59 protein-coding genes (2 of these 59 running past the window's edge) are annotated in these 55,193 nt (G+C 66.4%); 23 read left to right on the top strand and 36 right to left on the bottom strand.

The genetic code is table 11. The features are described 5' to 3' along the window. From K7G81_RS14485 to mutM, 4 genes are all read right to left on the bottom strand, one after another. Positions 1–562: the start of a sensor domain-containing diguanylate cyclase gene (locus K7G81_RS14485; protein WP_223031524.1), read on the bottom strand. 1,136 nt of this gene lie to the left of the window's left edge; only the first 562 of its 1,698 coding nucleotides appear in the window; the start codon lies at positions 560–562; its stop codon lies off the left edge, out of view. 130 nt (positions 563–692) lie between these two features. Then, the gene (locus tag K7G81_RS14480) at positions 693–1,088 is read right to left on the bottom strand and encodes a DoxX family protein (RefSeq protein WP_223031523.1); all 396 of its coding nucleotides are present in this window, start codon (positions 1,086–1,088) and stop codon (positions 693–695) included. 96 nt (positions 1,089–1,184) lie between these two features. Then, on the bottom strand, positions 1,185–1,874 hold the full coding sequence (locus tag K7G81_RS14475; protein ID WP_223031522.1) for an HAD family hydrolase: 690 nt from the start codon (positions 1,872–1,874) through the stop codon (positions 1,185–1,187). A gap of 31 nt (positions 1,875–1,905) precedes the next feature. After that, on the bottom strand, positions 1,906–2,718 hold the full coding sequence (mutM, locus tag K7G81_RS14470) for a bifunctional DNA-formamidopyrimidine glycosylase/DNA-(apurinic or apyrimidinic site) lyase (RefSeq protein WP_223031521.1): 813 nt from the start codon (positions 2,716–2,718) through the stop codon (positions 1,906–1,908). Between the two features lie 90 nt (positions 2,719–2,808). Between mutM and K7G81_RS14465 the strand changes: the two genes are divergently transcribed. The 6 genes from K7G81_RS14465 (at position 2,809) to K7G81_RS14440 (ending at position 8,972) form a co-directional block, all read left to right on the top strand. Continuing rightward, positions 2,809–3,540, top strand: a complete 732-nt coding sequence (locus tag K7G81_RS14465) for a class I SAM-dependent methyltransferase (RefSeq protein ID WP_223031520.1) — start codon at positions 2,809–2,811, stop codon at positions 3,538–3,540. A 193-nt stretch (positions 3,541–3,733) separates the two neighbouring features. Continuing rightward, positions 3,734–5,269 (top strand): 2-polyprenylphenol 6-hydroxylase, encoded by a 1,536-nt coding sequence (gene ubiB / locus K7G81_RS14460; protein WP_223031519.1) that lies wholly within the window; start codon positions 3,734–3,736, stop codon positions 5,267–5,269. 1 nt (position 5,270) lies between these two features. After that, positions 5,271–6,341, top strand: coding sequence for a hypothetical protein (locus K7G81_RS14455; protein ID WP_223031518.1), 1,071 nt, complete (start codon positions 5,271–5,273; stop codon positions 6,339–6,341). Beyond that, positions 6,338–7,561 (top strand): bifunctional phosphopantothenoylcysteine decarboxylase/phosphopantothenate--cysteine ligase CoaBC, encoded by a 1,224-nt coding sequence (coaBC, locus tag K7G81_RS14450; RefSeq protein WP_223031517.1) that lies wholly within the window; start codon positions 6,338–6,340, stop codon positions 7,559–7,561. The genes K7G81_RS14455 and coaBC overlap by 4 nt, the downstream gene beginning before the upstream one ends. Before the next feature lie 206 nt (positions 7,562–7,767). Continuing rightward, positions 7,768–8,208, top strand: coding sequence for a dUTP diphosphatase (dut, locus tag K7G81_RS14445; RefSeq protein WP_223031516.1), 441 nt, complete (start codon positions 7,768–7,770; stop codon positions 8,206–8,208). Beyond that, positions 8,205–8,972 (top strand): HesA/MoeB/ThiF family protein, encoded by a 768-nt coding sequence (locus K7G81_RS14440; RefSeq protein ID WP_223031515.1) that lies wholly within the window; start codon positions 8,205–8,207, stop codon positions 8,970–8,972. Before dut ends, K7G81_RS14440 begins: the two co-directional genes overlap by 4 nt. Here K7G81_RS14440 and K7G81_RS14435 read toward each other — a convergent pair. From K7G81_RS14435 to K7G81_RS14425, 3 genes are all read right to left on the bottom strand, one after another. Further along, positions 8,958–9,878: an ROK family protein gene (locus K7G81_RS14435; protein WP_223031514.1), complete on the bottom strand. Its 921-nt coding sequence runs from the start codon at positions 9,876–9,878 to the stop codon at positions 8,958–8,960. The genes K7G81_RS14440 and K7G81_RS14435 overlap by 15 nt on opposite strands. Positions 9,879–9,966: 88 nt before the next feature. Then, positions 9,967–12,288 (bottom strand): ATP-dependent Clp protease ATP-binding subunit ClpA, encoded by a 2,322-nt coding sequence (clpA, locus tag K7G81_RS14430; protein WP_223031513.1) that lies wholly within the window; start codon positions 12,286–12,288, stop codon positions 9,967–9,969. Positions 12,289–12,421: 133 nt separating this feature from the next. After that, positions 12,422–12,619, bottom strand: a complete 198-nt coding sequence (locus tag K7G81_RS14425; RefSeq protein ID WP_223031512.1) for a DUF1192 domain-containing protein — start codon at positions 12,617–12,619, stop codon at positions 12,422–12,424. A gap of 62 nt (positions 12,620–12,681) precedes the next feature. Between K7G81_RS14425 and K7G81_RS14420 the strand changes: the two genes are divergently transcribed. From K7G81_RS14420 to K7G81_RS14395, 6 genes are all read left to right on the top strand, one after another. Continuing rightward, positions 12,682–13,683 (top strand): NAD(P)H-quinone oxidoreductase, encoded by a 1,002-nt coding sequence (locus K7G81_RS14420; protein ID WP_223031511.1) that lies wholly within the window; start codon positions 12,682–12,684, stop codon positions 13,681–13,683. 19 nt (positions 13,684–13,702) lie between these two features. Further along, on the top strand, positions 13,703–14,338 hold the full coding sequence (locus K7G81_RS14415) for a glutathione S-transferase family protein (protein ID WP_223031510.1): 636 nt from the start codon (positions 13,703–13,705) through the stop codon (positions 14,336–14,338). Between the two features lie 86 nt (positions 14,339–14,424). Next, positions 14,425–15,285, top strand: a complete 861-nt coding sequence (locus K7G81_RS14410) for a UDP-2,3-diacylglucosamine diphosphatase (RefSeq protein WP_255587087.1) — start codon at positions 14,425–14,427, stop codon at positions 15,283–15,285. Between the two features lie 5 nt (positions 15,286–15,290). Next, positions 15,291–16,313: a glycosyltransferase family 4 protein gene (locus K7G81_RS14405; protein ID WP_223031508.1), complete on the top strand. Its 1,023-nt coding sequence runs from the start codon at positions 15,291–15,293 to the stop codon at positions 16,311–16,313. A gap of 123 nt (positions 16,314–16,436) precedes the next feature. After that, positions 16,437–17,123, top strand: coding sequence for a DUF1013 domain-containing protein (locus tag K7G81_RS14400; protein ID WP_223031507.1), 687 nt, complete (start codon positions 16,437–16,439; stop codon positions 17,121–17,123). Between the two features lie 52 nt (positions 17,124–17,175). After that, positions 17,176–18,060 carry a dienelactone hydrolase family protein gene (locus tag K7G81_RS14395; RefSeq protein ID WP_223031506.1) on the top strand — a complete coding sequence of 295 codons (885 nt, stop codon included), beginning with the start codon at positions 17,176–17,178 and terminating at the stop codon, positions 18,058–18,060. Here K7G81_RS14395 and rdgB read toward each other — a convergent pair. Both rdgB and rph read right to left on the bottom strand, forming a co-directional pair. Continuing rightward, positions 18,057–18,692: an RdgB/HAM1 family non-canonical purine NTP pyrophosphatase gene (rdgB, locus tag K7G81_RS14390; RefSeq protein ID WP_223031505.1), complete on the bottom strand. Its 636-nt coding sequence runs from the start codon at positions 18,690–18,692 to the stop codon at positions 18,057–18,059. The genes K7G81_RS14395 and rdgB overlap by 4 nt on opposite strands. Beyond that, positions 18,689–19,405, bottom strand: a complete 717-nt coding sequence (rph, locus tag K7G81_RS14385; RefSeq protein WP_223031504.1) for a ribonuclease PH — start codon at positions 19,403–19,405, stop codon at positions 18,689–18,691. The genes rdgB and rph overlap by 4 nt, the downstream gene beginning before the upstream one ends. Before the next feature lie 96 nt (positions 19,406–19,501). On the opposite strand from rph, the gene K7G81_RS14380 reads away from it, so the two are divergent. The 5 genes from K7G81_RS14380 to K7G81_RS14365 all read left to right on the top strand — a co-directional run bounded on the left by K7G81_RS14380 (position 19,502) and on the right by K7G81_RS14365 (position 22,555). Further along, entirely contained in the window at positions 19,502–20,008 is a 507-nt protein-coding gene (locus K7G81_RS14380; protein WP_223031503.1) for a DUF6438 domain-containing protein, read from the top strand. A gap of 31 nt (positions 20,009–20,039) precedes the next feature. After that, positions 20,040–21,080 (top strand): heat-inducible transcriptional repressor HrcA, encoded by a 1,041-nt coding sequence (hrcA, locus tag K7G81_RS14375; protein WP_223031502.1) that lies wholly within the window; start codon positions 20,040–20,042, stop codon positions 21,078–21,080. A 17-nt stretch (positions 21,081–21,097) separates the two neighbouring features. Next, the gene (gene grpE / locus K7G81_RS14370; RefSeq protein WP_223031501.1) at positions 21,098–21,649 is read left to right on the top strand and encodes a nucleotide exchange factor GrpE; all 552 of its coding nucleotides are present in this window, start codon (positions 21,098–21,100) and stop codon (positions 21,647–21,649) included. 129 nt (positions 21,650–21,778) lie between these two features. Then, positions 21,779–21,904 (top strand): hypothetical protein, encoded by a 126-nt coding sequence (locus K7G81_RS17860; protein WP_255587086.1) that lies wholly within the window; start codon positions 21,779–21,781, stop codon positions 21,902–21,904. 78 nt (positions 21,905–21,982) lie between these two features. Next, positions 21,983–22,555: a dihydrofolate reductase gene (locus tag K7G81_RS14365; protein WP_223031500.1), complete on the top strand. Its 573-nt coding sequence runs from the start codon at positions 21,983–21,985 to the stop codon at positions 22,553–22,555. Here the strand turns inward: K7G81_RS14365 and K7G81_RS14360 are convergent. Further along, positions 22,539–22,967, bottom strand: a complete 429-nt coding sequence (locus K7G81_RS14360) for a nucleoside deaminase (RefSeq protein ID WP_223031591.1) — start codon at positions 22,965–22,967, stop codon at positions 22,539–22,541. The two genes, K7G81_RS14365 and K7G81_RS14360, sit on opposite strands and share 17 nt — an antisense overlap. Before the next feature lie 98 nt (positions 22,968–23,065). Further along, on the bottom strand, positions 23,066–23,308 hold the full coding sequence (locus K7G81_RS14355; protein WP_223031499.1) for a hypothetical protein: 243 nt from the start codon (positions 23,306–23,308) through the stop codon (positions 23,066–23,068). A 195-nt stretch (positions 23,309–23,503) separates the two neighbouring features. Between K7G81_RS14355 and rpmB the strand changes: the two genes are divergently transcribed. Further along, positions 23,504–23,791, top strand: a complete 288-nt coding sequence (rpmB, locus tag K7G81_RS14350; protein ID WP_223031498.1) for a 50S ribosomal protein L28 — start codon at positions 23,504–23,506, stop codon at positions 23,789–23,791. A 64-nt stretch (positions 23,792–23,855) separates the two neighbouring features. Here rpmB and K7G81_RS14345 read toward each other — a convergent pair whose 3' ends face one another. Continuing rightward, positions 23,856–24,932, bottom strand: coding sequence for an esterase-like activity of phytase family protein (locus K7G81_RS14345; protein WP_255587085.1), 1,077 nt, complete (start codon positions 24,930–24,932; stop codon positions 23,856–23,858). A gap of 94 nt (positions 24,933–25,026) precedes the next feature. Here K7G81_RS14345 and K7G81_RS14340 point away from each other — a divergent pair, with 94 nt between their 5' ends. After that, the gene (locus K7G81_RS14340; RefSeq protein ID WP_223031497.1) at positions 25,027–25,392 is read left to right on the top strand and encodes a glycine zipper 2TM domain-containing protein; all 366 of its coding nucleotides are present in this window, start codon (positions 25,027–25,029) and stop codon (positions 25,390–25,392) included. 194 nt (positions 25,393–25,586) lie between these two features. On the opposite strand, the gene K7G81_RS14335 is transcribed toward K7G81_RS14340, so the two are convergent. Further along, positions 25,587–27,614, bottom strand: a complete 2,028-nt coding sequence (locus tag K7G81_RS14335) for a M13 family metallopeptidase (protein ID WP_223031496.1) — start codon at positions 27,612–27,614, stop codon at positions 25,587–25,589. 131 nt (positions 27,615–27,745) lie between these two features. Here K7G81_RS14335 and K7G81_RS14330 point away from each other — a divergent pair, with 131 nt between their 5' ends. After that, positions 27,746–28,093: an ArsC family reductase gene (locus K7G81_RS14330; protein ID WP_223031495.1), complete on the top strand. Its 348-nt coding sequence runs from the start codon at positions 27,746–27,748 to the stop codon at positions 28,091–28,093. A 158-nt stretch (positions 28,094–28,251) separates the two neighbouring features. Here the strand turns inward: K7G81_RS14330 and phbB are convergent, their stop codons facing one another. From phbB to pepN, 4 genes are read right to left on the bottom strand one after another with little or no spacing between them, the layout of a single operon-like run. Next, a complete protein-coding gene (gene phbB, locus K7G81_RS14325; RefSeq protein WP_223031494.1) occupies positions 28,252–28,974 on the bottom strand; it encodes an acetoacetyl-CoA reductase in 723 nt (240 codons plus the stop codon). Between the two features lie 40 nt (positions 28,975–29,014). Continuing rightward, positions 29,015–30,022 carry a ferrochelatase gene (gene hemH / locus K7G81_RS14320; protein ID WP_223031493.1) on the bottom strand — a complete coding sequence of 336 codons (1,008 nt, stop codon included), beginning with the start codon at positions 30,020–30,022 and terminating at the stop codon, positions 29,015–29,017. Then, a complete protein-coding gene (locus tag K7G81_RS14315) occupies positions 30,019–32,256 on the bottom strand; it encodes a xanthine dehydrogenase family protein molybdopterin-binding subunit (protein WP_223031492.1) in 2,238 nt (745 codons plus the stop codon). The genes hemH and K7G81_RS14315 overlap by 4 nt, the downstream gene beginning before the upstream one ends. Before the next feature lie 41 nt (positions 32,257–32,297). Then, positions 32,298–34,895: an aminopeptidase N gene (pepN, locus tag K7G81_RS14310; RefSeq protein WP_223031491.1), complete on the bottom strand. Its 2,598-nt coding sequence runs from the start codon at positions 34,893–34,895 to the stop codon at positions 32,298–32,300. Positions 34,896–34,988: 93 nt separating this feature from the next. On the opposite strand from pepN, the gene K7G81_RS14305 reads away from it, so the two are divergent. Then, positions 34,989–35,816, top strand: coding sequence for a Rossmann-fold NAD(P)-binding domain-containing protein (locus K7G81_RS14305; RefSeq protein WP_223031589.1), 828 nt, complete (start codon positions 34,989–34,991; stop codon positions 35,814–35,816). Here K7G81_RS14305 and K7G81_RS14300 read toward each other — a convergent pair. The 3 genes from K7G81_RS14300 to K7G81_RS14290 form a co-directional block, all read right to left on the bottom strand. Beyond that, a complete protein-coding gene (locus K7G81_RS14300; RefSeq protein WP_369412116.1) occupies positions 35,726–36,661 on the bottom strand; it encodes a DMT family transporter in 936 nt (311 codons plus the stop codon). The genes K7G81_RS14305 and K7G81_RS14300 overlap by 91 nt on opposite strands. A 115-nt stretch (positions 36,662–36,776) precedes the next feature. Next, the gene (locus tag K7G81_RS14295; RefSeq protein ID WP_223031587.1) at positions 36,777–37,778 is read right to left on the bottom strand and encodes a threonine aldolase family protein; all 1,002 of its coding nucleotides are present in this window, start codon (positions 37,776–37,778) and stop codon (positions 36,777–36,779) included. 79 nt (positions 37,779–37,857) lie between these two features. Further along, complete coding sequence (locus K7G81_RS14290; protein WP_255587083.1) at positions 37,858–39,954, bottom strand: transglycosylase domain-containing protein; 2,097 nt, start codon at positions 39,952–39,954, stop codon at positions 37,858–37,860. 147 nt (positions 39,955–40,101) lie between these two features. On the opposite strand from K7G81_RS14290, the gene K7G81_RS14285 reads away from it, so the two are divergent. Then, positions 40,102–40,683, top strand: a complete 582-nt coding sequence (locus K7G81_RS14285; protein WP_223031490.1) for an NADPH-dependent FMN reductase — start codon at positions 40,102–40,104, stop codon at positions 40,681–40,683. 4 nt (positions 40,684–40,687) lie between these two features. Here K7G81_RS14285 and K7G81_RS14280 read toward each other — a convergent pair whose 3' ends face one another. From K7G81_RS14280 to K7G81_RS17855, 16 genes are all read right to left on the bottom strand, one after another. Further along, positions 40,688–41,842 carry an SO2930 family diheme c-type cytochrome gene (locus K7G81_RS14280; RefSeq protein WP_223031489.1) on the bottom strand — a complete coding sequence of 385 codons (1,155 nt, stop codon included), beginning with the start codon at positions 41,840–41,842 and terminating at the stop codon, positions 40,688–40,690. Between the two features lie 203 nt (positions 41,843–42,045). Next, complete coding sequence (locus tag K7G81_RS14275) at positions 42,046–43,266, bottom strand: parallel beta-helix domain-containing protein (protein WP_223031488.1); 1,221 nt, start codon at positions 43,264–43,266, stop codon at positions 42,046–42,048. A 69-nt stretch (positions 43,267–43,335) separates the two neighbouring features. Continuing rightward, a complete protein-coding gene (locus K7G81_RS14270; protein ID WP_223031487.1) occupies positions 43,336–44,241 on the bottom strand; it encodes a flagellar motor protein MotB in 906 nt (301 codons plus the stop codon). 130 nt (positions 44,242–44,371) lie between these two features. Further along, a complete protein-coding gene (motA, locus tag K7G81_RS14265; RefSeq protein WP_223031486.1) occupies positions 44,372–45,235 on the bottom strand; it encodes a flagellar motor stator protein MotA in 864 nt (287 codons plus the stop codon). 249 nt (positions 45,236–45,484) lie between these two features. Further along, a complete protein-coding gene (gene flgL / locus K7G81_RS14260; RefSeq protein ID WP_223031485.1) occupies positions 45,485–46,399 on the bottom strand; it encodes a flagellar hook-associated protein FlgL in 915 nt (304 codons plus the stop codon). A gap of 8 nt (positions 46,400–46,407) precedes the next feature. After that, a complete protein-coding gene (gene flgK / locus K7G81_RS14255; RefSeq protein ID WP_223031484.1) occupies positions 46,408–47,754 on the bottom strand; it encodes a flagellar hook-associated protein FlgK in 1,347 nt (448 codons plus the stop codon). After that, positions 47,751–48,143, bottom strand: a complete 393-nt coding sequence (locus K7G81_RS18070; RefSeq protein ID WP_369412115.1) for a rod-binding protein — start codon at positions 48,141–48,143, stop codon at positions 47,751–47,753. Before K7G81_RS18070 ends, flgK begins: the two co-directional genes overlap by 4 nt. Then, a complete protein-coding gene (locus K7G81_RS14245) occupies positions 48,140–49,240 on the bottom strand; it encodes a flagellar basal body P-ring protein FlgI (protein ID WP_223031483.1) in 1,101 nt (366 codons plus the stop codon). Before K7G81_RS14245 ends, K7G81_RS18070 begins: the two co-directional genes overlap by 4 nt. A gap of 15 nt (positions 49,241–49,255) precedes the next feature. After that, positions 49,256–49,936 (bottom strand): flagellar basal body L-ring protein FlgH, encoded by a 681-nt coding sequence (locus K7G81_RS14240; protein ID WP_223031482.1) that lies wholly within the window; start codon positions 49,934–49,936, stop codon positions 49,256–49,258. Then, a complete protein-coding gene (flgG, locus tag K7G81_RS14235) occupies positions 49,936–50,724 on the bottom strand; it encodes a flagellar basal-body rod protein FlgG (RefSeq protein ID WP_223031481.1) in 789 nt (262 codons plus the stop codon). Before flgG ends, K7G81_RS14240 begins: the two co-directional genes overlap by 1 nt. 11 nt (positions 50,725–50,735) lie before the next feature. Beyond that, on the bottom strand, positions 50,736–51,482 hold the full coding sequence (gene flgF, locus K7G81_RS14230) for a flagellar basal-body rod protein FlgF (RefSeq protein WP_223031480.1): 747 nt from the start codon (positions 51,480–51,482) through the stop codon (positions 50,736–50,738). A gap of 29 nt (positions 51,483–51,511) precedes the next feature. Further along, positions 51,512–52,807 carry a flagellar hook protein FlgE gene (locus K7G81_RS14225; protein ID WP_223031479.1) on the bottom strand — a complete coding sequence of 432 codons (1,296 nt, stop codon included), beginning with the start codon at positions 52,805–52,807 and terminating at the stop codon, positions 51,512–51,514. 28 nt (positions 52,808–52,835) lie between these two features. Further along, on the bottom strand, positions 52,836–53,528 hold the full coding sequence (locus tag K7G81_RS14220) for a flagellar hook assembly protein FlgD (RefSeq protein ID WP_223031478.1): 693 nt from the start codon (positions 53,526–53,528) through the stop codon (positions 52,836–52,838). Next, a complete protein-coding gene (flgC, locus tag K7G81_RS14215) occupies positions 53,525–53,941 on the bottom strand; it encodes a flagellar basal body rod protein FlgC (protein WP_223031477.1) in 417 nt (138 codons plus the stop codon). Before flgC ends, K7G81_RS14220 begins: the two co-directional genes overlap by 4 nt. 3 nt (positions 53,942–53,944) lie before the next feature. Continuing rightward, complete coding sequence (gene flgB, locus K7G81_RS14210) at positions 53,945–54,298, bottom strand: flagellar basal body rod protein FlgB (RefSeq protein ID WP_223031476.1); 354 nt, start codon at positions 54,296–54,298, stop codon at positions 53,945–53,947. A 71-nt stretch (positions 54,299–54,369) separates the two neighbouring features. Further along, the gene (locus K7G81_RS17855; protein WP_255587080.1) at positions 54,370–54,504 is read right to left on the bottom strand and encodes a hypothetical protein; all 135 of its coding nucleotides are present in this window, start codon (positions 54,502–54,504) and stop codon (positions 54,370–54,372) included. 114 nt (positions 54,505–54,618) lie between these two features. Between K7G81_RS17855 and K7G81_RS14205 the strand changes: the two genes are divergently transcribed. Beyond that, on the top strand, positions 54,619–55,193 hold the 5' portion of the coding sequence (locus K7G81_RS14205) for a motility protein A (RefSeq protein ID WP_223031475.1). The gene runs 106 nt beyond the window's last position; only the first 575 of its 681 coding nucleotides appear in the window; the start codon lies at positions 54,619–54,621; the stop codon falls past the right edge of the window.

The following is a 55,193-nucleotide window of genomic DNA, read 5'->3' as shown; positions in this document are numbered from 1 at the left end:
CCAGGAAGCGATGGCGAATCATGACCGCCAGCGACGCATTGTAGATCGCGCCGATCAGCAGCAGCGTCAGCGCGACGCCGATCAGCGCCGCCAGCATCGCCGACTGGTTTACCGCCGCGCCGCGCCCGACGATACGCATCTGGAGTAGATCGTGACTGGCTAGCCGGTCGAACCGCAATGTCATGCCGACAAGGGCGGCATCACGCACCGGCGCTTCGAACGCGATCTGCCCGCCCGGGCGCCAGTGATCGCCGAACCCGCCGCTCGTCACCTGCTGCCACGAGACATGGCCATCGGCATAGGCAAAGCCGACGGCGAGGCGCGAGAAACGGCTCTGGCGCACCAGCAGCACGGCATCGCGATCGTTGGATGCCAGTTGCCGCGACTCGACGTGCAGCCACAAGGTTCCGCGCTGATATCCGGCAGGTGCGCCACGACACGAGAATCGCGCGGGCGGCGGCGCATCGAATCGGCCGGGCGTCGCCGTCACCGCATGGCACAGCGCATTGACACGCAGCGGCGCCGCGGCAGCCGCCATGGGCCACCACGCGCCGATCATCATCACAATCGCCAGCAACAGCCTGACGCCGAAAATGATACTCTCCCGCCCCGGTCGAACGATAGGTTCGCCTGTGCATCAAAGGGGTGAGGAAAGCCTTACCACGGCTCGGATCGGCTGACGCCGAGCCGCGTCAGGAGCGTTTCAGCATGCGATCCGCGCTCCACGCGCCAGGCCCCGCAACGGCGATGTAGAGGAAGATGAAGCAGAACAGGATCGCCGCGTCGCCCCCGTTCAGCCCCGGCCAGAAGCCCTGCGGCGCGTGCGCGATGAAATACGCTACCGCCATCTGCCCCGAGCAGATGAAGGCGGCGACGCGCGAGAACAACCCGATCGCCAACAACAGACCGCCGATCACCTCGATCACCGCCGCGCACAGCAGCAGCATCGGCAGCGGATCGGGCACGCCCGGCTGCGGGCCGGGGAAATGCAGCAGCTTCATCAAGCCGTGCTCCATGAACAGCAATGCCGCCATGATCCGCAACAGGCTGAGAACGCGGGACTGCCAGGTCGTCGCGATATCGTCCATATCCGCCTCCGTTCGATCGGCCATTCCATAGCGGCAAACGGCGCCGTCGGTATGGCTAGTTTCGGAGACTCAATGTTTCCGCAACGCGGCCCGCGATCATCGGCCGGCCGCCGCGTAGGCGCGTGACGATACCTCATCGAGGTGGCGCAACAGGTCCGCCGGGTCTTCGTATACGCGCAGCGCCCAGCTACGTTCGAGCTCGTCGGCGCCATAGCCGCCCGACAGCAAGCCGACGCCGAGCGCGCGGCATCGCGCCGCGGCAAGCATGTCCCACACGCTGTCGCCGACGACGATCGCATGTTCGATCGGCACGCCCAGCCGCCGCGCAGCCTCGACGAACAGGTCCGGATCGGGCTTGGCGAAGCGCACCTGATCGCGCGTGACGACGACGTTTGCCTCCGGATCGACGCCCAGCGCCGCGAGGTTGACCGCCGCCGTCTCGATGCGCCCGCTGGTCGCGATCGCCCAGGGAACCCCCGTCGCGGTCAGCGTCTCGAGCAGCTCGCGCGCGCCGGGCAGCGGCGCCACATCGACCGCCAGCCGGTTATACGCTTCGGCATGGCGGGCGCGCAGGCGGCCGATCATCGCATCGTCGATCGGCCGGTCGATCTCGCGCAGCAACTGGTCGGCGAACAAACCGCCGCTCATCCCGATCTTGCGGTGGATGCGCCAGATCGACAGCTCGATCCGCTCGCTCCTGAGCGCCTCGTGCCAGGCCAGCACGTGCTGATAGACGCTGTCGACCAGCGTGCCGTCGAGATCGAACAGAAAGGCGTTCTGGACCATTCTTGTCTCCTTTCGCATCTTTGTCGCCGGTTCACCGCTGGCAGGCGGGGCACCAGAAGGTCGATCGGCCGCCTTCGACATAGCGTTTCACGGTGCCGCCGCAGCCGCACGGCTCGCCTTCGCGGCCATAGACCTGGAACTGCTTCGAGAAATAACCCAGTTCGCCGTCGGGCCTGGCATAATCGCGCAAGCTCGATCCCCCCGCCTCGATCGCGGCGTTGAGCACCAGATGGATCGCCTCGATCAGCCGCGCCAGCCGCGCGGGCGCGATCTTGCCCGCCGCGCGCTTCGGCGAGATCCGCGCCTCGTACAGCGCTTCGCAGACATAGATGTTGCCGAGCCCGGCGACGATCCGCTGGTCAAGCAGCATCTGCTTGATCGACGCGCTGCGCCCGGCCAGCGCGGCGGCCAGATACTCCGCCGTCAGCGCCGGCCCGAGCGGCTCCGGCCCCATCGCCACGAACGGCGGATAATGCGCCAGCTCATCGCTCGCCCACAGGTCGACCGACCCGAAGCGGCGTGGATCGTTGAGCGCGACGCGGCGCCCCTCGCCGGTATCGATCACCAGATGGTCGTGCGGCAGCAGCTCGCCGGGATCGACCCGCCAGCGCCCCGACATGCCGAGGTGGAAGATCATCGTGTCGCCGCGCGACGTATCGATCAGCCCGTATTTGGCGCGCCGGCCGAGCCCGGTCACCGTCGCGCCGGTCAGCCGCTGGCCGAGATCGTCGGGGAATGGCCGCCGCAGATCGGGGCGGCGCAGCTGCACCGTGGCGATCCGCTGCCCGTCGAGCACCGGCCGCAATCCGCGCACGGTCGTCTCGACTTCGGGCAATTCGGGCATGACCGGGCTCCGGGCACCAGCGGAGGAGATTCTCGGGCCGGCCCTACGTTCAGTTTGCTCCCCTCACAAGCCTTGGCTACAGGCCACGGCATGACCGACACCGTCTCCTTCGGCTATGAAGACGTCGCGCCCGCGGAAAAGACCGCGCGGGTCCGCGGGGTCTTCTCCAATGTCGCCAGCCGCTACGACCTGATGAACGACGCGATGTCGGGCGGGATGCACCGCGCGTGGAAGGATCGCTTCGTCCGCCGCGTCAAGCCGCGCCCGCACGAACAGATCCTCGACATGGCGGGCGGCACCGGCGACATCGCCTTCCGCCTCGCCGCGTCGGGCGCCGACGTCACCGTCGCCGACATCAATCCGGAGATGCTCGCCGTCGGTATCGAGCGCGCGCAGCAGCGCGGGCTCGACGGTCTCGTCTGGACCGAAGCCAATGCCGAGACGCTGCAATTCCCCGATCGCTTCTTCGACGCCTATACGATCGCGTTCGGCATCAGGAACGTCACCGACATTCCGGCCGCCCTGCGCGAGGCCCATCGCGTGTTGAAGCGCGGCGGCCGCTTCTTCTGCCTCGAATTCTCGACGACCTTGTGGCCGGGCTTCGCCGACGTCTACGATTTCTATTCGCACAAGCTGGTGCCCAAGCTCGGCCGCCTGCTCGCCGATGACGAGGACAGCTATCGCTACCTGATCGAATCGATCCGCCGCTTCCCCGACATGCCGACTTTCGAGCGGATGATCGGCGAGGCCGGCTTCGTCCAGACCAAGGTCGAACCGATGCTCGGCGGGCTGGTCGCGATTCATTCGGGGTGGCGGATTTGAGTTTGTTCGCGCCGGGCCGCAGAGACGCAGAGAGGTGTCGCCTGCGGCAGCCTCAGCCGCGCCGGCGGCCTCTACCCCATTGGCAATACGATGAAATGACGCCCCCGCCGACGCGGGACGGTCGTCACACGCCGCTTCTCTCCGCGTCTCTGCGTCTCTGCGCGAACCACTCTTCTGCGAGGCTTTCCGCCGCGTGACAGCCCCCGCCGTCCATCTCTGGCGCTTGCTCAAATGGGGGCGCATCCTCGCGCGCCACGGCGCGTTGCGCGGGATCGAGCAGGATCCGAACACCCCGGCCCCGGTCCGCCGCCTGGCGCGCGTTGCCCGATTCGGGGCGCGCGTGCCCAAGGTGCCGCGCTACGCCGACGCCTTCCAGGCGATCGGTCCCGCCGCGATCAAGCTGGGCCAGACGCTGGCGACTCGCCCCGATCTGATCGGCGACGAGGCCGCACACGATCTGATGCGCCTGCAGGACGCGCTGCCGCCGGTGCCGTTCGAGACGATCTGCGAGCAGCTTCGCCAAAATCTCGGCCGCCCGATCGATACCGCCTTCGCCTCGATCGAGGAGCAGCCGATCGGCGCCGCCTCGATCGCCCAGGTCCATCGCGCCGTCACCACCGAGGGGCACCACGTCGCCGTCAAGATACTGCGGCCGGGGATCGAGAAAGACTTCGCCCGCGCGATCGACACCTATCAATGGGCCGCCGCGCAGCTCGAGGCGCAAGGCGGCGAGATCGCGCGGCTGCGCCCGCGCCTCGTTATCGAGACCTTCAAGCGCTGGACGGCGCGCGAGCTCGATCTGCGCCGCGAAGCCGCCTCGGCGTCCGAGCTTGCCGAAGCGATGCAGGCCGAGCCCGATTACATCGTCCCGGCGATCGACTGGCAACGCACGACCGGCCGGGTGATGACGCTGGAATGGATCGACGGCATCAAGCTTTCCGATCGCGAGGCGCTGATCGCCGCCGGCTACGATCTCAAGGCGCTCGCCTCGACGCTGGTCCACGCCTTCCTGCGCCAGGCGATCTCCGAAGGCTTCTTCCATGCCGACATGCACCAGGGCAATCTGTTCGCGCTGCCCGGCAACCGCATCGCCGCGATCGATTTCGGTATCATGGGGCGGATCGACCGGCGCGCGCGCAACTGGCTGGCCGAAATCCTCTACGGCCTGATCACCGGCAATTATCGCCGCGTCGCCGAAATCCATTTCGAGGCCGGCTATGTGCCGCCGCATCATAATGTCGCCGAGTTCGCCACCGCGCTGCGCGCGGTCGGCGAGCCGATGCGCGGGCTGCCGGTCAAGGACATGTCGGTCGGCATGATGCTCGACGGATTGTTCAACATCACCCGCGATTTCGACATGCAGACGCAGCCGCACCTGCTGCTGCTGCAAAAGACGATGGTGATGGTGGAAGGCGTCGCCAATGCGCTCGATCCCGAGATCAACATGTGGGAAACCGCGGCGCCGTTCGTCCGCGACTGGATCAGGACCGAGCTCGGCCCCGAAACCGCGCTGGCCGATCGCATCGTCAAGGACGTGCAGACGCTCGCTCGCCTCCCCGACCTGATCCGCAATATCGAGGCGCGCTATCCGCCGCCGGGCGGCGCCCCGCCCGCCCCGCCGCTCAAGGATATCGAGGTGGTCCGGCTCGGCGGCGGCTGGCGCTATGCCGCGGTGGCGATCGTCACCGCGCTGGCGAGCGTCGCCGCGACCTGGGTGGTACTCCACTGATATGGCCGCCGGCCGCACTCGCCGGCCGTTCTGGGCCGCCGGCCCGACCCGTTTCGCGGCGCTGAGCCGCGGTCAGGCGCGGATCGTGCTGGCGCTCGTCGCGCTGGTGGTCCTCGCCTGTTTTACCGCGATCGGCGCCCCGTCCGGTGATGGCCCCGCAATCGGCGCCGGTGCCGCGGCAATCGTCGCGGCGATCATCGACGGTATTCGCCATGGTGGCACTTTCTACACCGTCGCCCACGCGACGATCGGCGGGCAGAGCGGCGCTGCGACACCGATGCCGATGCCGATCCTGCCGCTGATCGAGGCGGCGTTGCCCGGCTGGATTGACCTGTTGATGCTGGCGGCGCTGATTGCCGGTGCGGTGGCGGCGTGGTTCGTCCGGTTTCGCCCGACGCTGCAGCGTGGCGCCGCGCTGGTGCCGCCGATGCTCGTCGCGGTCGGCGCGACACGGGCGCTGAGCGACGGCCTTGTCGCGCTCCCTGCAGCATGGGCAGGCGCGTTGGTCGCCTTATCGCTGGCCGCGTGGCGGCCGGGGCGGTGGGTGGAGGCGGCGGCATTCGCCACGATCGCGATGCTGATCGAACCCGCCGCCGCGCTTTATGCCGCGATCATGCTGCTGGTCGCGCTGGCCGACGGTGACGGACGGGAGGCGCTCGGCTGGGGCGGCGCGCTCGCCGCGTTCGCACTCGCCTTTGCCTGCCACCTGCACGCGGCCAATGGCGGCGACCTGCCGCCGGTCGGGCTGCTCGGGCTCGGCGCGATGGTTCGCGCCTCGGTCGCCGCCACGGCGCTTGCCGCGCTGCCGATGCTGGTCGCCGCACCGCTGGCGGGGCTGGCGCTAGCCGGCTGGGCGGCATGGCCCGATCCGGCCGGCCCGCGCGTCGCGATCGTGCTCGTCGCTTATGCGGCGTTTCTGGCCGTGGTCCCGAATGGCGAGACGATCGCGCGGGTGATGCTGGTCACGCCGATCCTGTTCGCCGGGCTCGCGCTTGCGCCCGATGCGATCGGCGATCTCGTTCATCGCGCGCTCGACAGACGGCGCATCACCGTGACAAGACTGACGCGATGAAGCGAATCCTGCTGATCGTCGGTGGCGGCATCGCCGCCTACAAGGCCTGCGAGCTGATCCGCTTGTGCCGCAAGGCCGGGATCGGCGTGCGCTGCGTGCTGACCGAAGGCGGCAGCCATTTCGTCACGCCGATGACGCTCGCGGCGCTCAGCGAACAGCCGGTCCACACCAGCCTGTGGGATTTGAAGGACGAGGCCGAGATGGGCCATATCCAGCTCAGCCGCGAGGCCGATCTGGTCGTGGTCGCGCCGGCCACCGCCGATCTGCTGGCGAAGATGGCCGCCGGCATCGCCGACGATCTTGCCACCACGCTGCTGCTCGCCACCGACAAGCCCGTGCTTGCCGCCCCGGCGATGAACGTGCGCATGTGGCAGCACGCCGCCACCATCCGCAACGTCGCCACGCTGCGCGGCGATGGCGTCACCGTGATCGAGCCGGACGAAGGGCCGATGGCGTGCGGCGAATGTGGCCCCGGCCGCTTGCCCGAGCCGGTGGCTATCGTCGCCGCGATCGAACGGGCGCTCGGCACGACGCCCGCGTCCGCACCGGTATCGAACGCCCCCCCGGCCGGCGGTTCGGGCCGGCTCGCCGGGCGCCACATCCTCGTCACGGCGGGGCCGACGCACGAGCCGATCGATCCGGTGCGCTACATCGCCAATCGCTCGTCGGGCCGCCAGGGCTTTGCGATCGCTGGCGCGCTTGCCGGGATGGGCGCTCGCGTGACGCTGATCGCCGGCCCCGTGACGCTGCCGACGCCGCCCGGCGTCACGCGCGTCGATGTCGAGACGGCACAGGAAATGGCCAATGCCGTCGCCGCGGCGCTGCCCGCCGATGCCGCGGTGATGGTCGCCGCGGTCGGGGATTGGCATGCCGAGGCGGCGGCGCAGAAGATCAAGAAGGGCGAGGCGCCGCCCGCGCTCCAGCTCCACGAGAACCCGGATATCCTCGCCATGCTGGCGCGCAGCCCGCGACGCCCCCGGCTGGTGATCGGCTTCGCCGCGGAAACCGAAAAGGTGATCGAGCACGCCACTGCCAAGCGCGCGAAGAAGGGCGCCGACTGGATCGTTGCCAATGATGTCTCCGGCGATGTGATGGGCGGCGCCGCCAACACCATCCACCTCGTCCGCGAATCGGGCGTCGAAAGCTGGGAAACGCTGCCGAAGGACGACGTCGCTCACCGCCTCGCCGCGCGCATCGCCGACGCGCTGGAGGGCGACTGAGGGGCGCATCGTCATCGCTTTCCTACACGGCTATGTTCTGCTAATGTTCCGATGATGGAACGGGCCGTGGTTTCTGCTGGAAAGCCGAATTGCTTCCCGGGCCGCTTCGCACGGGGTCGGTTCGTGTCGTTTTCCCGGAACTTTCGGAACCTTTGCCGGGTGCGCGCTCTCTTGATCCGCGCCGGGCCAGCACCCAAAGGGGAGTGATGTCGATCACCATCCCCATTCTGCGCCTGCCTCATGGCGAGGGCCTGCCGCTTCCCGCTTACGCCACGCATGGCGCCGCCGGCATGGATGTCGTCGCCGCCGAGGACGTGACGCTTGTGCCCGGCGGCCGCCACGCCGTCGCGACCGGCTTCGCGATCGCGATTCCCGATGGCTATGAGGTGCAGGTCCGTCCGCGCTCGGGGCTGGCGCTCAAACATGGCATCACCTGCCTCAACACGCCGGGCACGATCGACAGCGATTATCGGGGCGAGGTGAAAGTGATTCTCGCCAATCTGGGGCAGGAATCGTTCGCGATCCGCCGCGGCGATCGCATCGCCCAGCTCGTGCCCGCGCCGGTGTTACGTGCCGATCTCGTCGAAACCGAATCGCTCGACGAAACGCTGCGCGGCGCCGGCGGATTCGGTTCGACCGGGCGGTGACGCTCGGCGCCGACCAGCTTTCGCGCTACGCCCGCCATATCATCCTGCGCGATGTGGGCGGTGCGGGGCAGATGCGGCTGCTCGGCGCGACCGTGGCGGTGATCGGCGCGGGCGGGATCGGCTCGCCGGCACTGCAATATCTCGCCGCCGCGGGGGTCGGCCGGCTGATCGTGATCGACGACGATCGCGTCGAATTGTCCAACCTCCAGCGCCAGACCTTGTTCGGCACCGCCGATATCGGCCGCGCCAAGGCGGAAGCCGCGCGCGACGCCCTGGCCGCGCTCAATCCGGACGTGACGGTCGAGCCGCACGTCACGCGCCTCGATGCCGCCAACGCCGCGGCGTTGATCGCCGGCGCCGATGTCGTGCTCGATGGCTGCGACAATTTCGCTACGCGTCTCGCCGTCGCCGATGCCGCGCTCGCCGCCCGTATCCCGCTTGTTTCTGCCGCCGTCGGGCAGTTCGAGGGGCAGCTCGGCGTGTTCCGCGGCTGGGAAGCGGACAAGCCCTGCTATCGCTGCTGGGTCGGGAACGATCCCGATCGTCCGGAGGTGAGCTGCGCCGATCAGGGCGTGCTCGGCGCGATGACCGGTGTGCTCGGCAGCCTCGCCGCGATCGAGGCGATCCGCGCGATCGTACCGTTCGGCGACGATCCCGCCGGCACGCTGCTGCTGGTGGACGCCCTCGCCTTCCGCTTCCGCACGCTCACCCTGCCCAAGGATTCCGGCTGTCCGGCCTGCGGCAGCCGGTCAGTCGATCGGTAGCCCCCTCGCCGCCATCGCCGCCAGCACGATCGCGCCAAGCGGCCCGGCATTGCCGCCCAGCGCCGCCGGCACGACATAGCGATCGAGATCGTCGAGCTCCGGCCGCCGGACATAGCCGGCGAGGCTCTCCGCCAAGGCCGTGCGCAACCGGGGAAACAGATGGCCGTTGCCGGTCATCACCCCGCCGCCGAACACGACCCGCCGCGGCACGCCGGTCAACACCAGCACATGGAGGAGTTGCGCGAGGGAATGAACGACGCCTTCCCACGCCGGGTCTTCCGGCGCGAGCTCGGGCGCAGGCCGCCCGGCCCGCGCCGCGATCGCCGGCCCCGATACAAGGCCTTCGACGCAAGCGCCGTGGAACGGGCAATGCCCCGGCCACGCGTCCCCCGCAAGCCGGACCGGGCGGACATGGCCAAGCTCACCATGCGTCATCCCGTCGACCGGCCGGCCGCCGCTGATCAGCCCGACGCCGACGCCGGTTCCAACCGTGACGTAGGCGAAATCGCCGAGCCCGATCGCCGCGCCCCACCGCCCCTCGCCGAGCGCCGCGCCAGTCACATCGGTATGAAAGCCGGTCGGCACGCCGTAACGCCGCTGGAGCCGCCCGGCGAGATCGGTCTGCTGCCAGCCGGGCTTGGGACTCGAGGTGATGAACCCGTAATCGGCCGCGCCGGCTTCGATCGACACCGGCCCGAAACTGGCGATACCCAGCGCCGCGAACTGGCCGAAGCCATCCAGCGCCGCCTCGATCGCCGCGAGAGTCTCCGCCGGGCCGGTCGTCGCGATGCGGCGCTCGGCGATGATGTCGTCGGGGCCACGCGCGAGGATCGCGATGCACTTGGTGCCGCCAAGCTCGACCCCCGCGAACGGCAGATCGGTGGCATGCGGAGCCTGATCCGTCATGATTTCGGGCTATTCCGGCGGGCGCCGGCTGAGTCAAGCGCGGGCACGACAACGAAAAAGGGCCGGGAGCATGTCCCGGCCCTTATGGTTATTTGGCGTCGACCTTCTCGGCCTTCTTGCCGCCGCCCTTCTTGGGCTTCTTCGGCGCGGCCGGCACGATCTCGAAAGCGAGCGCGCTGTCCTTCAGCTTGACGTTGACCTCGCCGCCATGGACCAGCTTGCCAAACAGCAATTCCTCGGCGAGCGGCTGCTTGATCTTTTCCTGGATCAGGCGGCCCATTGGGCGCGCGCCGTAGAGCTTGTCATAGCCCTTCTCGGTCAGCCAAGCCTTGGCACCATCATCGAGCTGGATGTGCACCTGGCGATCGGCAAGCTGCAGTTCGAGCTGCAGGATGAACTTGTCGACCACGCGCGCCACCACTTCGGGCGGCAAATACCCGAACGGCACGATCGCATCGAGACGGTTGCGGAATTCAGGCGTGAACATCTTCTTCACTGCCTCTTCGTCCTCGCCCTCGCGGCTCGACACGCCGAAGCCCAGCGCCTCGCGTGCCATGTCCGACGCGCCGGCATTGGTGGTCATGATCAGGATGGTGTTCCTGAAATCGACCGTCTTGCCGTGGTGATCGGTGAGCTTGCCGTTGTCCATCACCTGCAACAGGATGTTGAACAAATCGGGGTGCGCCTTCTCGATTTCATCGAGGAGCAGCACCGAATGCGGGTTCTGATCGACCGCATCGGTGAGCAACCCGCCCTGATCGTAGCCGACATAACCCGGCGGCGCGCCGATCAGCCGCGAGACGCTGTGGCGTTCCATATATTCGGACATGTCGAAACGCTGCAGCGGGATGCCCATGATCGAGGCGAGCTGTCGCGCGACTTCGGTCTTGCCGACGCCGGTGGGGCCGGTGAACAGGTAATTGCCGATCGGCTTGTCGGGATCGCGCAGCCCGGCACGGCTGAGCTTGATCGCCGAGGCGAGCTTCTCGATCGCGTCGTTCTGGCCGAACACCACGCGCTTCAGGTCGGTCTCGAGGCTTTCGAGCGCCTTCTTGTCATCGGTCGACACCGATTTCGGCGGGATGCGCGCCATCGTCGCGATCACCGCCTCGATCTCCCTGGGCGTGATCGTCTTGCGGCGCTTCGACGGCGCCACCAGCATCTGCATTGCGCCAACCTCGTCGATCACGTCGATCGCCTTATCGGGCAGCTTGCGGTCGTTGATGTAGCGCGCCGACAACTCGACGGCCGACTTGAGCGCATCGGGCGTGTATTTGACCGAATGGTGCTCTTCGAACGCGCTGCGCAGGCCCGCGAGGATTTTGATCGTGTCCTCGACCGTGGGCTCGTTGACGTCGATCTTCTGGAAGCGCCGGAGCAGCGCCCGGTCCTTCTCGAAATGGTTGCGGAATTCCTTGTAGGTGGTCGAGCCGATGCAGCGGATCGTGCCGCCGCTGAGCGCCGGCTTGAGCAGGTTCGAGGCGTCCATCGCCCCGCCGCTGGTCGCGCCGGCGCCAATCACCGTATGGATCTCGTCGATGAACAGGATCGCGTGCGGCAGCTTTTCCAGCTCGGAGACGACCGCCTTCAGCCGCTCCTCGAAATCGCCGCGATAGCGCGTGCCGGCGAGCAGCGCGCCCATGTCGAGCGAGTAAATCACCGCTTCCTTAAGGACATCGGGCACGTCGCCTTCGACGATCTTGCGCGCCAGCCCCTCGGCGATCGCGGTCTTGCCGACGCCGGGATCGCCCACGTAGAGCGGGTTGTTCTTGCTGCGGCGGCAGAGGATTTGCACCGTGCGATCGACCTCCGGCCCGCGCCCGATCAGCGGATCGACGCGGCCATCCTTGGCCTTTTCATTGAGGTCAACGGTGAACTGCTTGAGCGGGCTTTCGTTCTTGTTCTTGTCGCCCTTCGACGACGCCTTCTCTTCTTCGGCACCCTTCGGCGTCGTGGTCTCGGCGGGCGCGCCGCCCTTGCCGACGCCGTGGCTGATGAAGCTGACCGCGTCGAGCCGGCTCATATCCTGCTGCTGCAGGAAATAGACCGCGTACGATTCGCGTTCGGAAAACAGGGCGACCAGCACGTTGGCGCCGGTCACCTCGTCGCGGCCCGACGACTGGACATGCAGGATCGCGCGCTGAACGACGCGCTGGAAACCCGAAGTCGGCGACGGATCGGTCGCGGCATCGACCTTGAGCGCATCGAGCTCGGTATCAAGATAATGCGCGACGGTGGCCTTGAGATCGCCCAGATCGACATTGCACGCCGACATCACCTTGGAAGCATGTTCGTCGTCGATCAGCGCGAGCAGCAGATGCTCGAGCGTCGCATATTCGTGGCGCCGGGCCGACGCTGCTTCGAGCGCCTTGTGCAGCGTGGTTTCGAGCGCGGAGGCAAAGGATGGCATTAGATATTCACTCCTTGGGACCGCAAAGACCCGCGGCCCTTTCCCCTAATGTCGGGTGCCGGGCCGCGCGCATCAAGCATTGGCCATCCGCTCCTCGCCCAGGGCATTGTGCCCGCCGAGGCGCGGTTTGCGCTCATCGCTTGAATAAAGCGTCGGCGCTTGCGCGATGGTTAACGGCGCGATCCCGGTGGCGTCTGACGCGTTCGATCTCAGCTTCGAGATCGGCGACACGCTGGTCGAGCTCCGCCACCGACATCGGATCGAGGTCCTGCCGGGCAAGCTGCGCCACCGGATCATCGGCGCGGCGCGGGAGATTCTCGCCGGAATCCATGGCATCGAGCGTTGACCCTAAGCCCGCCGATGTCAATAAGGCGCCGGCAAAAGGGGGGACCTATGCACGCGCTGCCTGACGTCATGACGGCAATCGATCCGGCCGAACCCGGTGGACCGGAGGTGCTTGTGCCGGTCGAGCGGCCGGTGCCGCGGCCGGCCGCGGGCGAGGTGCTGATCCGCGTCGCCGCCGCGGGCGTCAACCGGCCGGACGTATTGCAGCGCATGGGCGCCTATCCGCCGCCGCCCGGCGCGCCCTCGATTCCCGGGCTGGAGGTTGCGGGCGAGATCGCCGCCGTGGGCGATGGCGTCGATAGCGGTCAGATCGGCCAGAAGGTCTGCGCGCTGATCGCCGGCGGCGGTTATGCCGAATTCGCCGTGGCGCCGGCTGGGCAATGCCTGCCGGTGCCTCCTGCGCTGACGCTGATCGAGGCGGCGGCCTTGCCTGAAACGCTGTTTACGGTGTGGACCAACCTGTTCGAGCGCGCCTATGCCGCCGACGGCGACACCGTGCTGGTCCACGGCGGCACGTCCGGCATCGGCACGATGGCGATCAAGCTCGCCAAATTGTTCGGCCTGACGATCATCGTCACCGCCGGCTCCGACGAGAAATGCGCGCAGGCGAAAGCGATCGGCGCCGATCATGCGATCAATTACAGGACGCAGGATTTCGTCGAGGCGGTGAAGACGATCACCGGCGGCGCGGGTGTCAACGCGGTGCTCGACATGGTCGGCGGCGATTACGTGCCGCGCAACCTGAAATGCCTTGCCGAGGATGGCCGTCATGTCTCGATCGCGGTGCAGCGCGGGGCGGAAGCGACGATCCCGATCGCGCAGGTGATGCGTCGCCGGCTGACGCTGACCGGATCGACGCTGCGCCCGCGCGACACCGAGTTCAAGAGCCTCGTTGCCGACGAGCTCCATCGCACGGTCTGGCCGCTGGTCGAGCAGGGGCTGCTCAAACCCGAAATCGACGCTACTTTCCCGCTGGCCGAGGCCGCTGCGGCGCATCGCCGGATGGAAGCCGGCGATCACGTCGGCAAGATCGTGCTGACGTTGGCGTGACATTCCTGGTGGAGGCGATGTGGAAAAGCTGATCCTGCACGAATATGCCGCGTCGGGAAATTGCTACAAGATCCGGTTGACGGCGGCGCTGCTCGGCCTGCTGCTGGAGCGGGTCGAATATGACATCATGAAGGGTGAGACGCGCACGCCGCAGTTCCGCACCCACATCAATCCGCTCGGCCGCATCCCGGTGCTGCAGGTCGGTCCGCGCTTCCTGGCCGAAAGCAACGCCGCGTGCTTCTTCCTTGCCGACGGTTCGTCGCTGATTCCGGACGACCGCTTCCAGCGCGCCGACATGCTGCGCTGGATGTTTTTCGAGCAATATCATCACGAACCCAATGTCGCGACGCTGCGCTTCTGGCTCCACTTCGTCGGGCTGGACGCGTTGAGTGAACTCCAGCGCAGCCAGATCCCCGCCAAGCGGCTGGCCGGCGAGGCGGCGCTGCAGGCGATGGACGATCACCTCGCGCTGGTCGACTGGATGGTCGGCGACGCCGTCAGCCTCGCCGATATCGCACTCTATGCCTACACCCATCTCGCCGAGGATGGCGGGTTCGATCTCGCGCTCTATCCGGCGATCGGCGCGTGGATCGATCGCATTGAGGCGCTGCCCAGATTCGTCGCCATGGCGGCACCGACGCCGGGCGGTTCGTGACGTTTCCGCGACACGACAACGATTCGAACTGTCACATTAGCCTGCCATAGGCGCGATCCAGGACAGCCCCAATGGAGGCTAAGGATATGGACTCGCGGCTCGAATCGACGATCGCCGATATGGCGGACTTCGCCCAATCGCGTCCGACGATCCCCGAACGGGTGGTCGAGCGGCGGCACTACCGCACGATCTGGATCTCCGACGTCCATCTCGGCACGCGCGGCTGCAATGCCGAGATGCTGATCGACTTCCTTGATCATGTCGACAGCGAGACGATGTACCTGGTCGGCGACATCATCGACGGCTGGCGGCTGAAGAAGAAATTCTACTGGCCCGCCGCGCACAACGACGTCGTCTGGCGCATCCTGAAGCGCGCCAAGCGCGGCACCCGGATCGTCTACATTCCCGGCAATCACGACGAGATGTTCCGGCAGTTCACCGGGCTGGACTTCGGCGGTGTCGAGATTCGTCGCAAGGCGATCCACGAGACTGCCGATGGCCGGCGCCTGCTGGTGCTGCACGGCGACGAATTCGACGTCATCACGCTCGCGCACCGCTGGCTCGCCTATGTCGGCGACGCTGCATACGAAGCGCTGATGGGGTTGAACCGCTGGGTCAATTTCATCCGGCGAACGCTCGACCTGCCCTATTGGTCGCTGTCGAAGCACGCCAAGGCCAAGGTCAAAAACGCGGTCGAGTTCATCTCGCATTACGAAGACGTGGTCGCGCATGCCGCCGGCTCGCGCGGGGTCGATGGCGTGGTCTGCGGGCATATCCACACCGCCGAGATGCGCGACATCAACGGCGTGGCCTATTATAACGACGGCGACTGGGTGGAGGGGTGCACCGCGCTCGTCGAGCATGACGACGGGCGCATGGAATTGCTGCATTGGGCCGACGAGATCGCCGCCCGGAACAATCCCCCGTCGCTTGCGGTCGCTGCCTGAGCCCCATGCGTATCGCGATCGTCACCGATGCCTGGGCGCCGCAGATCAACGGCGTCGTCCGCACGCTGCAGGCGGTCAAGGGCGAGCTCGAGGCACAGGGCCACGAGATCATGGTGATCGCGCCCGACCGGTTCCATTCGGTGCCGTGCCCGACCTATCCCGAAATCCGTCTCGCGATCGCCGGATCGGGCGCGATCGGAAGACTGCTCGCGCGCTTCGCTCCCGACGCGATCCATCTCGCCACCGAAGGGCCGCTGTGCCTCGCCGCGCGGCGCTGGTGCCTGGCGCGGCACTTCCCGTTCACCACCGCCTATCACACGCAATTTCCCGATTATGTGGCGGCGCGCACCGGGCTCGATCCCGAATGGGTGTGGCGGTACATCCGCTGGTTTCATGCGCCCGCCGAGGCGGTGCTCGCGTCGACGCCCTCGATCCGCCGCGCGCTGATCGATCATGGCGTGCCGCAGGTCCGCCACTGGGGCCGGGGGGTTGATCTCGCGCATTTCCGGTCCGGGTTGATGCCGCATCCGTCGCTCGGCCATTTGCCGCGACCTTTGCTGCTCTACGTCGGCCGCGTTGCGGTCGAAAAGAATATCGAAGCGTTCCTCGCCACACGCCACGCGGGCACCAAGGTGATCGTCGGCGACGGGCCGGCGCGCACCGCACTGGAGCGGGCGCATCCGCACGCGATCTTCATGGGCGCGCGGTTCGGTGGCGAGCTCGCCAGCATCTACGCGGCCGCCGATGTGTTCGTCTTTCCCAGCCGCACCGACACGTTCGGGCTGGTGATGATCGAGGCGCTGGCCTGCGGCACTCCGGTCGCTGCTTATCCGGTGACCGGCCCGATCGACGTGCTGACGCCCGCAACCGGGGCGATGGACGACGATCTCGATGCCGCGATCGACGGCGCGCTGACCCGGGACCGCACGGCCTGCGCGGCGTATGGCGCCGGCTTCACTTGGGCGGCGAGCGCCGCGCAGTTCCTGGCCGCGCTCGCCCCGCTGCCCGAAGAACGTGCGGTGGCGTGATCCGGTCGACGCCACCGGCCGATCACCGTGATGCTTGCACCAAGAGCCGCATCGCACTAAGTCGAACCGGTGACAGGCCGCTCCGCAAGGGGCGGCCCTTATTGTTTTCGGAGAATTCACGAGATGGCCCAGCCGCTCATGCCGCATGCCACCGCCTCCTGGCTGGTCGACAATACCGCGCTCAGCTTTGAGCAGATCGCCGAGTTCTGCGGCCTCCATATCCTCGAGGTGCAGGCGATCGCCGACGATACCGCTGCGACCAAGCTGACCGGCCGCGACCCCGTTCGCGCGCACGAGCTGACGCAGGAGGAGATCGAGAAGGGGCAGAACGACCCCGATTACCGCCTGCAGATGACCAAGGGCCCCGAACAGGTCCGCCGCACCAAGGGCCCGCGCTACACGCCGGTCTCGAAACGGCAGGACAAGCCCGACGGCATCGCCTGGATCATCCGCAACCACCCGGAAATCTCCGACGGCGCGATCGGCAAGCTGATCGGCACGACGCGCACGACGATCCAGGCGATCCGTGAGCGCTCGCACTGGAACATCGCCAACATCGTCCCCAAGGATCCGGTGACGCTGGGCCTCACCTCGCAGCGCGAGCTCGACGCGGCGGTCGCCAAGGCAGCCAAGAACACCGACAAGGAAGCGCCGGTCGACACGCGGCTGGCCGGCGATCGCGAGGCGCTGATCAACGAGCTTCGCGCCGAGCGCGCGCAGGCGGCCCGCGATGCCGAAGCCGCCGCCAACGAAACCGAGGGCACGCTTTCGCCAGCCGAACCGACCGCGGAGACGCTGTTCCGCAAATAAGCGTCGCGGGTTAGATTGCGGCTCTACGAGGTTCGATTCGGGAGCCGCCGCAATGACCGATCTTCGTGACCGCGCGATCGCGATCTATGATGCCTTCACGCACGAGCATCGCGATCGTCGCACGCTGATCCGCCAGATGGCGGCGCTTGCCGGATCGATCGCCACGGCCGAGCTGCTGATCGCCGGCATCGCGGCATCGTCCGCCGCCGCCACGATCACCCAGCCGGACGATCCGCGTCTTGTCACGCGCAAGGGCAAATACGCGATCGGCGCCGGCGCCTATCTGACCGGCTATTTCGCCGCGCCGCACGTGTCGACCGGGCTCGGCGCGGTGATGGTAATCCATGAGAATCGCGGTCTCAACGCACATATCGAGGATGTCGCGCGCCGTCTGGCGCTGGAGGGGTTCTTCGTCTGCGCGCCCGACCTGCTCTCCGATCAGGGCGGCACGCCGGCCGACGAAGACAAGGCGCGCGACATGATCGCCGCGATCGATATCGACAGCGTAACCAGCGAATGCGTCGCCACGCTGCAGCGCCTGCTCAAGCTCAACCATGGCAGCGGCAAGGCCGGCGCGGTGGGTTTTTGCTGGGGTGGCGGCCTGGTGGACCGCGTCGCGATCGCCGCCGGGCCGTCACTCGACGCAGCGGTCGCTTATTACGGCCCAGCGCCCGATCCCGCGGAAGCCGCCAAGGTGACAGCGCCGATGCTGCTCCATTATGCCGGGCTCGACGTACGGGTAGACGCCACCGGCGCGCCCTGGGTTGCCGCACTTCAGGCGGCGGGCAAGGACGTGACCGCCTACACCTATCCGAACGTCAACCACGCCTTCAACAACGACACCGCCGCCGATCGCTACGATGCCGCCGCCGCCGCGCTGGCGTGGCAGCGAACGGTAGCCTTCCTCCACCGCCATCTCGATGCGGTGGCGACCTAGAACACCGCCGCGACGAGTTGCCGGAAGGCATCAGCGCGGTGGCTGATCGCGTGCTTGGCGTCGGGCTCGATCTCGCCGAACGTCTCGTCGCCGCCTTCGGGCAGGAACATCGCGTCATAGCCGAAGCCCTTCTGTCCGCGCGGTGGCCAGATGAGCGTGCCATCGACCCGGCCTTCGAACCATTCGACATGGCCGTCGGGCCAGGCCAGCGCCAGCGCGCAGACGAAATGCGCGTCGCGGCTGGGGTTCGTGCCGCTTGCCGCGATTGCCGCCTCGACACGACGCATCGCCTCGGCGAAGTCGCGCCCCTTTTCGGTCTCGGCCCAACGTGCCGAGAAGATGCCGGGCTCGCCGCCCAGCGCATCGACGCACAACCCGCTGTCGTCGGCAAGAGCAGGCAGCCCCGAAAGATCCGCCGCCTGCTGCGCCTTCAATTCGGCATTGGCGACGAAGGTGGTGCCGGTTTCCTCCGGCTCGGGCAGGCCGAGTTGCTTCGCCGATACTGTCTCGATGCCGTGGGGCGCCAGCAATTCACCGATTTCACGAACCTTGCCCTCGTTGTGGCTGGCAATGACCAGCCGGCCGGGGCCGAGCTTGCGGATCGCCTGCGGCTCCTTGCCCTCGCCACTCATGCCGTGACCGCCTTTTCCTGCGCACGGAAGATCTCGGTGCAGCCCATCCGCGCGAGGCGCAGCAGTCGCAGCAGTCCCTCCTCGTCATAGGTCGCACCCTCCGCAGTCGCCTGTGCCTCGGCGATGTGGCCGTTTTCCAGCAGCACGAAATTGGCATCGGCATCGGCGTTCGAATCCTCGTCATAATCGAGGTCGAGCACGGGCGTTCCCTGATAGATGCCACAACTGACCGCCGCGACCTTCTGGGTCAGCGGATCGGCAGTGAGCTTGCCGTCGCGGAGTAGGCCGTTGATCGCCAGCCGCAGCGCCACCCACGCCCCCGAGATCGACGCCGTGCGCGTACCGCCATCGGCCTGGATGACGTCGCAATCGAGCGTGATCTGGCGTTCGCCGAGCAGCTTCAGATCGGTGACGGCGCGCAACGAACGACCGATCAGGCGCTGGATTTCCTGCGTGCGGCCCGATTGCTTGCCCTTGGCGGCTTCGCGATTGCCGCGCGTATGCGTCGCGCGGGGCAACATGCCGTATTCGGCGGTGACCCAGCCCTCGCCCTTGCCGCGCAGCCACGGCGGCAACCGCTCCTCGACCGACGCGGTGACCAGCACGCGGGTGTCGCCGAAGCCGATCAACACCGAGCCCTCGGCGTGGCGGGTGAAGTGCGGCTCGATGGTGATTTCGCGCATCTGATCGGGGGCGCGGCCGGAAGGGCGCATGATGGTCTCCTGTTCAAGTCTGGCCGGCCTAGACGGGAAGGACCCGCTTCGCCAGTCTCGTCGTTGAATGCTGACAACGAACCGTGGGAGCGAGAGATGCGTGCGAGGCTGATATTGGCGACGGGCACCGCGATGCTGTTGGCCGGCTGCGCGACTCATGGAGCGGCGCCGTCACCCGGCAGCGCGCAACCGGCGGAGGCCGATACGATCGCCTATGAAACGCAGCCATGCTTCGGCGCTTGCCCGGTCTATACGGTTAGCGTGTCGCCTGACGGGCAAGGGACTTTCACCGGCAAACGGTTCACCGCGGTCAGCGGCGAGCGGGACTTCACCGTCGATCGTGCGACCTATCGGCATTTTTCCGCGACGCTTGCGCCATACCGCCCGGCGGAGGGTGCTGCGACGTATCGAAGCGGCTCGGCCAATTGCGGCCCCGCGCCGACCGACATGCCAAGCGTCGACGTCACCTGGACCGATTCGACCGGCGCGACCGCCAGCCTGCATTTCTATCTCGGTTGCCGTGCCCGCAATCCCCACCTTGCCGCCGCGCTGGCGGCGGCGCCCGATCTGTTGCCGATCGCGACGATGATCGGCAGGCGTTGAGCACGATCGTTTCACTTCCTAGATGAGCGCCATGCCCACGCCGATGATCGAATTGACTGACCGCGCGCGCGACGTGTTTCGTCAGGTGGTCGAATCGTATCTCGAATCGGGCGCGCCGGTGGGATCGCGGACGATCTCGAAACTGTCGGGGCTCAATCTGTCGCCGGCATCGATCCGCAACGTAATGCAGGATCTCGAGGAACTCGGGCTGCTGGCGGCGCCGCATACCAGCGCCGGGCGGATGCCGACCGACATCGGGCTGCGGCTGTTCGTCGACGGGATGATGCAGGCATTAGAGCCCTCGCCCGAGGAGCGCGCGACGATCGAGGCGCGATCGGCGCAGGGCGGCCCGGTCGAGGAGGCGCTGGCGGCGACCACCGCGGCGCTTTCCGGCCTGTCGGCCTGCGCCGGGCTGGTTTTCGTGCCCAAGCGCGAATTGACCCTGCGCCAGGTCGCGTTCGTGCCGCTGTCGGCCGAACAGGCGATGGCGGTGCTGGTCGGCGATGACGGCTCGGTCGAGAACCGGGTGGTCGATCTGCCGCCCGGCACGACGCCGGGCGCGCTGGCCCAGGCGGGCAATTACATGAGCGCGATGCTATCCGGCCTGACGCTCTCCGAAGCGCGTAGCCGGATCGAGCGCGAGATCGCCGCTGAACGCGCCGCGCTCGACAGCGCGGCGCAGGCATTGATCGAAAGCGGCCTCGCGATGTGGAGCGAGGACGGCGATCGCCGCCCGGTGCTGATCGTGCGCGGCCAGGGCCGGCTGATCGACGCCGCCGCGGCCGCCGACCTCGAGCGCGTTCGTGACCTGCTCGACGATCTCGAAGGCAAGCAGGAGATCGCGCGGCTGCTCGATCGCGCGCGGCAAGGCGATGCCACGCGCATCTTCATCGGCGCCGAAAACAAGCTGTTCGCGCTCAGCGGATCGTCGGTAATCGCCAAGCCGTTCCACGGCGCCGACGGGCGCGTGGTGGGCGTGGTCGGGGTGATCGGGCCGACACGGTTGAACTATGCGCGGGTTGTGCCAATGGTGGATTTCACTGCGGCGACGCTCGCGCGTCTGATGACGTAAGCTACGGAAAGAACGAGATGACCGATAACGACAAGACCCAGGCCGAAGCCGAGGACCTGCGCGAGGAGACGGCGGAGGCCGCTCCCGAAATCGCCGCGCATGACCAGGCAGCTCGCCTCGACGAGGAACTCGCCAAGACGAAGCAGGACGTGCTCTATGCTCATGCCGAGCTCCAGAACGTGCGCCGCCGGGCCGAGAAGGAGGTCGCCGATGCGCGCGCCTACAGCGTCACCAGCTTCGCCCGCGACATCCTGTCGGTGGCCGACAATCTCGAACGCGGGCTGGCCGCGATCCCCGACGAAGTGCGCGGCGACGACCGGTTCAAGGGGCTGATCGCCGGCCTTGAAGCGACGGGCCGCGAGCTCAACGCCGTGTTCCAGCGCCAGGGCATCGCCCGCATCGCGGCGATGGGGCTACCGCTCGATCCCAATCGCCACCAGGCGATGCTCGAAGTGCCGAGCGCCGACGCCGAGCCGGGCACGATCGTCCAGGAGATGCAGGCGGGCTATACGATCAAGGATCGGCTGCTGCGGCCGGCGCTGGTCGGCGTGGCGAAGAAGCCCGATTGAGACTGCGATTGCCCGGCGTGGCGGGCTGACGAATCGCCTTATCCCCTTACCCAATCACGCGGTTAAGCCGCGGTTCAGGCTGAACGACTACAACTGTAATCGTTCAAGGATCGAGAGGGAGGAAGGGTCGTGCGGGAGATGCGCAAGACGATCATCGTCGCGACGCTGGCGGCGATGCTGCTCAAGCTCGAAGCTCAATTGCCATGGCGCCAGTCGGCCGCGCCCGCGAGCTGCAACATGCTCGCAACCGACTGACACTCCGCTGAACAACGGTCGCGGCGGTTGCCGAATCCCGCTATGGCGGGGCTTGAGGCAACCGGCAAAGGGGCGAGAATGCGGCGACTGACGGCGATCGTGGCAGTCAACGAGGAAGGGGCGATCGGCAAGGACAATGCCTTGCCCTGGCGGATCCGATCCGATCTGCGCTTCTTCAAGCGCCAGACCGAGGGCCATGTCGTCATCATGGGCAGCAATACTTGGCGTTCGCTCGGCAAGCCGCTCGCCAATCGCACCAACATTGTCGTCACGCACCTTGCCGATCTGTTCGAGGAACGGTCCGATTGTCGGATCGCCTCGGGGTTCGAGGCGGCACTGGCCCTGGCGAGTCGAATCGCGGCACCGGACGACGACGTGTTCGTGATCGGCGGGGCGGCGATCTACGAGCAGGCGGCGCCGTTCGTCGATCGTTACCTGATTACCGAAGTGCGCAAACCCGTGCCCGACGCCGATCGCTTTCTGCCGCCGGCGCTGTTCGGCGATCTTACGGGCTGGACGGTCGAGAAGATCGCGAGCGGTGCGGCGAACGACGCGGGCGACGAAGCCGATTATGCGGTCTACGAATTCCTCCATCGCCAGCCCGGCACCGTCGCCGAACGGCGCGAGGCGGCGATCAGCGCCGTTCCCTGAAGAAATCGCGCAACAGGACGGCAGCCTCCGCTTCGGCGATGCCGGCATAGATTTCGGGCCGGTGATGACAGGTCGGCTGCGTGAAAAAGCGCGGGCCATGCTCGACGGCGCCGCCCTTGGGATCACTCGCGCCGTAATAGAGCCGGGCGATGCGGGCATGGGCGATCGCGCCCGCGCACATCGCGCACGGCTCCAGCGTCACCCACAGGTCGCACGTCTCCAGCCGGTCGGTGCCGAGCAGCTCGGCAGCGGCGCGAATCGCGCGGATCTCGGCATGCGCGGTGGGATCGGCGAGGCGGCGGGGAGCATTTGCGGCAACAGCGATCACCTCGCCATCGCGCACCACCGCGGCGCCCACCGGCACTTCGCCCAGCGCGGCGGCCTCGCGTGCGGCATCGAGCGCGAGGCGCATCGGGGCGGTGATCGGCGACATGGCGCCGCTATGCCCGCTTTGGCGCCGTCAAGCGAGAGGTGGAACGACGCCACGGCCGGCGGGGGCGGGCAACACGCTTATTGCGTCGCCTGATTGCCGGCGGGCTTGTTGACCCGAACGTCGGGCACCTGCACCGTCTCGTTCTTCGTCCCGACATCGACCGAGGCGACATTGGCGCTGAATTGCGGCGCCTGGCCGCCTTGAACGGATATCGACGGCATCTTCGCGGGCCGCGTCTGATCGATGTTGATGAAGCCGAACGCCATCAGCACCACGACGACGATCACGATGAGGCCGAGCAAGGCAAGCAGCGTGCGCATGATGGTCTCCCAAATCTTTTCGCTGGCGTAATAACGTCCAATCGGTGAGCGAGTTGCATGGCGCTGCATTCAGGCCGGTTGAGCCTCGCTGCGATCTGGATACAACCGGTCCACCCCGGAATCGGTTGACGTCCTGCCACGATGCCGCTAGGTGCGCCGACTTTCCGGATAAACCCGAATTCAGGATTTCAACCGATGTCGCGCATTTGCGAGCTGACCGGCAAGGGCCGTCAGGTGGGACACAATGTTTCCCACGCCAACAACAAGACCAAGCGCACGTTCCTGCCCAACCTGCAGAACGTCACGCTGATGTCCGAGGCGCTGGAGACGAGCGTGAAGCTGCGCGTTTCGACGCATGGCCTCCGCTCGGTCGAGCATGTCGGCGGCCTCGACAACTGGCTGGTCAAGACCAGCGACGACAAGCTGTCGCTCAAGGCGCGCCGCCTGAAGCGCGACATCGCCAAGAAGCTCGCTTCGGCCTGATTGCTGCCGAGGTTCGGCCACGCCGGCCTCGCCAGGCCATGAGATAATGGATGCGCCGTCCCGGCTAACCCCAGGGCGGCGTTTTCGTCGTTTCCGGTGGATCGAGCCGGAACTTGAGCAGCAGCGAGCGTTCGAGAATCGACTGATTGTCATCGGACGCCATCCAGATAATCGTGTCCTTGCCCTCGCGGGTCACGGCCAACGCCTCGAAATTGTCGTGGATCAACGGCGCGGCGAAGGTCGCGATCGGCGTGCCGATCGCCGTCTTGCCCGGCGCGATCTCGGCGCGGGGAACGATCGTCAGGATCGCGGTAAAGGTGTACGGCAGCTGGAATCGCCGGTTGAGCACCAGCAGATCGCCGTCGGGCAGCTCGACCGCGTCGCTGGGATCATAGCCGTGCGGCGGGGCGTAATCGAAGCGGAAGCCGGTGGTCGGATCGATCGTCGGATCATGATCGAACCAGCGCGCGGCATGCGCGTGATCGTGCGGCCAATGCGCCGTTTCACCAAACACGACGAAATGACCATCGCGTAGCCGGACCATCGATTCCGGGCCGCCGGCAATCGGCCACTTCGCCATGTCCTTCGGACGTACATGCGCCTCGGCATGAGCAAATCCCGCCGAGTAGCGCCAGATCGCATTATAGACTTCGAAACCGACCCAGATGTCCCCGGTTTTCGGATCGCGGGCCATCGATTCGCTGTCGCGATCGCTCTTTTCCCAGCCGGTCCCGGGGCCGTCGGGTAGATTGCCGAAATGCAGGTCGCCGATTCGCCAGTCGCCGTCCATGCGGAAGTCGATGAAGTTGCCGCCATCACTGAGCAGCGTGAAACGGTCGCCCACCAAGCTCATCGATGAAAAGCCGCCAAAGGCGGGATCGTCGCTCGATAGCGCGATGCCGCCGAGCCAGGTAAGCCGACCGACGTGGCGGCGCGCCGGATCACTACTATCGAGCACGACCTTGCGCACCGTCATCCTGCCCATCGCGGCAAGCCGCGGTTCGGGCGGGACGGTGGCGTAACTCGGCACCAACAGCAGAACGATGAGGATCGAGAAAAGCAGGCGCACCGCCGCGGCTATAGCGGCATTCGACCTCAGCGCCACCTGGCAGGCTGGCTGAACGCCCGATAACCGGCGCATTCAGCGATCACTCAAGCCCGATACCTCATATCCATACATCTGACGGCCGCAGCGATGATTCGTCGCCGCGTCCCCGAGCTATGAGGAGACGACCATGTTGAAGCAGCTTTCGCTCGTCGGCGCCGCCCTAGCGATGGGGGCCGCCACATTCGTTCCCGCCGCGCCGGCGATGGCGCAGCGCTATCATTCGCATTACCGCGGTTATCATCGCGACAGCTATCGCGAGCATGATCGATACGACCGGCGCGGTTATCGGGATTATCGCGGTTATCGGGATTATCGCCGCTGCCGCGGCAATGGCGATGGCGGCACGATCATCGGCGCGATCGCTGGTGGATTGCTGGGCCACGAAATCGCCGGCCGTGGCGATCGGACGCTGGGCACTGTGCTCGGCGCCGGCGGCGGCGCGTTGGCCGGCCGGGCGATCGATCGATCGGATCGCCCCGATTATTGCCGCTGATCCACACCGAATAGCGAGTTCCCTCGGGTCGCGTATCGAGGGCGGAGGCCGGTCCCGCAAGGGGCCGGCCTCTTGTGCTTGGCGGAGGCGGCGCACCGCCGCCGCCACGTAGAGCGCGGCGCCAAGCACGGCCGGCGGGTCGGCTTCAGCCGAACCCGTCCGACGGCGGCTTCGCCGCCGTCGCCAACACCTTCCTATTCGGTCCAGATATGCACGCGCTGGTCGGGTGGAAGATACATCTTGTCCCCCGGCGTGACGTCGAACGCCTTATACCAGGGATCGAAATTACGCACGATCCCGTCGACCCGATACTTGTCCGGGCTATGCGGGTTGCTGAGCAGTTGCTGCCGCTCGGCCCCCTCGCGGATCTTGCCCTGCCAGGCCGCGGCAAAGGCGATGAAGAAGCGCTGGTCCCCGGTATAGCCGTCGATCACCGGCGGCTCGCCGTGCCGCGCAACATAGCGGCGATAGGCGTCATACGCCGTCTCCAGCCCGCCGAGATCGGCAAGGTTCTCGCCCAGCGTCAGCTTGCCCTTGATGTGGACGCCGGGGATCGGCTCATATTGATCGAACTGATCGGCCAGCCGATCCGCCTTGACGGTGTATTTCGCTGCGGTTTCCTTGGTCCACCAGTCGCGCAGCCGGCCTTGTGCGTCATATTGCCGGCCCTGATCGTCAAACCCGTGGCCCATTTCATGGCCGATCGTGGTCGCGCCGGTTTCGGCATAATTGACCGCCGGATCGGCGTTGGGATCGAAGAACGGCGGCTGCAGGATCGCCGCCGGCACGGTGATCTGGTTCATCGTCGGGTCGTAATAAGCATTCACCGTCTGCGGCGTCATGTCCCACAGCCCGCGATCGACCGGATGCGGGAAGCGCGCCAGTTGCAGCCGCCATTGGAAGGTATCGCTCGCCACGTCGTTGGCCAGGGGATCGGTGCGGCTCACCGCCAGGCCCGAATAATTGATCCACTTCCGGGGATGGCCGATGCGCGGATCGAACGTACCGAGCTTGGTCAGCGCTGCCTTGCGCGTCGCTGCGTCCATCCATGCGGCATGGCTGATCTTGTCGGCATAGGCCGCGCGCACGTCGTTGACCAGTTCGTCGGCCTTGGCCTGCGTCTCGGGCGACCAATGCTCGGCGACGTAGAGCTTGCCGACCGCTTCGCCGAGGCTGCCGTCGAGCAAGGCGATGCCGCGTTTCCACCGCGCACGTTGCTCGGGCACGTCGTTCAGCGTCTTGGAATAGAAATCAAAATGCGCCTGATCGAAAGCGCGCGGCAGGAAACTCGCGTGATCGCTGACGAAACGGAACGCCAGCCAGTCCTTCCAGGTCGCCAGCGGCACATCGGCGAGGCGCTTGCCTGCCGCGGTCACCGCCGTCGTTTCGGCGACATCGACCTTCTGCGCCGCCGACAGCCCCATCGAGGCGAGCGTCGGGCCCCAATCGAATTCGGGCGCCAACTTCATCAGCTGCGCGCGAGTCATCGGGTTATGCGTCCGAATCGGATCGCGCCGCGCCTCGGGCGTCCACTGGTCCTGCGACAACCGCGTCTCGAGCGCCAGAATGCGATCGGCCTTCGCGCTCGCATCGGTCATCCCGGCAAGCGTCAGGATCTGTACGATATAGGCGTGGTATGCCTTGCGAATCGCGTCGTATTTTTCGCCCTTGAGGAGGTAATAATCGCGCGTCGGCAGCCCGAGCCGCGCCTGCCCGGCAGCAGCGGTATAGCGCGTCGGATCGTCCTGATCGGCAGTGATCGCGATATATACCGGCGCGGCATAGCCCGGCTGCATCATCAGACGGACGAGCGCGCCGCGATCCGTCACGTCGGCGATCCTGGCCAGATAGGGCTTGAGCGGCGCCGTCCCGCGTGCCTCGATGCCCTGCTCGTCCATCCACGCCGAGTAGAAATCGCCGACCTTCTTCGCGATCATGTCGTCGGGCTTCGCCGCCTCGCGCTCGACCAGCCCGCGCACCTGCTGCTCGATCTCGTCGGGCAGCTCGTAATTATAACCCGCGCCGACCTTGTCCGGGGCGATCGGATGATTCTTCAGCCATGTCCCCTCGACATAATCGAAAAAGTCGTCACCGGGCTTTACCGAACGATCCATATCCTCGATCGCCACGCCCCAGGTGCCATAGCGCGGCGTGCCCGTATCAGTCGCCGCGATCAGCAGCGGTGCGAGAGCGATGGTGGCGAACAGCAAGTGACGGCGCATGACGAACTCCCCCCGAAAACGATGATTGCCATCGCTACTCCAGCAGCAATCGCCCCGCCAGGGCCCAACGACATGGCCAGCGCGGCGGCAGCGCGCTACGACGCGGCGGCTGGCAATCGAGAGGACCGCAGGTGACCGCAACCATGTATGGCATTCCCAATTGCGACACGATCAAGCGCGCGCGGGCGTGGCTCGACGCGCATGGCGTGGCGTACGATTTTCATGACTATAAAAAGGCCGGGATCGATCGCGCCAGGTTGGAAAGCTGGGTCGCGGAACTTGGCTGGGAAGTGCTGCTCAATCGCGCGGGGACCACCTTCCGCAAGCTGCCCGAGACCGAGCGCAGCGATCTCGACGCCGGCAAGGCGATCGCGCTGATGCTGGCGCAGCCATCGATGATCAAGCGGCCAGTGCTCGATATCGGCGATCGCCGCATCGTCGGGTTCAAGCCGGAAATTTACGAGGCGGCATTCGGGTGAGCGCTCCCTCCGTGGGGAGAGGGAGATGAGGCGGGTATTGGACCCGACGACGGCCAAGCCGCCGTCGGCCGGGATCGGCTGACGCCGACCCGCCGGCCGTGCCGGGCGCTGCGCGCCATGGGCGCGCATCGGCGGCGGCGTAGCGCCGCCTGCGCTCGTCAGTACATATGCTGGCCGCCGTTGATGCTGAGCGTCGATCCGGTCACGAATCCGGCATCCTCGGCGCACAGAAATGCCACACCGCGCGCGATTTCCTCGGCCTTGCCCAGGCGCCCGACCGGGATCTTGGCAACGATCTTCTCCAGCACATCGGCCGGCACCGCCGCGACCATGTCGGTATCGATATAGCCCGGCGCGATCGCGTTGACCGTCACGCCTGCCCGCGCGCCTTCCTGCGCCAGCGCCTTGGTGAAACCGTGAATGCCCGATTTGGCGGCGGCATAATTCACCTGGCCATATTGCCCGGCCTGGCCGTTGATCGAGCCGATGTTGACGATCCGGCCCCATTTGCGGCTGCGCATGCCCGGAAACACCGCCTTGGCCATGTTGAAGCATCCGCCCAGATTGACACGCATCACCTCGTCCCAATCGTCATGGCTCATCTTCAGCATCGTGCCGTCGCGGGTGATGCCGGCGTTGTTGACCAGCACGTCCACCTCGCCAAGCTCCTCGGCGACGCGCTGGCAGCCATCCTGACACGCGGCGAAATCGCCGACGTCCCATTTGTACGCCTTGATTCCGGTGCGATCGGTGAAAGCCTTCGCGCGTTCCTCGTTACCGGCATAATTGGCGGCAACGATCATGCCCGCGTCCTTGAGCGCGAGGCTGATGGCCTCGCCAATGCCCCGGGTGCCTCCGGTTACGATCGCGACGCGTGCCATGGCTCTCTCCTAAAAAATTGGTTTCCCACCGTAACGAAAGCTAAGCGGGCGCGTTCCAGCCGGCAAGCTCTCGCGACAGAATTGATTTGAGCATCGCGATGCCGATCGCGCTGTCGTTGAGGCAGGGCAGATAGGCAAAGTCGGTGCCACCCGCGTCGAGGAATGTCTGGCGGCCGCGAATCGCCAGCTCCTCCAGCGTTTCGAGACAATCCGCCGCGAAGCCGGGCGCGACGATCGCGACGCGCGTGACGCCCTTGCCGGGCAGCGCCGCAAGCGTTGCGTCGGTTGCCGGTTCGAGCCACTTGGCCCGGCCGAAGCGGGACTGAAAGGCAAGCATGAGCTCGCGGCCCAACGCGTCGCTCAGCAATCGCGCGGTCTTGGCGCAGTGGCAATGATAGGGATCGCCAAGCTCCAATGTCCGCTGCGGCATGCCGTGGAAGCTCGCGACCAGAGCCTGCGGCGAGAAATCGAGCGCCGCCAGCTCGGCCTCGATCATGTCCTTTAGCGCGCCGATATAGGCCGGGTCGTCATGATAGGGCGGCAAGGTCCGCACCGCCGGTTGCCAGCGCATGCCCGCCAGCGCCACGAACGCCTTGTCGTTGGCGGTCGCCGTCGTCGCGGCGCAATATTGCGGATAGAGCGGAGCGAGCAGGATGCGCTCGCACCCCTGCGCCTTGAGCGCCGCGAGCCGGTCGGCGATCGCCGGCCTGCCGTAACGCATCGCCCAATCGACGATCACGTCCGGCCCGAACGCGCCGGCCAGCGCCGTCGCCTGCGCCTCGGTGATCGCGGCGAGCGGCGAGCCATCGTCGCGCCACACCTGGGCATAGGCATGTGCGGACTTCTTCGGCCGCGTGTTGAGGATGATCCCGCGTAGGATCGGTTGCCAGATCAGCCCCGGAATCTCGACCACGCGACGGTCCGACAGGAATTCGCCGAGATAGCGCCTCACCGCACGCGGCGTCGCGTCGTCGGGCGTCCCGAGGTTGATCAGCAACACGCCGATCCGGCGCGGCGGAATCGACGGATGGTCGGTGGTCAAAGTCATGCGGTGAGCCTCAGCGGCAACGTGCGAATGCGCGAGCCTGTTGCCGATTGTAGCGCGTTGGCGATGGCGGGCGCGACCGGCGGCACCGCCAGCTCGGAAACGCCGCCAGAATCGGCTTCGCTGGCGATCAGCTCGACAAGGATGTCGGGCGCGCTGCCGAGCGTCGGCAGGCCGAGATCGCGGAAACCGCGCGCATCGGCCAGATTGTCGGTGAACCCGGTCGCCGCCCCAAGCGCCTGCGCGAGCCCGAAGATCAGCCCGCCCTCGATCTGCTGCTGCACGACATTCGGGTTGACCATGCGGCCGCAATCGATCGCGGCGACGAGGCGATCGACCACCGGACGCTGCGCCTCGTCGAGATGCGCTTCGGCCAGCACGGCGATATGGCTGCCACGAAAGCTGTGGCAGGCGATACCCTGCCCGCTGCCCGGCACACCGCCACCCCAGCCGCCCAGCGAGCCGACGGTCGTCAGGCAGCGCGCCAGCCGCGTCTCGCCGCCGAGCATAGCAATGCGAAACGACAGCGCCTCGGTGCCGGCGACGTGCGCGAGCTCGTCGACGAAACATTCGGTGAAGAAGCACGAGGTGCTGTGCGCGCCCGATCGCCAATGGCCGGTCGGCACGCCGATCGCCGCCGGGTGGTGATCGATCGCATAATTGGGGATGGCGTAGAACGGTGTCGCCCCGGCCACCGCATAAGCGTCCCCCCCGCCGGCCAGCGTGCGCGCCAGTGCCAGTGCGGCATCGCCGCCGACCAACCGCTCGGTCAGCTCTCGCCCGGTGCGCGGCGCGGCGATCTTGGCCTGCCAGCCGAGGATGCGGCCGTTGACGTCGAGCCGGGCGCTCATCCGCGCCGCCGCCGGCGGGCGACAGCGATCATGGAGCAGATCCTCGCTACGCGACCAGACCAGCTGCACCGGGCGCCTGAGCCGCGCGGTGAGCAACGCCGCCTGCTCCGCCGCGAGATGCTCGAGATTGGCGCCGAACGAGCCGCCGGCGAGCATCGGATGAACGGTGACATCGTGCTCGGCGACCCCGATCGTCGCCGCAGCGGCAGCGCGCGCAAGGCCGGGCGCCTGCGTCGGCAGCCACAATTCGAGGCGGCCGTCATGCAGATGCGCGGTCGCAGTCATCGTCTCGATCGGGGCATGGACGGCGAGGCCGGCCCGATAGGCAGCGGTGACGAGCTTCGCCCCCTTGAACACGCTGCCGAGGTCGCCGGCCCGGGCCATGCGCGTGCCGTCACCATCGAGCGCTGCATCGAGCGCGGCGTCGATCGAGGCGCCATCGACGATCGCGCTCCTGGTTTCGAACCGGGGGGCCAACGCATCGAGCGCGCGGTTGGCCGCCCACCAATTGGTCGCCGCCGCGGCAACCCAGCGCGGATTCTCGATCACCTCGACCACGCCCCGGACACGGTCCGCCGCGGCGCGATCGGTGCGAACCAGCCGAGTATCACCGACCGGGCCCTGGCGGATCGCGGCATAGACCATGTCGGGCAGCCGGATGTCGCCGGCGAAATTGGCTGATCCGTCGACCTTCGACGGGACGTCGAGCCGAGGCAGCGACCGGCCCAGAAGACGGCCGGTTTCGCCATCCCGGCGCGGCACGTCGCGCGGCAACTCTTCTTCCGCTGCCGCCGCGGCAAGCTCGCCGAACCGCAACCGGTCCCCCCCGTGGACGACGAAGCCAGCGGCCGTGCCACAGGCGAGCCAATCGACTTTCCAGCGCCGCCCTGCTGCCTTGCACAACAGCACCCGCGCCGCCGCTCCCGCCTCGCCCGCCATGTCGCCGAACATACGGATCGAGGTCGAGCCTGCCGTCAGCACCAATGCGCTGCGCCGGGCATGGGCGTGGCGGAATCCCTCGGGCAGCGCGCTCCAGGTACCGGCGAACAGCTCATCCGCCGCCATCGGATTGGCGTAAAGCGGGTTGAGCGGCGCGGCCTCGACCGCGACGGTGCGCCAGTCGGCGCCCAGCTCGTCCGCGATGATCTGCGGCAGCGTGGTATAGATGCCCTGGCCATATTCGGTCTGCGGCACCGCAACCGCGATATGGCCATCCTCACCGATCTTCAGCCAAGCGTTGAAAACGTGCTCGCCCGGCGCCGCAGTCAAATTCGGGCGATAGTCGCGCGGCCACAACTGCCACGCGACCAGCAGCCCCGCCCCCACGCCGCCACCGATCAGCAGCGTGCGCCGGTCGATCGTCGATCCTTCGCGCGTTTCGGCCATGGCGCCGCTCTATCGGGTGTCGCCGCGCGGTGCCAGCACACTCAGCTTTCGAGGCTTTTCGACGCCTGCTCGAACAGGTCCTTCGACAAGCCCGGCGATTCGAGGATGCGCTGGAGTTCTGCCCGCATCTTCGCCGCGCGATCCTCCGCGAACCGCCGCCAGCGGCCAAGCGGCGGCACCATCCGCGCCGCGGTTTGCGGGTTGAGCTTGTCGAGCGCAATGATCTGATCGGCGACGAACCGATAACCACGGCCGGACGCCTCGTGAAAGGCACGCTGGTTGACGCTGAACGCGCCGACCAGCGAGCGCGCGCGATTGGGATTGGCGAGCGTGAAATCGGCGTGCTTCGCCAATGCCTCGACCTCGGCCGGCGTGTCGTCGCGCGTCGACAGCGCCTGGGTCGAGAACCATTTGTCGAGCACCAGCGGATTATCCGAATAGCGATTGTAGAAGATGTCGAGCGCGGCGATCCGCTTGTCGGACGTGCCGTTGGCGAGGGTCGACAGCGCGGCCTGGCGATCGGTCATGTTGTCGCAGGTCTCGAATTGGCGAAAGGCGAGATCGGCGGCATCGTCGGCACCGCTCGCCGCGATATAGCCAAGCGCGACGTTCTTGAGGCGACGGCGGCCCTTGGCGGCCGGGTTGTAGGCATATGGCTCGCCGGCCGCGGCGTCATAGGCGCTGCGCCATTCGGGAGCCAGCGACTTGCCGAGCTCGCGACGCAGTGCTTCGCGCGCGGCGAAGACGCGATCGGGATCGACCACTGGCATGTGATCACCGATAAATGCCTCCGACGGCAGCAGCACCGCTTCGGCAACGAACGCCGGATCGAGCGAACCATCGGCGAGCGTGTTGCGCACCGCGCCAACCACCGCGGCGTGATCGGCGCGGCCATGCGCGGCGGCGGCGACCAGCGTATCGAGCATCAATTGCTGCATCGCTTCGTATCGCGCGAATGGATCGTCATCATGCGCTGAGAGGAACGCGAGATCGGCGGGTGTCCGATTGGTCTCGACGATAACCGGCGCGGAGAAACCGCGATTGATCGACAGCACGGGGCGTTCGTCGATCCCCTCGAAGACGATCTCCTCGCGCGGGTCGCTGAGCATGACGAGGCGCTCGGGCGCCAGCGTCGCGGCGCTGTCCCGCCCGAACAGCTTGAGGCGGAGTGGCAGCACCATCGGTTGTTTCGTCGGCTGGCCGGGCGTGGCGGGGACGCTCTGCTCGAGCGTCAGCGTGGCGCGGTCGCTGCCCTCTTCATGCGTCAGCGTCGCGGTGACGCGCGGGGTGCCGGCCTGGCTGTACCACAAGCGGAACTGGGCGAGATCGGCCTCGCCGCCTTCCTCCATGCAGGCGACGAAATCCTCGCAGGTCGCGGCCGTCCCGTCGAAGCGGTCGAAATAGAGATCGGTCGCACGGCGGAACCGATCGCGGCCGAGGATCGTCGCCATCATGCGGATCACTTCGGCGCCCTTGTTATACACCGTCGCGGTGTAGAAATTGGAGATTTCCAGATAGCTGTCGGGCCGGATCGGGTGTGCCAGCGGCCCGGCATCCTCGGGGAATTGCGCGGCACGCAGCGTGCGGACGTCCTCGATTCGCTTGACAGCCGCCGAGCCCTGATCGGCCGAGAAGCTCTGATCGCGGAACACGGTGAAGCCTTCCTTGAGGCTGAGCTGAAACCAGTCCCGGCAGGTGATCCGGTCGCCCGACCAATTGTGGAAATATTCGTGCGCGACGACGGCCGCGATCGCATCGTAATCGAGATCGGTCGCGGTATCCGGATCGGCAAGAATGTAGCGGCTGTTGAAGATGTTCAGCCCCTTGTTCTCCATCGCGCCGAAGTTGAAATCGTCGACCGCGACGATGTTGAACACGTCGAGATCATATTCGCGGCCATAGACGTGCTCGTCCCACGCCATCGCCAGTTCGAGCGCGTGGAGCGCGTGATCGGTCTTGGCCAAGTCGCGCTCGCGCACCCAGATCGCGAGCGCGACCTCGCGGCCCGACATGGTGGTGAAGGTCGATCGGTTGGGCTTGAGGTCGGCGGCAACCAGCGCGAAGAGGTAGGAAGGTTTCGGGAACGGATCGTGCCATTCGGCCCAGTGTTTCCCATCCTCCTGATCGCCTTCCGCGATCGGATCGCCATTGGCCAGCAGGATCGGGTAGCGCGCCTTGTCGGCGGTCATGCGCACCTTGTAGCGGGTCAGCACGTCGGGGCGATCGGGGAAATAGGTGATGCGGCGAAACCCTTCCGCCTCGCATTGCGTGCAGAGCAGGCCACCCGAGGCATAGAGCCCCATCAGCTGCGTGTTGCGTTCGGGCGCGATCTCCACCTCGGTCTCGATCGTGTGGGCGTCACCCGAAAGCGGGATGACCAGCGCCTCGCCGTCAAGCCGCCAGTCGTTGACCGCGACGCCATCGACCTCGACCGACAGCAGTTTCTGCCCGGCGCCGTCGAGCCGCAGCGGACGATCGTGCGCGCCGTTGCGCGTGACCGACAGCGTCGCCTTCACGCGCGTCGCCGTGGCATCGAGATCGAAGTCGAGCGCCATATCCGGCACTTGCCAATCGGGCGGGCGATAATCCTCGCGCTGGATCACGGTGGGCTGAGCGGGGGCGTTCTGGACGTCGAGCATGACGGTTACCTATAGATTTGCCATTGCAACGCGCCACTCAAATCGGTGTTGCAGCGCGGCGGGCCCAATTCGTAGGAAGGCCGTGTGGGACGAATGCTGATCTTCGGGATGGGCTATACGGCAACGCGGCTGGCGACGACGCTGCGGGCGCGGGGCTGGGTCGTCATGGGCACGACCCGCGACGGGCGGGGCGATACGATCGCGTTCGAGGATGGCGACCGCGTGGCAGCGGCGCTCGCCACGGCAACGCACGTCCTGTCGTCGGTGCCGCCCGGTGAGGCGGGTGATCCGGTGCTCGATCGTTATGGGACACTGTTTCGCACCGATCAGTGGCTCGGCTATCTGTCATCGACCGGCGTCTATGGCGACGCGGGCGGCGCCTGGGTCGACGAGAGCGCGCCAACCGGCAGCGGCCGGCGGCAGGCGCGGGCCAGGGCCGATGCCGAATGGCTGGCACGCAGCGCCGGCGTCTTCCGGCTGCCGGGCATCTACGGGCTCGGCCGGTCGCCGCTCGATCGAGTTCTCGCGGGGCAGGCCCATCGCGTCGATGCGCCGGGGCAGGTGTTCAGCCGCGTCCATGTCGGGGATATCGTCAGCGGCGTGATCGCCGGCATGGGCGCACCGGCGGGGGCATACAATCTCGCCGATGACCGGCCGGCAAGCCAGAACGAGGTGATCGCATTCGCCGCGCGCCTGCTTGGGATGGAACCACCGCGCTTCACGACGCTCGATCGTCTCTCACCAGCGGCTCGGGCTTTCTATGCCGAGAATCGGCGCGTCGCCAACGGCAAGGCTAAGCGTGTGCTCGACTGGGCCCCGGCCTATCGCGATTATCGCGCCGGCCTGCGGGCTCTCAAGGCGATGACCAGCCCGATCAGCGTCAGCACGCCGCCCCCGGCCGCGAGCGGCGTCCAGCGATAGCCTTCGAACAGGGTCGACAGAAGCATCGCGATGACCGGCACGATGACGCTCGAATAGGCCGCCTTGGCCGGCCCGATCACCCGCAGCACGCCAAAATAGAGCGTGAAGGCGATCGCCGAGCCGAACAGCCCCAGATAGAGGATGCCGGCGAGATAGACCGGCCGCGCCTCGATCACCGGCGGACCCGACAGCGTGAAGGCGACGGCAGCATCGATGCCCGCGCCGATCAGCATCGCCACTGCGAGCGTCGAGATCATCGGATAGCGCCGCGCGGTTTCGGTCGCTTGCAGGACATTGGCAGTCGAGGCGGACATGATCGCGCACAGCGTCAACGCGATGCCGATCAGCGCCTCACGCCCGCCATTGGGATCGGCGCGCGCCTCGTGAACGAACAGAAGCACGACGCCCGCCATCGCAATGCCCGAACCGACGAGGAGCTGGCGCCCGAGCCGCTGGCCGAGGAAGAGGCGCCCCATCAGCGCATTGGGCACGAGCAGCAGCGCGAACACCACAGCGACCAGCCCCGAGGTGATATGTTCCTCGGCACGATAGACGAAATTGAAATTGAGGCAGAACTGGCTTAAGCCGATCGCCAGTGCGAACAGCCAGCCGCGCACATCGAGCGCGAAGCGTTCGCGGCGAACCAGTGCGGTTGCCAGCATCGCCACACCGGCAACGGTGAAGCGATAAGTGACCGACCAGCTCGGCGGCACGCTCGACACCTGATCGCGGATCACCAGCCAGGTCGATCCCCAGATCAGCGTGACGATCGCGAACGGCACGAGGATCGCGAGCCGCGTCGCGCGCGGCGCGGTCAGATCGGCACTGCTGGTCTGCTGGAGCACCTAAGCCTTCCCCGGCATCGACCGGCAGCCGGCCGGACGATGAGTCGCGTTACGCCGCCTGCCGGCCGATGCGAACCACCTTTTTGCTTATCGGATGACAAGCGGGACTGATGACCTATAGCGCGGCGATCGCCTCGGCCAGCGGGCGGATCTGTTCCTCGGTCTGGTCCCACGAGGTGACCAGTCGCGCCTCGCCGACACCCCAATCGTAGAAATCGAAGCCCAGGTCGCGCAGGCCCTGCGCCTCGTCGGCCGAGAGCTTCAGAAACACCTCGTTTGCCTCGACCGGATAGACCAGCCGCTCGCCCGCGGCGTCGGCAAGCAACTTCGCGCCGGCATTGGCCGCAGCGGCATTGGCAAGCCAGAGATCGTCTTCCAGCATCGCCAGGATTTGCGCGGCGAGATAGCGCCCCTTGGACAGCAGGTGCCCGGCGCGCTTGCGGCGATAGAGGCTCGCATCGGCCAGTTCGCACCGGAAGAACACCAGCGCCTCGGCCGACATGCCGCCGTTCTTGACGAAGCCGAAACTCAAGACGTCGACGCCGGCGCGCCAGGTAAGTTCGGCGGGTTCGCAGCCGAGGTGCGCCACGGCGTTGGCGAAACGCGCGCCATCCATGTGCAAGCCAAGATCGTGCTTCTGGGTAAGCTTGCCCAGCGCCGCCACTTCGTCGGGCGTGTAGACGCAGCCATATTCGGTCGCGTTGGTGATCGATACCGCATGCGGCTGGACCTGGTGGACGTCCTTGCGAATCCCGGCAATGACGCCTTCGACCGCTTCGGGCGTCAGCTTCGCGCCCGCGCCTTCGGCCAGCATCAGCTTGGCGCCGTGCGTGAAGAATTCGGGCGCGCCCGCCTCGTCATTCTGGATATGCGCCTCGCGGTGGCAGATCACGCCGCCATAAGGCGGGCACAGCGCGGCAAGCGCGAGCGCGTTGGCGGCCGTGCCGGTCGGCACCCACAGCACGCGAACACGGGTTCCGAACAGCGACGAGAAACGCTCGTCGAGCTGCGCGCTCCATTGATCGCCGTCATAGGCCGTATCGATCGTGTTGGCTGCGGCGATCGCGTCGAGCACCGGCTGGCAGACGGGGGCGGCGTTGTCCGAAAAGAAGCGCATACGCATGGCAATGCGGCGCGGCACATCGAGCGTCAACACCTCCGTCGCCCCGATCGTGTTTCGGCATGACGGAGACGGGTTATTGGTCGCTCGCCGGCGGCTCCTCGTCGCCGTGTCGCGGCGGGCGGTCGGCGGCGGGCGGGTTGCGCGACAAAGTGATGTCGCCGTTGCCGCCGATCTTGAGATCGAGGCCGAGGCCGGTGAAATTGCCCTCGACCGCGACCGCGCCATCGTCCGGTATGGCGATATTGGCATCGCCGGCGTCGCCTTCGTCCTCATCGGCCGCCGGCTGCGGCACAGCGCGTGGAGCGAGGCCGAGCGCCTGGATCATGAAATCGTGCCAGATGCGCGCCGGAATGCCGCCGCCGGCGAGGCCGGGATTGGGGCTGTCGTCGTCATTGCCGACCCACACGCCGCAGACCAGACCGTTGGCAAACCCGACGAACAGCGCGTCGCGGCTATCCTGCGTGGTGCCGGTCTTGCCGAAGGTCTGCACGCCGGGGAGCGCAGCCTTGCGGCTGGTACCGTCCTCGACCGAGGCCGCCAGCAGATCGCGCATCTCGTTCTGGATGCGGTGGGGAATCGGGTGGGCGCCGTGGGTGAATTGCTCGAGCCAGCCCTTCTGTTTGGGATCAGCGAGCCCTTGCGCCTGGACCGGATAATCGCCCGCGGCGATCGCCGCATAAGCCGCGGTCAGCTCGAGCAGCGACGTGTTGGCAGTGCCCAGCGCGATCGTCGCCTCGCTCGGGATTGGCGTCGAAATGCCGAGATCGCGCGCGGTACGGATCACGTTGTTGACGCCGACCTTTTGGATCAACCGCGCCGCGGCAACATTCGACGACACGGCGAACGCCTCGCGCAACGGAATCTCGCCGCGATAGCGCTTTTCGGCATTTTCCGGCGACCAGTTGCCGATCGTCACCGGCGCGTCCTCGATCGTCGTATCGGGGGTGAGCCCTTGCCGCATCGCGGTGAGATAGACGAACAGCTTGAAGGTCGATCCCGGCTGGCGCAGCGCCTGCGTGGCGCGGTTGAAGGGGCTGTCCTTATACGATTTGCCGCCGACCATCGCGACGACGGTGCCATCGGGCTTCATCGCGACCAGCGCGACCTGCGCCTTGTGCAGGCCGGCGCGGCCGACCGCGCGCTCGGCGGCCTTTTGCAGCCGGGTGTCGAGCGTGGTGCGCACGGTGGTTTCGGCGCGGACTTCGCCGGCGGTGTCGCGCGCCTCGGGCAACACCCAGTCGGCGAAATAGGTGCCGTTGGGGAGCTGGCGGGTGCGGCGGACGTGGAGAACGGCGGGCCTGGCGGCGGCAGCCTGCGCCTTGGTGATGAAGCCGCCATCCTGCATCGCATGGACGACGATGGCCTCACGCGCTCGCGCGCCCTTCAGATTGCCGGTCGGCGCGAGCGCGGAGGGCGCCTTGACGAGGCCGGCGAGCATCGCGGCCTGACCGACGGTGAGATCTTCTGGCTCACGATCAAAATAATGTTCGGACGCCGCACGCAACCCGTAGACATTGTCGCCGAAATAGACGTTCGACAGATAACGCGAAAGGATCTGGTCCTTGGTCAGCCACGCCTCGAGCCAGAACGAGATCAGCACCTCGCGCAGCTTGCGGCCCATGTTGCGATCGGCGTCGAGAAAGGCGTTCTTGGCGAGCTGCTGGGTGATCGTGCTGCCGCCCTCGCGCACCCCGCCGGCGCGCATGTTGTGAATCGCCGCACGCGCGATGCCACGCGGATCGATCCCCCAATGGTGGTAGAAGCGCCGGTCCTCGATCGCGACGAACGCGTTGGGCACATAGGCAGGCAGATTGGCGGCATCGACCGGCTTGCCGATGATCGCTCCGCGCCGGGCGATCGGCGTGCCGTCCGATGCCAGCAGCGTGATCGACGGCGGCGTCGGCGGCTGCAGCGATTTGGAGAGCGGCGCGGTGACCGCCAGCCACGCGACGAGAAGCACGAACAGGATGACGAGCACGCCCAATCCGCGCATCGCCCAGCGCAGCTTCGAGGTCCGTCGCTTGGGTGGCAGCGTCGGTTCGCCCCAATCGGCGTCGGCATCGCCATAGCCGACTGCTTCGTCGGCGCGGCGCATCAGATCGTCGAGATCGAATCGTTCGGGCCGGTTGGCGCGCGAAATCGTATCTGATTCGAAAGGATTAAGGCGCATCGCTTCGGTCTGCCGGCCGCAGGGGGCGGAGAAACTGTATTATCAAATTAATACACTAGTCACAAGTCCGACGTTTACACCTGTCAGTGGCCGGCGAGCAAGAGACACGGCATTGAGGCCGGGCGCCGGGGCGGCTATGCGCGGGCGATGGCATCCCCCGAACTTCCACCGCTAGTCGTCGGCATCGGCGGCACGATCGGCGGCGTCTCGTCGACCGAGCGCGCGCTCCGCATCGCGCTCGACGCCGCCGAGCGCGAAGGATTCCGCACTCGCCTGTTCGGCGGCGAGGATATGGCGCGGCTGCCGCTCTACAACCCCCGTGCGGCGACGCGCACCGAAGATGAGCGCGCCTTCGTCGACGCAGTGCGCGATGCCTCCGCGGTGATCATCTCGAGCCCCGGCTATCACGGCAGCATATCGGGCGTGGTCAAGAACGCGCTCGACCTGCTTGAGGAAACCGCGCGGGACGAGCGCCCCTATCTTGCGGACATGCCGGTCGGCCTGATCACCACCGCCTACGGCTGGCAAGCGACCGGCAGCACGATCGCGGCGCTGCGTTCGATCGTCCATGCCCTGAGAGGCTGGCCGACACCGTTCGCCGCGGCGATCAACACCCAGCTCACCAGGTTCGATGACGAAGGCGGCTGCACCGATCCCGCGGTGCTCGACCAGCTTACGTTGATCGGTCGGCAAGTCGCGCGCTTCGCCCCGCTGGCGCGGCAGGGCTGAGCCTTCAGCGCATCGCCATCTGATCGCGGCCGTCGCGATCGACCCGGCATTCGCCTTTCAATTGCGCAATCCATTGTTCGATCAACGCGACGCCCTCCTGGTGAACGAGGCTGCGCCCCGTCTCGGGCATCATCGCGCCGGGATCGGTGCTCGCCATGCGGAACGGCAGAATCGACAAATCCGGACGGCCGGGCACGATGTCATAGGGCCGATCGCCACCGCCCCCGCCCGCCGCGACCGGCGGCTTGCACACACCGATGCGCCGCGGGTCGGGAACGGTCGAATGCAGCCACAGGCCCGAGACGCGCGCTGGGCCGGTCGGCGAATGGCAATGCGCGCAATTGACGTCGAGATAGGCGCGCGCCCGCGCGTCGAGCGGTGCCGAGGCATCGTCGAACGCCGCGTCGCGCGGCACGTTGGCGCTCGGCAGCCCGGTCAGATAATGCAGGCGCACGAGCCGCTGGAGCTGGTTGACGTTGCCGCCCGGCCCCGGAAAATCACGATTGAGATGCCGTGCCTTGGGGCCGATCGGTCCGAGCGCGCGGGTGCGATAATCGGCGGTGTGGCAGCCGCCGCACTGGTTCTGGTTGGGTACGCTGTAAACGAAATCGGTCCGGTCCGCACCGTCGATGAAGGTCAGCGGGATATCGGCGCCGGTGCGCTGCAGCGTCGCCTCGGTCTGGTCGGCGTTCCAGACATAGGGCAGGCCGATCCAGCCGTCGGCGCGATGGACGAGCAGCCGTGTCTCGATCAGCCGGACATGGCGCAGATCAAGCCCGTCGACGCCGGTCTGATAGGTCGCCGGCGTCATCTTGACGACCTCGTTGCTTTCGCCGGGGCTCGGCGCGCTTGCCGGCACGGTATAATAAAAGGTCTTGGTGATGATCGTGCCGACCGGGAAGTCCAAGGTCTTTTCTGGTTCGTATCGGGCAGACGCCCCCGGCGGCATCCAGATCGTCCGCCATTTCTGCGCGTAATCGCTGAACAGCGGCGTCGCCAGTTCGTAGGTCACCATGCCCTTGTGCGGGGTGATGCGGTGATCCTTCACCGTGAACAGTCCCCATTCGTCGAGCGTTTTGGGGAAACCGGCGGCGTGAAACGTCACGTCGCTCGGCGCTTGATGGCAAGAGGCCAGGGCGAGGATTACCGAGCCCGCCATCGTCGCGGCTTTAAGCGGTTGACGGCCTGGTTCGCGCAGAGATGCAAAGATGCGGAGAAGACATTCCCGCGCGAAAGCGCGAAGGCACAGCGAAAGACTCCGCCGGGACGGATCGGCGGCGACAGATCGCGACGGCGACCCCTGATGCATCCTCTTTGCGCCTCTGCGCCTCTGCGCGAACCCTATTTCTCCACCGCGAACGGTCACGACGTCTTGGTCATGCTCGCGGGCAGGATCACCGGTCGCAGCCGCGCCGCAGGTTTGCAATCGAGCGTGACAAGCCTGGCACCGGCGAATTTGTGCGCGCCGTCAGCATCGAGCACTTTGGCATCGCCATTCTGGACGCAGATTCCCGCGTCCGCCACCTTGGGATCGGTGAAGCCGTCCCACAGCACGTCAGGCAGCCGCCCGCCGAGCGCGGCGGCGAGCTTGTCGAACCCGGCACCGGGCTTGTCGCCGCCGCCCTTGAAGGTGTTGCCGGTGACATAGATGTTCTGGGGATAGGGATCATATACCGCCGACCGCCCGCGCTCGGTATCGAAGCCGGTCGAGAAATAGCTCGAGATGATGACATTGGCGGTCTGGTTGTCGGCGATCTCATTGTCGAAAATCTCGACGTCGTCGTTCGAATTGACCACCACGCCCGACCCCGCCGGCACCGAGCGGACCGCGCTGCCTTCTGCGCCGAAATTGGGCGTATTGTTGGCGATCACCTTGTTGTCATGGACGCGCGTCTTGCTGCCTGGCACGGGCAGATCGGGCATGTTGAACACCAGGATGCCGCCGGTATTGCCGGTCGTGGTGTTGCCATAGACATCGGCATCGGTCGAATTCTCGATCTCGATGCCCGCGACATTGCCCTCGGCGCGGTTGTTACGGACGATGATGTTGCTCGACTGGCCGACATAGATCCCTGCGTCCGAGGCGCCCTTCACCACGCAATCCTCGATCAACACGTTGCTGACCTGGACGGGATACAGCCCATACGCGCCGTTCGAGGTCTTCGGCCCGCCAGTCCATTCGGCCGTCACCCGGCGCATCACCGCATCCTTGGTGCCGTTGATCTTCAACGCGTCGCCCTTGCTGTTCTGCAGCGTCAGGTCTTCGAGCGTGAAATCGTCGCCGGTAACGAGCATCCCCTCGGCGCCCGACGTCTGCTTAGCAAACGACAGCACCGTTTTGTCCATGCCGGCGCCCTTGATGGTAACGCCGTCAGCAGTGAGGCTGAGGCTGCGGGTCAGGGCGTATTTGCCCGCGGGGATGGTGATGACGGTGCCCGGCTTGGCGTCGAGCAATTGTTCCTGAAGATGCTGCTCGAAGCCGGGATCGACGACGAACCCTTCGGAATCGGTTTTGTGCGCTGATTGGCAGCCAGCGAGCGTCAGCCCCGCCAGCGCGCAGACGGCGAACGGCACGAACCGCATGATCCTCTCCCTCTGTTTTGCCATACCCTATCCTCAAAATGGGCGGCAGGTCGAGGGCGGATCAGCGCGCTACTGGCCGAATACCCCGCGCCGATAGAGCAATGTGATCGCGATGCGGCGATTGCGGGGGTCGGCGGGGTTGCCGGCGATCATCGGCTCGCGGTCGGCGACGCCTTCGATGCGATCGAACCGGTCCTCGGGCACACCGGCGGCGGCGAGCCGCTGCCGCGTCGCTTCGGCGCGGCCGGTCGACAGCATCCAGTTGTTCATCGTCTTGGGGTCGCCGTAGCGCAGGCTATCGGTATGGCCCCGGATCATGATCGGATTGCCCGATCCCTTGATCGATTCGGCGATTAGCCCAAGCAACTTGTCCGCCGCCGGCTCGAGCTGGGTCGTGCCCAGAGCGAACATCGAATAATCGGCGTCGTCGAGCAGGTCGATGCGCAGGCCGTCGCGGGTGCGCACGAAATGGACGTGCTTGGCCAGCCCCTTGAGCTTGGGGTTGTTGCCGATCTCCTGCTCGATCTGGCGATGCATGCGCGAGAAATTGGCGGTATCTTCCTTGGCCAGTTCGGCCTTGTTCTTGAGCGTGCCCTTCTGCCCGCTGCCGACCTGGTTGCCGCCGGCCGCATCGACGGGGATCGTCATCGATCGCGTGCCGGTCTGCTGCGCGCGGTGCGGATAATGATCCTTGTCGGTAATCGATTCGCCGCCGAACAGGCCGTGCGAGCCGGCACTGTTCTCGCGCATCGTCACCAACGTCGGCGCGAAATAATCGGCCAGCGACTTGCGCTGCTTCTCGGTCGTCGCGCCGAGCAGCCAGAGCAGCAGGAAGAACGCCATCATCGCCGTCACGAAATCGGCATAGGCGACCTTCCACGCGCCGCCGTGATGGCCGCCATGGCCTTCGACGAAGATCTTCTTGACGATGATCTTCGGCGGCTGGTTCGATCCGTGGGGTGCACGGGCGGCCATTATTCGGCGCCTCGCGGCGCGTGGCGGCACCGGTCCACTCCCCCACCCGGCCACCCATTCATTGTACGATCGTGGGTGGTCGGGTGGGGGAGTGGGCTGGTGCCGCTCATCGGCGAGAGCCGATCAAACATCACCTACCCCGCAATCCATCGAACACTTCGGCAAAGGCGGGCTGGTTGGCGTGCGCGATGCCCGAGCGCGCGGCTTCGATCACCAGCGGCTGCGGATGCCCGTGGAGCGAGGCGATAATGATCTGCTTGACGGTGTGATAGATCGCGGCGTCGGCATCGATCACCTGGCGCAGGCGGTTGGCGAGCGGGCCGACCAAGCCATAGGCCAGCAGCACGCCCATGAAGGTGCCGACCAGCGCCGAGCCGATCATCCCGCCCAGGATCGCCGGCGGCTTGTCGATCGCGCCCATCGTCTTGACCACGCCGAGCACCGCCGCGACGATGCCGAGCGCAGGCAGCGCATCGCTCAATGACTGCAGCGCGCCCTGCGGCCCTTCGACCTCATGGTGGTGGGTCTTGATCGCGTTATCCATCACGTCCTCGACCGCGTGGACGTCGAGCGTCCCCGACGAGACGACGACGAGGCGCAGCGTATCGGCAATCAGATTGACCAGCGTGTGATCGGCAAGCAGGCGAGGATATTCGGCGAAGATTGCCGACGACTTCGGATCTTCGACATGCGGCTCGAGCGCAATCGGCCCGTCCATGCGCAGCATCTTCATCAGCTTGGAAACGAGGAAGATCGTGTCGAGATAATCCTGCTTCTTGTATTTCGGGCCCTTCAGCACCTTGGCGATGCCGCCGCCCAGCGCCTTCAATTCCTTCATCGAGTTGCCGATGATCAGCGAGCCGACGCCGGCGCCGCCGATAATCAGCATCTCGTGCGGAATCGCCTCCATCACCGGGCCCAGTGCGCCGCCGGTGAACACGAAGCCGCCGAATACCATCACGATCAGGACGACGAGGCCGATTGCCGGAAACATGTGTTCGAACTTCCCCCTGTCGTGCGCGCGGCCGCGTGACTCTACGATTCAGATAACGACCGGCTTCCCCAGGTTTTCAGTGATTTTCCTCGCCATATGGTTAACCGGGCAAAGAATGTTTTTGCTTGAGGAGTACTCTCCGTCACCGGCGACCTTGTTTCAGGGTCTACGGGCCGCCGCTCGCGGCGCGCGAGCGTCATCGTTGCGTCATGGATGCCGAAACAAATTCAGCATGACGGGGTGAGATTCCTATTTCAGGTAATCGAACAGCGACAGCGAAGTGAGCTTGGTAAAGCTGGCCTGCGTCGCTTGCAGGATCGTCATCGTCTTCTGCAAATCGGTGATCGCCTGGGTGACGTCGGTATCCTCGAGCGAGGAACGCTGCGTCTCCCGGGTCACCGCCATGTCGGTCATCGCGCTCGACACGAGATCGAGCCGCTTCTCGCGCGCACCGACCGAGGCCTGGGCGTCGGATACGTGCGACAAGGCCGCCGTCAGCGCGTCGCCTGCCGTCGAGGCGGCATCGCTCGCCGCCGTTCCGCCGGCATCGAGCGCATCGGCGAAGCTGTTGAGAATGGAGAACAGGTCGGTGGTGCCCGAGCCGGTATCGATCCCGCCGAACACGTCCGATGCGGTGTCGTTGGCAACCACCGTTTGCGATTCGCCGATCGGGATCGAGGTGGCGGTGCCGGTATCGTTGATCGTTACGCTGCCATCGGCATTCTGGGTTACCGGCTGGGTGCCCTGGCTACCGGCGAACAGCGGCGTGCCGTGCGCGTTGGTGGTGTTGGCAAGGCCGACCAGCGAACTGATGATCCCGCGCAACTCGGTCGAGATCGCCGAGCGTTGGTCGTCGTCGAGCGATCCGCTGTTGGCTTCGACCGCGAGTTCCTGTGCGCGCTGGATCTGGCTGACGACGCTGGTCAGCGTGCTGTCGCTCTGCGTCAACAGGCTTTGCGCGGTCGCCACATTGGCCTGATAGGCGCTGTCGTTCGAGGTCTGCCGCGCGAGTAGCTGGAGCTGCTGATACGCCACCGCGTCATCGGACGGATCCTGCAGCCGCTTGCCCGTCGAGATCTGGGTCTGCAACTTGTCCGCCTGCTCGGTGAGCTGCGACATCAGGCTGTTCGAGGTGTTGTAGAACTGGTTGGTGCTGATCTGCATGGATCACCTCAGCGGATATCGAGGATCGACTGGAAGATGTCGCGCGCGGCCTGGATCACCCGGCTCGATGCCGAATAAGCCTGCTGGAAGCGCAGCAGGTCGACCGCCTCGCTGTCGAGGCTGACGCCCGACGACGAATCGCGATCGGCGACGGCATTGTCGTGGATCGCGGCTTGCGCATCGGCGATCTTCTGGCGCGCCGACAGCGCGCTTGCCACGTCGGTGGTGAGCTGCGTCACCTGCCCCTCGTAATCGGCCGAATTACGCAAGCTGGTCAGCGAAATCAGATTGCTGTTGTCGAGCGGCCCCGCCCCCGATGCCGCCGCGGCGATGCCGCGACCCGAGGTGAGCACCAGGCTGACGTCGGTCGGGTCGGCGCCGATCGCAAACATCGGCTGGCCGGCATTGCCGTCGAGATCGGCGCCGGCGGCCTGGAAGTCGTTCATCCCCTGGACGAACGCCGCGGCGGTCTGGCCGAGCTGATTCTGCGCCTCGGCCAGGCGCTGCGCGCCGTCGGCGATGCCGGAAAACGCGCCGCCGGTGATCGCGGCGCTGGTGATATTGCCGCCGAAATGGATGGCATAGGAAACCGCGCCATCATCGCCGCGGGCATAGGTCAGCGAACCGGCATTGTTGTTCTGCACGATCATCGGCCCGGTCGCGCCGCCAACGCGCACCGTCGCCCGGCCGACAGCGTCGTACGAAACCGAGACGTTGGCGATCGCGCTCATCTGCTCGATCAGCTGGTCGCGCTGGTCGAGCAGCTGCGCGCTGCCCATCGTGTCCGGCACGTTGCGGCTGAGCCCGTCATTGACCTTGGCCAGCGCGGCGGCGAGCCCGTTGAACGTCGTCACCGAATCCTGCGCGGTCGCGTCGAGATTGTCGGCCACCGTTTGCAGCGCCTGGCCAGTGGCGGTGAAGCCGTCGGCGGCGCCCTGCGCCGCATCGAGCATCGCGGTGCGCGGCGCCGTCGCGGACGGATCGGCGGCGACGCCGTTCGCTGCATTGAAGAAGGTGGTGAGCTGATCCGACAGCTTGTTGCTGGTCAGCGCCGTCTGGATCTGGTCGAGCCACTGCACCGCGCTGTCCGACGCGCCGAGATCGCTCGCGGCCGATTGCACGGCGGCTTCCTTGAAGGCGTCGCCCGCGCGCGCGATGCCCGAGGTCATCACACCGCTCGCCGACGTCACCTCGCGCCGGGTGATCGTGCTGGTCGATGCCGGAGCCTCGTTGAGGACGGTGGTGCGTCGCGAATAGCCCTCGACGCCCGAATTCGCGATATTCTCCGAAACCGTGCTGATCGCGTTCTGATACGCGCGTACGCCGCTGGCGCCGATGTTGAGGATGTCGCTCATGAAGCGTCACCGATCGTCGGCGGATCATTGGCCGCCGCGACTGGCCCGACCGAAGCCGAGGGCGGCGTCGGCGCCTGCAGCGCGGTTTGCGATTTCGACAGGAAGTCGACCATCGCCTTGCCGATCCCGATCGGCGCCTTTTCGGACATCAGCGTGGCGACCTGCTGGTCCTGCATGTCGCGGAACGTGTCGAGCGCCTTCGATTCGAACAGAGTGTCGTCGGTCAGCTTGGCCTGGCGCATCGATTTCAGCATCATGCCATCGAACACCGCCTCGAACCGGCGCCCGGCCTTTTCGAGATTGGCGCGGTTCGACAGCCGGCTGGCGTCGTTCGCTGAGGTGCCGGCGGTACCGGTGGCGGCGATGGTCGAGGCGAGCGGCGTCGTCACAGGATCACCAGATCGGCCTGCAGCGCGCCGGCTTCCTTGAGCGCCTCGAGAATCGCGACCAGATCCGCCGGCGACGCGCCGATCGCATTGACCGCCTTGACGATGTCCGAAAGCTGCGGCCCCGGCGCGAGCAGGAACATCGGCTTCTTCTCCTCGTCGACCGAGACCGAGGAATGGTTCTCCAGCGCGGTCTCGCCCTTGCTGAACGGCGCGGGCTGGCTGATGTGCTGATCCTCGTCGATCTTGACGGTCAGCTTGCCATGGCTGACCGCCGCCGGGCCGACGCGAACCGCGGAGTTGATGACCACGGTGCCCGTGCGGGCATTGACGATCACGCGCGCCGGCGGCTCGGCCGTGGCGACTTCGAGATTCTCGATCTCGCTCATCATCGTCGCGCGGATATCCGCACCTTGCGGCGCGCGCACCTGGACCGAAACGCCGTCGGTCGCATCCGCCGTGCCGGCACCGAAGCGGCCGTTGATCGCCGCGGCGACATTCTGCGCCGTGGTGAAATCCGATTCGGCGAGGTTGAAGGTGAGGTTGGGCGAGGTGGCGAAGCCGGTATCGACCGCGCGCTCGACCGTCGCGCCACCGGGAATGCGCCCGCTCGACGGGATGTTGACGACGATCTTGGAGCCATCAGCGCCCTGCGCGCCCAGCCCGCCGACCGCGAGATTGCCCTGCGCCATCGCATAGATCTGGCCGTCGGCGCCAAGCAGCGGCGTCATGATCAGCGCGCCGCCGCGCAGCGACTTTGCCTTGCCCATCGACGAGACGGTGATGTCCAGCGTCTGGCCAGGCTTGGCGAAGGCGGGCAGATCGGCGGTCACCATCACCACCGCGGCATTCTTCAACCCCGGATTGACACCGGGCGGGAGCTGCAGCCCGAACCGCGACGCGACCGCCTTCATCGACTGGACGGTATATTCGAGATTGTCGTCACCCGTGCCCGGCAGCCCGACGACGATGCCGTAGCCGGTCAGCTGGTTGGTGCGGATGCCCTGGAAATTGCCGAGATCCTTGACGCGCTCGGCCAGCGCCGGCTGGGCGATGGTACAGGCGGCGAAAGCGGCGGCGAGGGCGATGCGACGGAACATGGGTTCGGATCCTCGTCAGAACGGGCTGATCACGGAGAAGAATCGGCTGAGCCAGCCCTGGCGGCTGGCGCGCGCCACATCGCCCTTGCCCGTGTAGGAAATCTCGGCATCGGCAACGCGGGTCGACAGAATCGTGTTGTCCGACGCGATGTCAGCGGTGCGCACGATGCCCTTGATCGTGATATATTCGTCGCCGCGGTTGAGCGTCAGGCGCTTCTGGCCCTGCACCAGCATCGTGCCGTTGGGATAGACCTGCGCCACGGTGACGCTGATCTGGCCGGACAGCGAATTGGATTGATCGGCGGTGCCCTTGCCGGTGAAGCTGCGATTCCCGCCAAGCGTCGCGTCGGACGACTTGAACAGCGCCAGCGCACCGGTGGTCGGCGGAACGAGACCCGTGCTGCCGTCCGAATTGAGCTTCGAGCTCGCCGATTTCGACGCCTGCGTGCTTTCCACCAGCACGATCGTCAGCGGATCGCCGACGCGGCGCGCGGACCAGCCGGCATAAAGCGGCGCATAGCCTTCCTGCGTCTGGAAGATCGATCCGTTCGACGATGGCGGCGGCGGCGGTGGCGGCAGCGTGAGGCTGTAATCCTCCTTGTGCTTCTTGTGCGCGAACGCCGGCGCCGAAGCCCCCGCGATGAGCACCGCCCCGACGGCGACGATGGTAAACGCCCTGGTCACGATTCGCACCATCACACGTTTTGGTTAATGAATTTGAGCATGTCGTCCGTCGCCGAGATCATTTTCGAATTGACCTCGTAGGCGCGCTGCGTCTCGATCATGTCGACGAGTTCCTCGACCACGTTGACGTTCGACGCTTCGAGCATGCCCTGGCGGATGTTGCCGCGGCCGTCCTGGCCGGCGATGCCCAGATTCGCTTCGCCCGACGCTGCGGTCTGCACCAGATAATTGTCGCCGGTCTCCTGCAGGCCCGCGGCATTGGGGAAGCTGGCGATCTGGATCTGCCCGATCTGCTGTGCCTCTTCCTGGCCCGGCACCACTGCCGAGACGGTGCCGTCGGTACCGATCGTGATCGATGTCGTGCCCTCCGGGATCGTGATGCCCGGCATCACTTGATAGCCATCCGAGGTGACCAGCTGGCCCTCCGACGAGCGCGAGAAATTGCCCGCGCGGGTATAGGCATAGGTGCCGTCTGGCATCTGGATCTGGAAATAGCCGTTGCCGTCGATCGCGAGATCGAGGCTGTTGCCGGTCTGGTTCATCTCGCCGGTGGTATCGATCCGCGAAGTGCCCTGGATGCGGACGCCGGTGCCGAGATTGAGCCCGGTGGCATATTTCGAATCCTGCGTGCTGTTCGCGCCCGGCGTGGTGACGACCTGATAGGCGAGCGTCGCGAAATCGGCGCGCTGCTTCTTGAACGCCGTGGTGTTGACGTTCGCCAGGTTGTTCGAAATCACCTGCATGCGCTTGTCCTGGGCGTCGAGCCCGGTCCGCGCGATGTGCATGGCTGCGCTGGTCATCGTCTTCTTCCTTAGCTTTGCAGGCTCATGACGGACGCGCCGCCCTGATCCAGGTCCTTGGCGTTCTTGAGGAGGTTCGCCTGCACCTCATAGGCGCGCTGGTTCTCGATCATGTCGACCAGCGTCTGCGTCATGTCGACGTTCGAGCCCTCGAGCGCGCCGGTTTCGACCTTCGCGGTCAAGTCTTGCGGCAGCGTGCCCCCGCCCTTGACATAGACCAGATTGTCGAGGCCCTTGACGGTCTGCGAGCCGACCGGGCTGACCAGCTTGAGCTGATCGATCTGCTGCATCGGCGTATCGGGCTGCGATCCCAGCGGCTTGATCGAAATCGATCCGTCGCTGGCGATCTGCACCTTGTCGGCGGGCGGCACGGTGATGGGCCCCCCCGAGCCCATCACCGGGAAACCGTCTCCGGTTTCCAACACGCCCGAGGCGCTGATCTGAAGATCGCCGCGCCGGGTATAGCCCTCGCTGCCGTCGGGCGCCTGCACCGCGAGCCAGGCCTGGCCCGACATCGCGACGTCGAGCGGCCGGCCGGTCTGCTGCACGCTGCCCGGCTTGAAATCGGCGTTGGTTACCTCTTCCGAGGTCGGCCGCCGGGTATCGAGCCCCTGGCCGGTCATGTCGAGCTGGTCGAAATTGACCAGATCGGCGCGAAAGCCGGTGGTGGACGCATTGGCCATGTTGTTGGCGATCGCCGCCTGCGCCGCCATCCGCGCGCGCATGCCGGTCGCTGCCGTATAGACCAGTTTATCCATCGCCCCGGCTCCCCCGTCCGCTCAATCGATCAACGGATGTTGAAGATCGTCTGCGCGACCTGGTTCGAGGTATCGAGCGCCTTGGCATTGGCCTGGAAGTTCTGCTGCGCCGCGATCAGATCGACCAGTTCCTGCGTGATATCGACGTTCGAGCCCTCGACCGTGCCCGACATCAGCGAGCCATAGCCGTTGTCGCCGGCCATGCCGTATTTGACCGCCCCCGAAATGCCGGTCGACTGCCAATAACTGTTGCCCATCTGGCGCAGCCCGGTCGGGTTGTTGAAATTGGCGATCGCGACCTTGCCGAGGATCTGGCTGTCACCATTCGAGAAGCTCGCCTTGACCATGCCGGTGTCGTCCACGGTCACGCCCGAAAGCTGGCCGACCGACTTGCCATCCTGGGTGCGCGAATTGACGTTGAACGGCGAGGTGAGCTGCGTCGATCCCGAGAAATCGAGGCTGAGCGCCTGCGCGGTGGTCGATCCGGTCGGCGTGAACGTGTCGAACGACGTCGCGCTGGTCGGCGAGGTCATCGCGCCGGTCGAATCGAAGGTGAGCTGGACCGGCGAGGCGTCGCCGCCGTTGGTGGTAAGCTGCTGGTCGCCGACGAAGCTGTAGACCGACCAGGTGGTATTGCCGCTCGCGTCGGGCTGGCCGTCACGGACGTAATAGCTGGTCATGGTCTGGGCGTTGCCCGACGCATCATAGATCGTCGTCTGGGTCGACTGGTTATAGGTCGTCGGATCGAAGCGATCGAAGCTGTACGGATTGGACACCGGATCGAAATCGGTCGAATCCGACGGCACGATCGACGCCGAGTTGAAATTGACGTCGAGCGCGACATTCTGCGTCGCGATCGGCACGCCACTGGTCTCGGGAAGCTGCAGGCTGATCAGCGAATCGCCGCCGGCGGCGACCACCGCGCCCGAGCCGTCGACCGGATAGACCTGCAGATGGCCGCCCTGCGAATCGGTGACGTAGCCGTCGGCATCGACCAGAAAGCTGCCGTTGCGGGTATAATTGACGGCAGTGCCATCGACTTGCGGTTTGACCGCGAAGAAACCATCACCCGAAATCGCGAGGTCGAGCGAGGATTGCGACTGGATCAGATTGCCTTCGCTGAACTGCTGGCGAGTATCCTTCACCGCGACGCCCGAGCCGATCAGGCTGTTGGGATCGGAAGACAGGCTCGATGCCATCACATCGGCGAATTCGGTCGACGACCGCTTGAAGCCGCTCGTCGCCGAGTTGGCGAGGTTGTTGGAGATCGTCGACATATCGGTCTGCGAAGCCTGCAGGCCGCTCAGCGAAGTGTAGAATGACATTGCAATGCTCCTGAGAAAATGAAGAAAATCAGCCGACTTCAACGACGTCGGAAACGGGAATCTGCCCGACGCCCGGCAGGGTGAGTTGCGCCTCGCCGTCAGACGGCATCGACACCGCGGCGACCGGCGCCCAGACAAGCGCCTGGCTGTTGACGGTCGTGCCGTTGTTGGTGGCGTAAGTTGTGACAGTGAACGGACCCGAGCCGGCGCTTTCGCCCGCGTCGTTGGTGCCGTCCCAGTCGAAGCTGACGGTGCCCTTGTCCTGGGCGCCGAGCGACATCGTCTTGAGCAGATTGCCATTGGCATCCGAGATGGCGACCGTCACGTCGGTGGCATCGTCGCCAAGCTGGACGGCGCCTGCGATGCCGCCCGAGGTGCGGCCATAAGCGACATTGCCCGGCGCGAGCACAGTCTTGCCGACATAGGACAAGGCATCGGACGCGCTGGTCGCGCCGAGCTTGTCGGCGATTTGCGTCAGCGTCGTATTCATCTGGCTGATGCCGGCGACGCTCGAGAATTGCGCCATCTGCGCGACCATCTGCGTGTTGTCGACCGGATTGAACGGATCCTGGTTCTTCAGCTGCGCGGTCATCAGCTGCAGGAAATCCGACTGGTCGAGCGTCTGGCTGGCCGCCTGCGTGGTCGTGGTCGGCGTCGCGGCGGTGCCGGAACGGCCGATGCCGAGGCTGGAGAGCGTCGAATCGAATGTGCTGCTTGTCATGAGCCTTGTCCGAGCTTGAGGGTGTCGAGCACCAGCGTCTTCGCCGTGTTCATCACCTGGACGTCGTTCTGATAACCACGCGCGGTCTCCATCATGTCGACCAGCTCGCGGGTCTCATCGACCGCGTTTTCCCAGACGTTGCCGTCGGCATCGGCCTGGGGATTGGTGGGATCGTAGCGCTTGGTCGGCGCTTCGCCGGCCTGCACCACTTGCTTGACGTTGACCGTGGCGAGGCCGGTGGCCTTGTCATATTCGGTCTGGAACACCGGCTTGATCGTCCGGTACGCCTCTGCCTCGCTCGACGCGACGCCGCCGGCGTTCGCCAGGTTCGAGGCCGTCGTGTTCATGCGCACGAGCTGCGCGCTCATCGCGCGGCCGGCGACCTGGAAAATGGTGAGCGGCTGATCGGCCATCGCTTATTCTCCCTTCAGCGCGCGGGTGATCTGGCCGATCCGCCCGTTCAGAAAGGAAAGCGTCGTCTGATAGCCGATCGCGTTTTCGGCGAAGGCGGTCTGCTCGGTCGCAAGATCGACGGTGTTCCCATCCATCGACATTTCGAGCGGGACGCGGAACTTGGTCGCCGCCTGCATCGCCTGCGCGTCGAACCCGCTGTCCTTCTCGGCAGCGCCCAGCGCTTCCTGAAAGTCGATGTCCTTGGCCTTGTAGCCCGGCGTCGACGCGTTCGCGATGTTCGACGCGAGCACACCCATGCGCTGCGAACGCACTTCGAGTGCCGCTGCGTGCACGCCGAAAAGACTGTCGTTGGCCATGTGTCGGTCTCCCGCACGAAAATTCACGCGCAGAGCTTTGCAATGGCCGTGCCAATTGTCGCAACAAGGCTTCAACCGCCCGGATTGCCGCCGATCGGCAAGCAAAACGGCAAGTCCTTGCCGGTTGCCGGCAATTCCTTTGCCGCTACCGCGGATGCCTGCACCGGCCCACTACTCCAGCCGTCATGCTGAACTTGTTTCGGCATCCATGATGCGCCGTCGCCGGTTCGCGCAGCGGCGATGTCGGCCCATGAAGCCTGAAACAAGCTCAGGGCAGCACCCGTCGGCACATTTGGCCCGATCCTTGCTGTATCCCACGCATGAGCACCACACCCGAATTCGCGCAGGCGCTTGGCGCCTTCTTCGACCCCACGGCGATCGGTATCGTCGTCGGCGGCGCGGCACTCGCGACCGTGCTGCGGACGCCGTGGCGCGATCTCAAGCGTGGGATTGCCGCGTTGGCCGTGCTGCCGCGGCGGCGCTTCGACGCGCAGCCGATGCTCGATCAGATCGCGGCACTCGGCCGCATCGCCCGGCGCCACGGCACGATCGCGCTCGATCGATCGGTGATCACCGATCCCGACGTCGCGGCGGCGATCGCCAGCATCGTCGATGCCGCGCCCGTTTCCGAAACCGCCGATGCGCTGATTCAGCGCCGCCGCGCACGGATCGAGCGCCACACCGCGGCCGCCGACATGTGGAGCGGGCTCGCCGAAGTCGCCCCCGCCATGGGTATGGTCGGCACGCTGATCGGCCTCGTGCGTATGTTCACCGCGATGGACGATCCCGCGACGATCGGCGGGGCGATGGCGGTCGCGCTGCTCGCGACGCTTTATGGCGCGTTGCTCGCCAACCTGGTCGCGCTGCCGATCGCGACGCGCCTGCGCCGCCGGGC

Source organism: Hephaestia mangrovi (genome assembly GCF_019880555.1).
Lineage (GTDB): Bacteria > Pseudomonadota > Alphaproteobacteria > Sphingomonadales > Sphingomonadaceae > Sphingomonas > Sphingomonas mangrovi.
The sequence above is the reverse complement of the archived record's forward strand: the minus strand, read 5'-3'. Positions and strand labels throughout refer to the sequence as shown.

Excerpts from the sequence above, each read along its gene's own strand:
- K7G81_RS14480 (WP_223031523.1), bottom strand. The coding sequence starts at position 1,088 with ATGGACGATATCGCGACGACCTGGCAGTCCCGCGTTCTCAGCCTGTTG.
- K7G81_RS14475 (WP_223031522.1), bottom strand. The coding sequence starts at position 1,874 with ATGGTCCAGAACGCCTTTCTGTTCGATCTCGACGGCACGCTGGTCGAC.
- mutM (WP_223031521.1), bottom strand. The coding sequence starts at position 2,718 with ATGCCCGAATTGCCCGAAGTCGAGACGACCGTGCGCGGATTGCGGCCG.
- K7G81_RS14465 (WP_223031520.1), top strand. The coding sequence starts at position 2,809 with ATGACCGACACCGTCTCCTTCGGCTATGAAGACGTCGCGCCCGCGGAA.
- K7G81_RS14455 (WP_223031518.1), top strand. The coding sequence starts at position 5,271 with ATGGCCGCCGGCCGCACTCGCCGGCCGTTCTGGGCCGCCGGCCCGACC.
- coaBC (WP_223031517.1), top strand. The coding sequence starts at position 6,338 with ATGAAGCGAATCCTGCTGATCGTCGGTGGCGGCATCGCCGCCTACAAG.
- dut (WP_223031516.1), top strand. The coding sequence starts at position 7,768 with ATGTCGATCACCATCCCCATTCTGCGCCTGCCTCATGGCGAGGGCCTG.
- K7G81_RS14435 (WP_223031514.1), bottom strand. The coding sequence starts at position 9,878 with ATGACGGATCAGGCTCCGCATGCCACCGATCTGCCGTTCGCGGGGGTC.
- clpA (WP_223031513.1), bottom strand. The coding sequence starts at position 12,288 with ATGCCATCCTTTGCCTCCGCGCTCGAAACCACGCTGCACAAGGCGCTC.
- K7G81_RS14425 (WP_223031512.1), bottom strand. The coding sequence starts at position 12,619 with ATGGATTCCGGCGAGAATCTCCCGCGCCGCGCCGATGATCCGGTGGCG.
- K7G81_RS14420 (WP_223031511.1), top strand. The coding sequence starts at position 12,682 with ATGCACGCGCTGCCTGACGTCATGACGGCAATCGATCCGGCCGAACCC.
- K7G81_RS14410 (WP_255587087.1), top strand. The coding sequence starts at position 14,425 with ATGGACTCGCGGCTCGAATCGACGATCGCCGATATGGCGGACTTCGCC.
- K7G81_RS14405 (WP_223031508.1), top strand. The coding sequence starts at position 15,291 with ATGCGTATCGCGATCGTCACCGATGCCTGGGCGCCGCAGATCAACGGC.
- K7G81_RS14400 (WP_223031507.1), top strand. The coding sequence starts at position 16,437 with ATGGCCCAGCCGCTCATGCCGCATGCCACCGCCTCCTGGCTGGTCGAC.
- K7G81_RS14395 (WP_223031506.1), top strand. The coding sequence starts at position 17,176 with ATGACCGATCTTCGTGACCGCGCGATCGCGATCTATGATGCCTTCACG.
- rdgB (WP_223031505.1), bottom strand. The coding sequence starts at position 18,692 with ATGAGTGGCGAGGGCAAGGAGCCGCAGGCGATCCGCAAGCTCGGCCCC.
- rph (WP_223031504.1), bottom strand. The coding sequence starts at position 19,405 with ATGCGCCCTTCCGGCCGCGCCCCCGATCAGATGCGCGAAATCACCATC.
- K7G81_RS14380 (WP_223031503.1), top strand. The coding sequence starts at position 19,502 with ATGCGTGCGAGGCTGATATTGGCGACGGGCACCGCGATGCTGTTGGCC.
- hrcA (WP_223031502.1), top strand. The coding sequence starts at position 20,040 with ATGCCCACGCCGATGATCGAATTGACTGACCGCGCGCGCGACGTGTTT.
- grpE (WP_223031501.1), top strand. The coding sequence starts at position 21,098 with ATGACCGATAACGACAAGACCCAGGCCGAAGCCGAGGACCTGCGCGAG.
- K7G81_RS14365 (WP_223031500.1), top strand. The coding sequence starts at position 21,983 with ATGCGGCGACTGACGGCGATCGTGGCAGTCAACGAGGAAGGGGCGATC.
- K7G81_RS14360 (WP_223031591.1), bottom strand. The coding sequence starts at position 22,967 with ATGCGCCTCGCGCTCGATGCCGCACGCGAGGCCGCCGCGCTGGGCGAA.
- K7G81_RS14355 (WP_223031499.1), bottom strand. The coding sequence starts at position 23,308 with ATGCGCACGCTGCTTGCCTTGCTCGGCCTCATCGTGATCGTCGTCGTG.
- rpmB (WP_223031498.1), top strand. The coding sequence starts at position 23,504 with ATGTCGCGCATTTGCGAGCTGACCGGCAAGGGCCGTCAGGTGGGACAC.
- K7G81_RS14345 (WP_255587085.1), bottom strand. The coding sequence starts at position 24,932 with ATGCGCCGGTTATCGGGCGTTCAGCCAGCCTGCCAGGTGGCGCTGAGG.
- K7G81_RS14340 (WP_223031497.1), top strand. The coding sequence starts at position 25,027 with ATGTTGAAGCAGCTTTCGCTCGTCGGCGCCGCCCTAGCGATGGGGGCC.
- K7G81_RS14335 (WP_223031496.1), bottom strand. The coding sequence starts at position 27,614 with ATGCGCCGTCACTTGCTGTTCGCCACCATCGCTCTCGCACCGCTGCTG.
- phbB (WP_223031494.1), bottom strand. The coding sequence starts at position 28,974 with ATGGCACGCGTCGCGATCGTAACCGGAGGCACCCGGGGCATTGGCGAG.
- hemH (WP_223031493.1), bottom strand. The coding sequence starts at position 30,022 with ATGACTTTGACCACCGACCATCCGTCGATTCCGCCGCGCCGGATCGGC.
- K7G81_RS14315 (WP_223031492.1), bottom strand. The coding sequence starts at position 32,256 with ATGGCCGAAACGCGCGAAGGATCGACGATCGACCGGCGCACGCTGCTG.
- pepN (WP_223031491.1), bottom strand. The coding sequence starts at position 34,895 with ATGCTCGACGTCCAGAACGCCCCCGCTCAGCCCACCGTGATCCAGCGC.
- K7G81_RS14305 (WP_223031589.1), top strand. The coding sequence starts at position 34,989 with ATGCTGATCTTCGGGATGGGCTATACGGCAACGCGGCTGGCGACGACG.
- K7G81_RS14295 (WP_223031587.1), bottom strand. The coding sequence starts at position 37,778 with ATGCGCTTCTTTTCGGACAACGCCGCCCCCGTCTGCCAGCCGGTGCTC.
- K7G81_RS14290 (WP_255587083.1), bottom strand. The coding sequence starts at position 39,954 with ATGCGCCTTAATCCTTTCGAATCAGATACGATTTCGCGCGCCAACCGG.
- K7G81_RS14285 (WP_223031490.1), top strand. The coding sequence starts at position 40,102 with ATGGCATCCCCCGAACTTCCACCGCTAGTCGTCGGCATCGGCGGCACG.
- K7G81_RS14280 (WP_223031489.1), bottom strand. The coding sequence starts at position 41,842 with ATGGCGGGCTCGGTAATCCTCGCCCTGGCCTCTTGCCATCAAGCGCCG.
- K7G81_RS14275 (WP_223031488.1), bottom strand. The coding sequence starts at position 43,266 with ATGCGGTTCGTGCCGTTCGCCGTCTGCGCGCTGGCGGGGCTGACGCTC.
- K7G81_RS14270 (WP_223031487.1), bottom strand. The coding sequence starts at position 44,241 with ATGGCCGCCCGTGCACCCCACGGATCGAACCAGCCGCCGAAGATCATC.
- motA (WP_223031486.1), bottom strand. The coding sequence starts at position 45,235 with ATGTTTCCGGCAATCGGCCTCGTCGTCCTGATCGTGATGGTATTCGGC.
- flgL (WP_223031485.1), bottom strand. The coding sequence starts at position 46,399 with ATGCAGATCAGCACCAACCAGTTCTACAACACCTCGAACAGCCTGATG.
- flgK (WP_223031484.1), bottom strand. The coding sequence starts at position 47,754 with ATGAGCGACATCCTCAACATCGGCGCCAGCGGCGTACGCGCGTATCAG.
- K7G81_RS14245 (WP_223031483.1), bottom strand. The coding sequence starts at position 49,240 with ATGTTCCGTCGCATCGCCCTCGCCGCCGCTTTCGCCGCCTGTACCATC.
- K7G81_RS14240 (WP_223031482.1), bottom strand. The coding sequence starts at position 49,936 with ATGGTGCGAATCGTGACCAGGGCGTTTACCATCGTCGCCGTCGGGGCG.
- flgG (WP_223031481.1), bottom strand. The coding sequence starts at position 50,724 with ATGACCAGCGCAGCCATGCACATCGCGCGGACCGGGCTCGACGCCCAG.
- flgF (WP_223031480.1), bottom strand. The coding sequence starts at position 51,482 with ATGGATAAACTGGTCTATACGGCAGCGACCGGCATGCGCGCGCGGATG.
- K7G81_RS14225 (WP_223031479.1), bottom strand. The coding sequence starts at position 52,807 with ATGTCATTCTACACTTCGCTGAGCGGCCTGCAGGCTTCGCAGACCGAT.
- K7G81_RS14220 (WP_223031478.1), bottom strand. The coding sequence starts at position 53,528 with ATGACAAGCAGCACATTCGATTCGACGCTCTCCAGCCTCGGCATCGGC.
- flgC (WP_223031477.1), bottom strand. The coding sequence starts at position 53,941 with ATGGCCGATCAGCCGCTCACCATTTTCCAGGTCGCCGGCCGCGCGATG.
- flgB (WP_223031476.1), bottom strand. The coding sequence starts at position 54,298 with ATGGCCAACGACAGTCTTTTCGGCGTGCACGCAGCGGCACTCGAAGTG.
- K7G81_RS17855 (WP_255587080.1), bottom strand. The coding sequence starts at position 54,504 with ATGCCGAAACAAGTTCAGCATGACGGCTGGAGTAGTGGGCCGGTGCAG.